The following is a 57,671-nucleotide window of genomic DNA, read 5'->3' on the forward strand; positions in this document are numbered from 1 at the left end:
TGAGAAAATGCTGGGCAAGTGGAATGCCGAGAATCCCGAACGCCAGATTAAACTGAACGTGACGGTCATGCCGTATGACGACATGCATAACAAATTATCCATTGCGGTTCAATCGGGGACTGGGGCACCCGACATTGCGGATATCGAGCTTGGGAAGTTTCCGGATTTTCTGTCCGGCACGCCGCAGCTGGAACCGCTCAATGATGTCATTGATCCATACCGGGACACCATCGTTAAATCCCGAATTGACCTATACAGCAAGGAAGATACGAATTACGGCATCCCGACCCATGTTGGCGCGTCCGTTGCCTTCTATAATACCGAGATTTTGGAGGAGGCTGGGGTTAACTATCAGGATATCGTAACTTGGGAGGATTTTAAGCAGGCAGGTATCCAGGTGTATGAAAAAACAGGCAAGTACATGGGAACAGCCGATACAAGCGCAGCCTGGCAAGCTTCCATGCTATTGGCGCAGCAAGGCGCGGATCTGACAGACGATTCCGGCAATCCGATCGTGAACTCGGAAGCGATGGTGAAAGCCATGACGCTCCTCAAGGACCTGCAGGATAACAATGTCATAGCAACCATTGCCGGCGGCCAGCCGGATACCGAAGAAGCATATGGAGAGTTTAATGCAGGAAATTATGCTACGGCTTTCATGCCGCTGTGGCAAATGTCCAGATACACCAACTACATGTCAGACTTGTCCGGGAAAATAGCCATCGCGCCGATACCGGTCATTGAAGAAGGAATGCCAAGATCGGTTGGCGGCGGCGGTACCGGCACGGTTGTTACCAAGACCGCAAAAGACGTACAGCTGGCGAAAGACTTTCTGGCATTTGCCAAGCTGTCCCTGGATGCCAATAAAGAGATTTGGAACACGCTTGGATTCGATCCGGTCAATATGGACGTTTGGGATATGAAAGATGTTACGCACAATGCCGAGAATCAGTTCGTCAAATATTTTGTTAATAACCCGTTTGATGTCTTGAATGAGATCCGAGATGAAATCCGGTTAATCAAATCGACCTCCGCATCGCCTACCATCAACAACGTCCTGTGTACAACAACCTTTAATGAGATTTTCGAGGATGGCAAAGACATTACTGAAGCTTTGAACGACGCCCAGAAACAAATCGAACAGGAATTGAAATGATACTCGCTCATAGGGTACCAAAACATAGAGCTGCTCATGGAATCGTTAATGGGCGGCTCTCATTAAAGGAGTAGAATCATGATTAAAAAATTTCTGTACTCGCAAAAGGTTGCTCCTTATGTGTTTGTTCTGCCGTTTATTCTGGTGTTCCTTATATTCTGGGTGCTGCCGCTGGGCAGCTCATTTGGCATGAGCTTTCAGAAGACGCAGCTGGGGCAGGAAGCAGATTGGATCGGTTTGGCTAATTACGGAAAGCTGATGGGGGACGGCGTCTTTCTGAAGGCGGTCACGAACAGCGCGATTTACATGATCCTGACGCTCCTTATCCTGATTCCGTTTCCGATGCTGTTCGCGGTATTGATTAACAATAAGTTCATGTGGGGAAGAGAATTTTTTAAATCGTCCTTTTTCTTCCCGGCACTGACGTCGGTTGTTGTCGCAGGCACCATTTTTCGGCTGATGTTCGGCGAGATGGAAGGGTCGCTCATTAACAGTATACTGGGGTGGTTCGGGATCGACCCGGTGAAGTTTCTGAAGGGACAGGTTACCGGTTTTATTGCTCTGGTGGCACTTGCCACATGGCGGTGGACGGGCGTTAATATGCTCTATTTTTTATCCGGGCTCAAAAATATCCCGGGTGAATATTATGAGGCGGCATCCATCGACGGGGCCTCGGCCTTTCAGAAGTTTACCAAAATCACGATGCCATTGTTAAAGCCAACCACGATTTATGTGTTAACGATCAGCATTTATGCGGGGCTTGCCATGTTTATTGAAAGCATGATGCTCTGGAACGGCAACAACTCCCCGAAAAATATTGGCCTCACGATAGTCGGTTATCTGTACCGTCAAGGCATTGAGAAGAACAATCTGGGTTATGCGGCCGCTGTAGGGATTGTGCTGCTGGCGATCACTATGATCATTAATCTGACGCAGCTGACGCTCTCCGGCATGTTCAAGAAGGAGGATTGAGGATGAGAAGAGAAACGCTGATCAAAATAATCCTCTTCATTTTGTTCTCCATACTGTGCTTTCTGATCCTGGTCCCTTTTTATGCCGTCACCATCGCTTCCTTTAAACCGGGCGAGGATTTGATCCGGTATGGACTGAATTTGAAATTTGACCTGTCGGTGATGAGCCTGGACAATTTCAACTACCTGTTTACAGGCGATCATTCTTATTTTATGTGGTTTTTTAACTCCTTGCTCCTTACGGTGGTGCAGGTTACGTTAACCCTGCTGGTCAGCGCAACGGTTGCCTATGGGTTTGCAGCCTATGATTTCATCGGCAAAAATTTCCTGTTCATCTGCGTGCTTCTGATTATGATGGTTCCTTTTGAAATTCTTCTTCTTCCGTTATACTCCCTGACGTACAACCTTGGCCTTATGAATTCGTACTCGGCGATTGTGCTGCCGGGGATCGCAAGCGCGGCTACGATCTTTTTCTTCAGGCAGTATTTAAGAGGGGTTCCAAAAGAAATGATTGCGGCAGGGCGGGTGGACGGCGCGACGGAATACGGTATCTATGTACGGCTGATCTTACCTGTGATGAAGCCATCCTTCGCTGCCATGGCGATCCTGAACGGCATGAACAGCTGGAACAACTTTCTGTGGCCGTTTATGGTACTCAGCGATGATGGCAAGTATACCCTTCCGATCGGATTGAAGACGCTCTTGACCCCTTACGGGAACAATTATGACTTATTGATTGTCGGCTCCTTCTTCTCGATCATTCCGATCTTTATTTTGTTCATGGCCTTCCAGAAGTATTTTATCGATGGGATGACGGCGGGGGCGGTGAAAGGATGATCACTCGATAGGAAGGGCCTGACCTTGCATGAGGCATCTCAAATCCTTTATGATACAAGGAAACCTGCGTGTTTCATGTTTGATTTGATGAATGAGGTGACCGTATCGTGCATCCTGTAACTCGGGCTCTATTGTGGATTGGCGGCGCTCTGATCGTGATCGGGCTGCTCTGGCCTGTCATTGGACGATTTGTCGGCCGGCTGCCGGGTGACATCGTGGTGGATAAACCCCATGTCAAAATTTATTTTCCGATCGTAACCTGCCTCGTCATCAGCGTGGTGGGCTCATTAATTCTGTTTCTGATCCAGCAGTTTCGTAAATAGCAGAGATATCATAAGAAAAACGTCTATCGACGTACTTTCTCGGAAGACAGACCGCGGTTTGAGGATGTTTTTCTTGCGATATCAGGAAGGCCTAAGAGCTTCGGAGTTTATACTTTCTGATAAAAAAACAGGCCGGCTAGGGCAAACCCTTAGCCGGCCTGTTTATATGGAAGAGAGAAACTTACTTCTGAATGATGGTAATCTCGGCATTCGGATCCAGGCTTCTCACGATGGATTTGAATCTGGGCATCTCCAGAATGTGAACCCGATAGATCAGCTGCGTCGAACCGATGGTTTCACCTTCATACATAGAGTCATCTTTAGGGTCAGCAGTTTGGGAATCATACCCCATGATGGCTTTCATGGTATGCTGGATTTCCACTTCGCTCACGCTGCGAATCCGGACCTCTCGTTTAAGCGGAAGGCTCGAAGTTGTAATACGTCCGGTCTCTAGTGCCATGAGACATGCGATCGCAGAGTACATCGCTCGTTCCCAGCCGAGAAGCAGTCCTGCCAATGTCAGTACGCATGTATTGACCATGATATGGATGTATGGCAGCTTCAAGCGGGTTAGCAGATGTGATATCTGCTGCGGAATCTTGGGCATTTGGAGTGAGTCCAGGACGACGCCGTAACGAAGGCCGAGACCGATGCCCAGCCCAAGGAAAATGCCGCCGATGCCTGCGCTCCCGATCTTGCTGTCGATGAGAGCGGGAACCGGAAAGAACAGGATCGAGCATACGGAAAAAGTAAGCAGCCCGACGGTGGCAATGACGGCTTTTTCCCGGTTGGCCCCACGGTAGACCAGCAGGAGCAGGGGCAGATTTAATGCAAACAGAAACATGCCTGTATGAAGTCCCGTCAGATGCGAGGCGAGCGCGGAAATTCCCGTTACGCCGCCCGCGATGATGCCGCCGGGAACAAGAAATAAATCCAAACCGAACGCCGCTATCAGGCCTCCGATGGCAGCCATGCTCATTCTTCTTCGTATACTTGCCTTGCTTACGGTCTCTTGCGGACCGTTCGTTACCCGAACATGGGCTTGAACCATAGGCAATGTACCCTCCTTTATCCGCTTGCACTTTCATCCTTTAGCTTCGGTTTAACCGGTTTCTTCTCCTTATAGTCTTTAAATTTAATGATTTTGTTCAAGAAGTTATACACATGCTTGGACTCCTTGGTGAGCAGCGGTCCGAGAATAGCTAGTATCAGCACATACAAGGCTGCGAACGGTTGGATGAAGGTTGCAAGTCCGCCCGCTTTACCCATATTAGCGAGAATAATGGAGAATTCCCCGCGGGATACGATGGTCAGACCGATATTGGAGGATGCTTTGGAGGACAATCCTGCACTGCGTCCTGCAAGCATACCTGCAATAAAGTTACCAAGGAGTGTGATGATAACGGCGATTAGCGATAACCACACAGCTCCGCCAAGCTCGGAAGGTACAATCGTTAAACCGAAGCTAAAGAAGAATATGGCTCCAAAGAAATCACGGAATGGTAATATCAAATGCTCAATGCGTTCACGATGCTCCGTCTCAGCCAGGACAAGCCCGACGAGCAGAGCGCCGATCGCCTCGGCAACATGAATCGTTTCGGCGAATCCTGCGAGCAGGAACAATGCGCCAAAAACAACCAAGGCAAACAATTCGTTCGACCGTATATTTAATACCTTATTCAGGAGCGGTACGGCTTTACGGCCAATAATAAGGACAAGCAGCATAAATCCAAGGGCGATTACCGCAGATATCAGTACTCCGCCCAGCGATGATGATCCGCTTAATACGAGGCCGGAGAGAATAGAGATATATACAGCCAGGAACACATCCTCGAACATGATAATACCGAGAATCATTTCAGTTTCGGGATTCGCCGTTCTTTTCAAGTCAACCAGCACCTTGGCTACGATAGCGCTTGAGGAGATAGTGGTAATTCCCGCAACAATGAGTGTTTCCGCGACCGGGAATCCGGAAAAGATCCCGATCATCAGTCCAAGTGTAAAGTTAATGGCAATATAGATGCTGCCACCAACTACGATGGACTTCCCTGATTTAATTAACCGGCCGACCGAGAATTCGAGGCCAAGATAGAACAGAAGGAACAGTACGCCGATGCGACCCATAAAGTCGATGAACGGAGCACTTTCTATAAAACGAAAATCGAATGATCCAAAATGAAAAGCATGAGGCCCTACCGCCATCCCAATCAGAATGTAGAAAGGGACGACGGAAAACCGGAGTTTAGCTGATAGCAACCCCGCCAGGGCGATCAGGAAAATCGCCAGTCCAACTTCTAAAACCAAATGATCCATTCATCAACCACGTCCGTTCATCAAGATTTGTTTAAATAGCCGCTGTTGTTGACGTTCACCAACGACAACGAGTGTCGAGTCCGGTGTGATGATAACGTCAGGGCCGGGATTGATTTGTTTACTGTTTTTATCAACTGTCGCAATGATGGTTGCACCTGAGGCTTGGCGCACGTCCAAATCACCAATCGATTTACCTGCCCCGTAATAGTGGGACTCGATGCGATACCACTCGATAATCAATTCGTCCAGCGCCATGTCGATTGTTTCCAGCGCTTTAGGTTTATAAGTGAGACCGCCAACGATGGCAGCAATTTGGCGAGCCTCATCATCGTCTAAGGAAATCATGGAGATGCTTTCGTCCGGATCGTCATGTTCATAATGGTACATTTCACGGCGGCCGTCGTCATGAATGATAATGACCAGTTTATCGCCACCGCGGGTATCAATTACGAATTTCTTGCCGATTCCGGGCAAATCTGTTTCACGAACATGCATAGGTTAAACTCCTCCTAAAAATACACTTTTAGTTTTTTTTGCAGACCGGTCATACGGATCTCAAAAATATACGCAGCCAAATAAAACAATCCATTCAGGATGAAATTGTACAGTCTTTAATAAACCTACGTGCATACGTCAATTAGCACAGGTTGATTGTATGGTTGCCTGAGAGATGAAAAATTGGCGAATTTAAGAAACCGCAGTCAGTTTGAATGCGAAAAGGGGAGGAACCTAAACGAACTTCGATGTGTATTTAATGGGGAATAATAATAAAAGCCGGAGCCGAAGCGGAATGATCGGCCGATAGGGCAGACGTGTTTTGGGAGCCTGCAACATGAGAACGGCCGACATCAATAAGAACAGTGGCAAGGTATTGCCGGCTGCCTTAAGTTTGGAGAGAATCTGAGAGTGTTTCAGAACAGCTACTTTCAGATGAAGGTCGTGCTTATAAACATACCGCTCATCGTGGGTTTCGCTGCTGGAATACTCCTGGACGGGAATGTAAAGGGCAAATGCCGTAACCAGAACAAGTACCAGCATCCAAAGAATTTTTGCTGTTTTTAAGAAACGGTTCACGGTGACTCCCCCTTCGTCCCAAGCTTCTATATTAATCATAACATAAAAATAATCGTTCTCAAAATGAGAACGATAAATTATTTTTGAACACTTTTACAGATTGATTATATTTTTTACATTATATTGAAGCGAGACTTGTCTTACTTTTTGCGAAGTTTATCGTAATTTTCCGTATCGGGATCGATATCAACTTTCGATGTATCTTGATCTTCCAAAATGCCAAGAACCAGATCATCGAGCTTGTCGGTTGCGGCTTGATCCGGACGATCGGGCTCGGGAATAGGGTCTACGCCGGGGAACTGTCCGTCATATTCAGGTTTCTTTTTGCTCATTAGGGTCTCATTCCTTTCTGGAAATATTTTGGCACAAAAGGTTCCGTTATATGTAACGAATAAACGCCAGGGGTGAAAATGAAACCATGCAAGCGATCATCAGCATGACAATAATCATCTTTCTATGTAATGTATCTCTATATATTCATCTGCTATATAAGAAATATGCTAGAATGTATTGGAGGAATATTATACCAGGGGGTAATTTGAGTTATGAAGAAAAAAATGCTGTGCTGCACCATCGCTTTATTGCTTGTGTCAGGATCGGTCGTTTCTGCTCATCCGGGAAGAACGGATGCCAATGGAGGGCACACCTGCCGCACCAATTGCGAACGCTGGGGTCTGTCTTATGGCGAGTATCATTATCATAACGGCGGAGGAAGCTCTTCAAGCAGCAAGTCGTCCTCATCCAAGCCTAAAGCCAAATCATCGAAGAATAGCACGACAAAATCCACTGCGCCGAAGCCGGCAGCCCCGGCCTATGCCAAGTCCGGTCTTAAAGTTTACGTTAACGGCAGCGTGGTGAGGTTTGACAGTGAGCCGTTGGTGTATAACAACATCAATCTGGTGCCACTGCGGGAAATCGCTGAAGGAATGGGGGCTGAGGTTACCTGGAATCGCGAAGCGGCCAGCATTGGTGTTCAAAGAGGCAATCACAAGATAACACTCACGATTGGCAGCAAAACCGTCTTTTACAACGGCAAATCGGAAACCGTTGCGGTCGCTCCTAAAGTGATCGACGGCGTGACGTACGTTCCGATTCAGGTGTTTGCAAGGGGCCTGGGTGCTGGCGTGAACTATACCGATCATGATAAAATTCTGAGAATCTCCTTATAGGAATAAAATAACAGCATCAAACGGGTGAACAGAGAGGGGAGAGCATACTTGAGTTTTTTTGATAAATTCAAGGCCGGTGTGTCTGACGCCGGAAATAAAGCCAAAACGCTGGTGGAGATCAATCGGTTAAAGCTGCAAAACAACGGTAAAAAAAGCGACATCGATGAACAGCTTCTGGAAATCGGCAAGGTTGTATTTGCTGCAACCGAAGCTGGGAAGTGGCCGCCTGATCAGGAGAGTATTCAAAGCTACGTGGACAAGATTCATCAATTGAATTTTGAAATCGAACAAAATCTGCTTCATATCGCGAATCTTACGGATGAGAAGGTATGCAGAGCCTGCGGGAACAGCTCTGCTATGAACGCTAAGTTTTGTGCTCACTGCGGCCATACGTTCGAAGTGATTCAGGTGGAATCGGAAGAGCAGCGTAAAGAAATTCCCCTTCTGGAAGATGGCAGTGATCAAGAGGAGCCGAAATAGTGTGATTGGTCCAATTGTCCTCACTAGTCTAGGCGGGCCGATCGATTGGAACGGGATCTTATTCTCGCGTGCGTGTTGTGCCGAATAATAACACGAGCAGTGAAAAGGACGTCGTGGTCCTTGATGTCAGGATGAATGTTTTGGCTAAAGTTAGAGCCGCACCCTGGTTTGGGAATGACCGGGGGCGGCTTTTTCTTTTTGTCCGAGGTGAAGGAAGCTGCTAAACATTACAGAATGATTATAAAGGTGAGCTTACTCACCATAAAATCGTAATATAGTAATATTAGCTTACTAGCTGAGGGAGTGAGGACATATGCCGATGAACAAGGCCTGTAATGATGAGTTATTTCAACATGGGGATCGAAGGGTGTCAAGGCTGCTTAAGGGTAACGTTCTATGGCTTCCCGTCTGTGTATTTCTGATGCTTCTTGCTGCCGGGTGTAACAGTATGGACCCTGCGGAGGAGGACAATTCGCCGGAGAGTCAACCGAAGAGCGCATCCATCAGCATCGTTATTTCCAGTCTCGGGATGACATTCCCTGCCGGGATGGACGAGAATGACAATCCGTATCTGAATTACATTGAAGAGCGCACGGGGCTTGAGATCGGTGTTAATCTTCCGCCACCTGAAGTTTACAACGAGAAGTTGGATGTCATTATGTCCTCGGGCAACTTGCCGGATATGCTCCATACGTATGAACCGGTGTGGTTCGACAATTATGTCAAGCAACAGGCATTTATGCCGCTGGATGAGTTAATCGACAAGTATGGTCCCCATCTAAAGGAGAAAATTCCGCCGGAGGTTTGGGATCGGGTTCGATATGGCGGGAAAATCTATGCGGTTCCGAGCTTGAATGAGGTGACTGGGGCAGAGCTGATGTATGTCCGAAAGGATTGGCTTGATCGGCTTGGCCTGGAGCCGCCCGAAACACTGGAGGAATATTACGAAGTCATCCGTGCCTTTACGCTCGATGATCCGGACGGCAACGGCGTGCAGGATACGATCGGCCTTACCCTGATGTCGAAGTTGGGCAGGTCTTCCCCGTTCTTCGGCGCCTTCGGGACGCAGCGGAATACTTGGTTTGAACGGGACGGTCGGCTGGTGAACGGAAGCATTCTGCCTGAAACGAAGGAGACCCTCGCGTTTTTCGCCAAACTGTATCAGGAGAATCTGCTCGATCGGGAGTTTCCTTTAAACCTGCAAAATAATCTGTTCGAAAAAATAGAAAATGGCACGGTGGGCCTGTTCTCTGCAGCATGGTACGACACGCGGGGGCCGATCGCGGCTAACATGAGCAAGGATCCGGAGGCTGTATGGATGCCGCTTCCGTATCCCACGGGACCGGACGGATTTAAAGGCGTGGAAGGCAAGGATATTATCCGCGGCTACAATGTCATTCCCGCCGAATCGGAGAAAGCAGCCGAAGTGATTAAGTTTCTGGACTTTATCGCCAGCGACTATAAGACGCTGAAGCTCGGCTTCGAGAACGAAATCTGGCGTTGGGAGGACGGGGCGATCGTTACGGATTTTGTGCTTCACGACAAGCATTTGTACCGTGGCATTTACCAGTCGCTTGTTGATGTGCCGGACCAATTGCTGTTTAAGGAGCGGCTTGACTCACTAGGCGATTTCAACCTATACAACAACTTGCAGATGATTCACTCACATATAACTCCGAATGCATTCTATGGCGTTCCCACACCTGCCATGACGAAGTACAGTAATAAGCTTAAAAATCTGGAGGATGTGTTTACGAAGATCATTATGGGGCTGGAACCGCTGGATGCCTTTGATGACTATGTGAAGAGGTGGAAGGAAGAAGGAGGAGATGAAATCACGAAGGAAGTGAATGAATGGTACTCCAAACAATGATGTCGGCCGCCAAGAGAGGGGGGACTCGAATGATGGCGTTGACTCGCTGGGTCCGGGATCGGTTTTCGCAAAATATTCAAACCCGCTTGACCGGTTATTTTCTGCTGATCCTGCTGCCATTGGTCATCATCAGCCTGTTTGCGGTGGAACGGTCCCGGGATATTCTCTATGAACAGGCTGTCGAGCGGACGGAGATGGCGCTTTCGTCAGCGATGAATCATTTTGATCTGGCGCTGCAAAACGTGGAGGAGATATCTACCTTGATTGCAAGCGACCCTGGAATGAATGAACTGCTGAACAAAAACAGTACCAACTTCTCCCCTCAATCGATCGTGGATTTCTCGGATATATTGGAACAGTTATTGAATTCCGTTTCGGTGAACCGGTTTGTATCCCAAATTTCGGTGTATCATCAGGCGTCCAATAGGATTATCTCTACCCATTACGGCGGCAAAGAGCTTACGGGCGAGACGCAGCAGGAATGGCTTGTCGAAGCTGCCCGGAGGAACGGAACGGGGATTTCCTACGTCATGTCGGAAGCCCCTGTAGCGGAGGGAATCACGTTTGGGCAGATGACGAATACGGACAGCGTCTCCTTGATTCGGGCCATGGACCTGTACAACAGCGAGCGGCAGTCGAATCTGCTGGTGGTGTCTATTAACAAGAGCAAGCTGTTAAACATCATCAAGACGCTGCTTCCCTCCGAGAACAGCCGTATCGCCCTGTTGAACGAAAAGGGAGAAGTGGTGGTGGAGACCGGCAGAGTGCATGAGGATAACATTTCTGATAAGGATATGACCGTAACAATTGACTCGGATTACTCCACATGGCGCCTCGCGCTGGTTCAGCCGAAAAGCGAGCTGTACAAAGAGACCGATCAGCTGCGCCTGTTCACGGTTGCGATCATCGGGCTGAGCATCCTGCTGGCCATCATTATTTCATGGGTGGTTTACAGCGGAATTGCCTCACCTGTGTTGAAGTTGTCGCGCGGGATGAAGCGGCTCAGCAGCGGAGAACTGAATATTCATGTCGATACCAAGCGGAAGGACGAGTTCGGCTTTCTCATTCAGTCGTTTAATAAGATGGCCGTCGTACAGAAGCATCTGATCGAGGATCATTATGAGCAGCAGCTGCGATTAACGACGACGGAGCTGAAATTTCTGCAATCCCAGATCAACCCGCATTTTCTATACAATACACTTGATTCGATCTACTGGACGGCCAAAAACTACGATGCGAATGAGATCAGCGAGATGGTGATGAATCTGTCGAAGTTTTTCCGGCTGAGCCTGAACAAGGGCAGGCAGGTGTTCACGATTGAGGAGAGCATCACCCATTTGCACTACTATCTACGAATTCAGCAGCTTCGTTTCATGGACAATTTCACCGTGGATTATCACATTTCGGAAGAGAGCAAGCATGTCCCGCTCCTCAAGCTGCTTCTTCAGCCATTGGTGGAGAATGCCATCATTCATGGCATGGAGGGTAAATCCTCAGGAGGGAGCCTGGTCATATCCAGCAGGATTGAAAAGGGGCAGACCGTGGTCATCAGCGTACAAGATAACGGGCCGGGGATTAGGGAAGAACGGCTCCGTTATATTCAGCATGAACTGGAGATGATGGGCTCGCGCAGCGTGCCGGCGTCTTCCCAGGATGAGGAGCATGTGAAAGATCTGTTCGGCCTTCGGAACGTGCTGAGCCGAATGAAGCTGTATTATGGCAGGGAGGCCCAGCTCACGGTTCACAGTGTCTCAGGGGAAGGCACAACCGTCACGATTTCCATTCCGCTGGATCGCTGCAAGGAAGTTAACCTGAAGTAGGTACTCATATATAGATGCTCGAAAGGGGAAGACATAAATGAATCTCATGATTGTAGAAGACGAACCCCGGCTGCGTAATGCACTGGCTTACAATATCCCGTGGGACATGCATGGAATTGAAGTGGTCGGTATGGCTTCCAATGGCGTCGAGGCGCTTGAGCTTGTGAGTCGGAAGAAACCGGATATTATGCTGATCGATGTGCAGATGCCTGAAATGGATGGACTGACGCTCCTCGGCGAGCTACGAAGCCGGCAGGACATCAGCCGATTGACAAAAATGATCATTCTGAGCGGACATGATAACTTCGAATTCGCGCAGCTTGCGCTGGAATATGGGGTCTCCAAATATTTATTGAAGCCCGCCGGCGAGGAGGATATCCTCGAAGCGGTGCTTGAAGCGAGGCAGCAGCTGCGGGAAGATCTGGAGCAGTGGCAGCGCAAGGCTGCGTTGGAACAGAAATGGAAAGACAATCTCCCGCACCTGCAAAATCTATTTTTTATCCAATGGGTGAGCGGAAAATATACAAAGCAGGATGTTCTTAGTAAGAGCAAGGAATTATATATTCCGTTGAAGGAGAAAGACCGCATCGCGGTGGCCGTGGTGGACCTGGACCCGCTGCCTGAGCATGAGACACGGTTTCAACGGGGGGATGTTGAGCTGCTGCAGTTCACGATGCAGTGCCTGGCTAAGGAGCTGTTATCCCATCCCTCTCTCTGGATCACGTCGGATTCCGGCAGTATGCTGCTGGTGGTGTTGTTCGTGAAGGAAAATCAAGACGCTAAGGAGGCCATGCTGCGGCTGAATGCCGATGTTTCCAAGCTGCTCTTCCAGACGAAGGAAGTGCTGAAGTTGACGGCAAGTGCCGGCATCTGTGCTTCGATCGGGACGATTGAAGATATGAGCCTGCTGTATACGCAAGCCTGCCGGGCACTTCAGGACCGCGTCGTGTACGGACACGACCTCGCGATTCCTTACCGGGAGCAGCACAAGCGAGATATCCAGGGCGTGATCGTGCAGCAGAATCTGGAGAAGACGCTGGAGATCGCGCTTGAAACCGCGGACGAGACGAAAGCCCTGGAGGCGCTGAAGGGGTTATGGGAAGAAGCCTTCTCCAGATCCGAATCCTCGGATGAATTCCATGAGGCGGTTCTATACATGAACAGCTTCTTTACCCGAATGATCCAGAAGCAGGGCTGGACGGTAAAAAAAGTCGTTGGCGAGGATATCGATTTCTTCCAAAACGTCAAGCTGCTGAGCACTAAAATGCAAACCTGGTCGCTCTTGGAGCGCACGGTGAAGCATATCGTTTCCTTTATGAGCGAGCAGCGGAAAACGACAAGCCATCAGGTGGTGAAGGATATCCTGAACCTGCTTGAGGAGGAGATGGATCAGGAAATTACGCTGCATACGGTGGCAGATCGGCTCTATGTCAATTCTTCCTATCTCAGCCGGCTGTTCAAGCAGGAAATGGGGGTTGTCTTCTCGACCTATGTGCTGGAACGCAAAATGGAGCGGGCCAAGTCGCTGCTGCAGGAAGGACTTAAGGTGTACGATGCAGCTCGGCTGGTCGGGTACCGCGATGTTAGTTATTTCACCAAGGTGTTTCGGAAGTATTGGGGTGTGAATCCGGGGGAATTTAAAGGGTGAGCAGTGAGGTCGGCTGGGTTGTGAAGGCTTGAAAACCCATCGTTCTATGCCGCTGCGCGGTCGTATCGTTCCTTCAATCGCTGTCGTCACCGAAATTCCTGGAATGATGATTACAGCGGAAGAATTTCGGCTCCAAAGGCGACCACTATCGTTTTTCCGGAATCGATACGCCCTCTCCGCTGGTCCGTGGGGGTCCAAACCAACCCAAAAGCCTCCCCCCATGAGGGTGGGGGAGGGAGAGATGGGAAAGCCGCTGCGCGGTCGTATCGTTCCTTCAATCGCTGTCGTCACCGAAATTCCTGGAATGATGATTACAGCGGAAGAATTTCGGCTCCAAAGGCGACCACTATCGTTTTTCCGGAATCGATACGCCCTCTCCGCTGGTCCGTGGGGGTCCAAACCAACCCAAAAGCCTCCCCCCATGAGGGTGGGGGAGGGAGAGATGGGAAAGCCGCTGCGCGGTCGTATCGTTCCTCCAATCGCTGTCGTCGCCGAAATTCCTGGAATGATGATTACAGCGGAAGAATTTCGGCTCCAAAGGCGACCACTATCGTTTTTCCGGAATCGATACGCCCTCTCCGCTGGTCCGTGGGGGTCCAAACCAACCCAAAAGCCTCCCCCCCATGAGGGTGGGGGAGGGAGAGATGAGAAAGCCGCTCCGCGGTCGTATCGTTCCTCCAATCGCTGTTGTCGCCGAAATTCCTGGGATTATGATTACAGAGGAAGAAATTCGGCTCCAAAGGCGCCCACTATCGTTTTTCCGGAATCGATGCGCCCTCTCCGCTGGTCCGCGTGGGTCTAGACCACCCCAAAAGCCTCCCTCCATGAGGGTGGGGGAGGGGTGAATACGCAGCGCAGCATAGCATGCCGCTGTTACTTAAACAAGCAAACGAGCCGTTCGGGTCATACATCCCGAACGGCTCGTTTGCTTTTACCCCCAGCCCCAACCATCGGCAGGGCGGAAGTAATCACCCGCGCAGAATGGTTGAGGCTAGGGAGACCAAGCTCGGCGCAGAGCAGAGGAGGCCTTGCTTGGCATTCGAAACACGGCATTGCCGTGCTTCGAATGCCAACTTCATTCTTGAGTAAGCTTCAACGGAGCAGGCGGAATTGTTCTGGAGAAGCGTGAGCGGTCCCCTTTATCCCCGGATTTCAACATTCATTCATTCATTCATTCAGAAGAAATCCGGGGGTAACAGGGATCGGAAGAACAATCCGCATGCGGAGTGATGAACAAATCCTCTTTTTTCGATAAAGGGTCAAATGGGGGCCAGGGGTTCAAATGGTCCTAGGGTTTTGAAAGCAAATGGTTTGAATTTCAGTTATGAATTTCGGTTGGCAGCGATTAGCCGATCGTGACAAGTTAACACCTCATGAAACACCCGTCGTAACTTCATGACATAATTACTGACGTCCATTCCCCAACACAACATCATATTACCATAAATAGTAATGATCCTCGCCTACTCAGTCGCTTCGGCGGGAATTACAATTTGTAGTAACCAAGGAGATTGAATCAATAGAAAGGGGGAGACGAGTCGATGAAACCCACGATAGAACCATCGCCGGCACCGTATAGAGAGATGAAGAAAAAACGAGGGTATTGGGGCCGTTTAGGGTCGGACATATGGAAAGAGTGGGATCTTTATCTGCTGCTTGTACCGGGCATCTTGTTCATTTTACTGTTCAAATACACGCCGATGTACGGCATTACGATCGCATTTAAGGATTTCAACATATTCACCGGATTTGCCGACAGCCCGTGGGTAGGATGGAAGCATTTCGAGAAGCTGTTCACGTCGCCGGATTTTGCTCAGGTATTTAAAAATACGGTCATCATCAGCTTCCTGAAAATCGTGATCTTGTTTCCGCTCCCTATCATTATTGCACTGATGCTCAATGAGCTGAGGAATATGGTATTTAAACGAACGGTGCAAACCGTCATCTATCTTCCGCATTTCCTGTCTTGGGTCATTGTTGGCGGATTGTTTATCGATCTCCTCTCAACGAACGGAGGAATCGTCAACAAATTGCTGGTATTCCTGGGCATGGAGCAGATTGCGTTCTTCCTGGATAACAGCGTGTTCCGAGGCGTGCTGATCACCTCGGCAGGCTGGAAGGAAACGGGCTGGAGCACGATCGTATATTTGGCAGCGTTTACAATGATCGACCCGATGCTGTATGAAGCGGCGAAGATCGACGGGGCCGGACGATGGAAGCAGCTGTGGCACATTACGCTCCCAGGGATCGCCCCGATTATTGTCCTGATGTTCATCCTGCGGCTCGGGAACGTGCTGGAAGCGGGAACGGAACAGATTCTCGTCATGTACAATCCGGTCGTGTACCAGGTGTCGGATGTCATCGGAACCTATGTATACCGGCAGGGTCTCGGGAACCAGGATTACAGCTTCTCGACAGCGGTTGGTTTGTTCGAAGCCGTAATATCCTTCACATTGGTCATCATGGGCAATGCCATGAGCAGAAAATACTTACAGCGCGGAATCTGGTAAAGAAAGGGTGGCGCAAATGGATCACAAAAAAGCTTTGGAAGGAACAAACACCACCCGAGGTGTCATCCAAACGTCGTTTTCGGAAAAATGCTTCTCGGTATTCAATTATGCTTTTTTCATCTTGATGGGTTTAACGACCCTGCTTCCTTTCATGAACCTGATCGCGAAATCCTTGAGCAGCGAGGGAGCCGTCATATCGGGCCAGGTTGGACTGCTCCCGGTCGGGGTTCAATTCGAAACGTACAAGTATGTGCTGCAGGATTCCATGTTCTTGAATTCGCTCAAGGTATCCATTTTTCTGACGATCATCGGAACAGCTTGCAGTTTGTTTCTGACCACGCTGACGGCTTATCCGTTGTCCAAATACCGGCTGCGCGGACGAAAAGGGCTGCTGTTGATTTTCGTATTCACGATGCTCTTCAGCGGCGGACTGATTCCGACGTACCTGCTCATGCAGAATTTGAATCTGGTGAACTCCTTCCCGGTGTTATTCCTGCCGGCGATGGTGAACGTGTACAACATGCTCATCATTAAAAACTATTTCGAGGGGCTTCCGGATGAGCTGGAGGAGTCCGCCAAGCTAGACGGCGCGGGGAATATCCGCATCTTGGTCTCGGTCATTGTGCCGCTCTCGCTTCCCGTCATGGCAACGATCGGATTGTTCTTTGCGGTCGCTTTCTGGAATGACTATTTTGCGGCGATGATCTACATTACCGATCCGGCGATCAAACCAATGCAGTTGTACCTGAAGGAACTGCTGGTTTCGTCCAGCGGGGACTTCCTGAAGGATAATGTCGACGCCGCGATTAACGCAACGCCGCAGTCCATACAAGCATCTTCGATCCTGCTGGCAACAATCCCGATTTTGCTGGTGTACCCATTCCTGCAAAAGTATTTTGTCAAAGGCGTGCTGGTAGGTTCGGTTAAAGGCTAGATTTCATCAGGTTTTCTGAAGAGATCAGAAAGTATAAACTTTGGAGGATCTGCAGCCTATATCGCAAAAAAAACTACCGCTAATTATAATTTCCGGGGTCCCCGCAAGTACCTGAATGGACTTCGGAGCAAGGCCCCACTTTGTGGGGTTATCTTATAAAGGTGGTGATGCGCTTCGTATTGCTCAGATGGCAGAATTCATTGAATTTCTCAATCACAAGGAGGGTTATCCATGATCAAGATTAAAAAATCCGCGGTGTTGGCCGGGATTCTCGGATTCACGCTGGCACTATCCGGATGCGGCGGCGGGGGAGGCGGCACGACGGATACGCCGGCGGCTCAGCCATCGGACACACCGGCAAGCACCCCGAAAGACGACGGGAACAAAGACACAACGTCTGAAAAACCGGGTCTGCGCATGATTATGCAATATGGATTGTTTGATCCGAAGACCGAATACGTGGCCAAGTACATCCAGGAAAGAACCGGATTCAATGTGGATTACGAACTGCTGCCGGCCGAAAACGCGGATGAGAAGCTGAACCTGCTCGTATCCAGCAAAGATAACTATGATTTGGTGAAATTGAATGCACCCCAGTTCTACAATCTGGCCTCTGCGGGAGCGCTCGAGCCAATCGATGAGCTGCTTGAGTCTCATGGAAATTATATTAAACAATCCATAAAACAAGAGTCCTTTGGCAGTGCAACGATCGATGGGAAGATCTTCGGTATTCCAGAGACGGGGGCTGGCGTAAGCATCGGCGAGGCGCTCGTCGTCAGACAAGACTGGATGGATGAGCTGGGTTTGTCCATGCCTACGAACACCGATGAACTTTACAATGTACTTAAAACGATTAAGGAAAAGAAGAATGTCATTCCGCTCACCATGAGTAAAGAGTCCACTTCCCTTTATGGCGATATTGCCACAACATTTGGCGTTTTGACTGATTGGAAAGAAGTCGATGGCAAGCTGGTTCATCGAGCTGAACAGCCCGAGATGAAAGAATATGTTGCTTATATGAATAAGCTGTATAAAGAAGGCTTGCTCGATACGGAGATGCCAATTAATACCGCACAGAAATCGATTGAGAAGTTCTCAGGCGGTAAAGCAGCGATGTATAAGCTGGCCTGGTGGAATGCCGGGACGACGCTTGCTGCGCTAGAGAAGAACTTCCCGGAAGCCAAGACATCCGTCATTCCTTATCTGAAAGGCAAGGACGGCAAAGCCATGGTCGGGGTTAAAGCGAATACCACTTGGTATGTTGCTATTCTCAAATCCTCCAAGAATAAGGAAGCCGCTATGGATTTCCTCAACGCAAAAATGGAGCCTGAGACGTTTAAGGGCATCGCGCTGGGTAAAGAAGGCGTTCATCATGAAGTGAAGGACGGAAAGTACTATCCGATTCTGCCGATTTTCAATGATGAATTGAATAATGCAAGCAGTTTCCTGACAGGGGTAGACGAAGAGAAGTATCCGATTTACTGGCAAGCACGTGTACGTAAAGATCCTGTTCTTCAGGCGCATTTTGAAGAGTTCCAGAAAAATGCAGAAGGCATTATGGTTGTAGATCCGATGTCGACAGCACCGCCAATTGAAGCTGTATCCAAAAATCTGTTGAAATTGACGACCATGTTGGATGACAATGTGCTGCAATTCATTTCCGGAGCGAAGCCGATTGAATCTTACGATCAATTTCTGGCTCAATGGAGAGCCGATGGTGGAACCGACATGGTGAACGCAGCGAATGAATGGTTTCAGTCCACGAAGTAAATGATTCATTTGAAAAAGCAGTCTGCGCTGGCGGCTGCTTTTTTCAAAATTAAATAACAGAGGGGAGGTGTTGGTTGAATTTAAATGGTACCAAACGGTTCATTCTGAATAAGAGAAGGGTGGTAATCATTGATGTATCGTTTATTTCGCAGGCGGATCGCACTGTTTCTCAGTCTGTCACTGATCGTGTCCCTCATCGTTCCGGTTGGTTCCTCCGCGTTCGCGGATAACGAAATTTCCCCGGCGCAAAGTGCGGGCACGGATCCCGTTACCTTGGTCTCCCAAGGCGGAGAGATTCTGGAGTTCACGGATATCAACGTAGCAGGCGACACAGTGGAAGGGAAAAATGATTACTTGGCGCTGTACACAAGCGGGGTAGCGGTCACGGGTTCCGTATATACCGATGAGGTATGGGTGCCTACGCTTCATGTCGCGGTCTCCGTGGATGCGGGCGGCATCGTGCAGAATGTGGTTGGACCGGACGCTGATCCTCCGACTTCTTGGCCTCCGGGCACGCTACTGCCGATTCCGGCCGGTGGCTATGTTGTAGTGGCTGGCGGCACCAATGCGTGGGATCAATCCGTTTTTCAGAAACCTCTCTTCAATCTTAACAAAACGGGGGATTCGGTGAAGCTGATGCGGGCGGGCGAAGAAGTGACTGCAGCTGATTTCCTGCCGGAGCAGCCGGGACCGGGTCCAGGGCCGGATCCGCTGCCACCCGAGCTGCATCTGATTACGCAAACGGATACGACCGTGGATATTCCGGTCATTGAGATTGCAGGTTTTGTAGCGAACTATGCCGCAGATCAGGATTTAAGCGTAACCATTAATGGCGATGAGACTGCGCTTACGGCGGATGGCGTGTTTCGCATGAATGTTTATTTGGAGCCGGGTCCGAACGCGGCTGAGGTAAAGCTGTTCAAGGGAGAAGGCGAATTGGCCGTTCAAACGCTGAACATCGTGTACGAACCGATCGAGAATCAGGATTATATTGAAGTCGAAGCGGCACCGAAGGATATTACGATCGACATTGAAGGCCCGCGCAAGAAGCTGGACTATGTCGATAAGGATGTTACGGGCGTGCCGAATATTGTGGCGATTTTTACAAGGGATTACGGAAACTCCATTACGATTCCCCAGACCAATGTGGCCGTGCAGGTGGATGCCAACAACCGTGTGTTGCGGGTGATCAATCCTTCGATCAACGGCAAGCCGCCGGTATGGACCGGACCGACCGATCTTGAAATTCCCGAAGGCGGTTATGTGCTGATGGCACAGGACAGCAGCTACGCAGGCAACAACATCAAGCGCTATTTGGCCGAGAATTTTAAGGTCGGCGACATGATCAAGCTGCGAAAGAACGGGGAAGTGGTGCAGGTACGCGACATCATGAGCGGCAATGGTCTTATTGCACGGCTTACGCTGGATAATCAGACGATGTATACCGTAACGGAAGGCAGCACCGCTATCAAAGGGCGCATCGACAACATGGACGACATTACGGCGATCAAGCTCCTAGTGAACGGTAACGAGATTCCTTTTGAAGCGGATGGCACCTTTACTCATCAATATACGTTAACAAAAGGGACCAATTATATCGAAGTCAAAGTGTTGAAAAATGACATTGACCAGGATGTTCGTCATCTTGCGGTGTTTGCAAGACCTGATTTCTCCCCGGATAAAGAAGTCATACTATGGGTGGACCAGGCTTCCAATGCCAGAAAGTTTAAAACGAGCGAGGATGTTTTGGCATTTCTGCAAAAAGCCAAGGAAACGGGCGTTACCTCGGTGGCGTTTGATGTGAAGGGCGTTGAAGGTTATGTCTCGTACAAGAAGAACGATATGACGGGCAGACCTTACGTCAGCGAGATCAAGGCACCCGAAAAAGCGGGCGCAAGTCCGGATTTGGATCTGCTGCAGGAGTTCATTAACCACGGTCATGCGCTGGGATTAGAGATTCATGCGGCGATTAACGTGTTTGCCGAAGGATCGATTGCCCATAACGAGTATGCGGTTCTGAACGATCATCTCGATTGGGAGGAACGTGTATATTTTGCGGAGAACAATGGCGAGATCAAACGTCTGCGTGAAAGTAAAAAGCAGGGCTTGGTAGCCTTCGTCAATCCGTCCAATGACGAGGTTCGCAATTATCAGCTTCGAACATTTGAGGAGATTATTAAGAATTACGATGTGGACGGCGTTGTCCATGACCGGAGCCGATATGACAACGAAGGGGCCGATTTCAGCGACGAAACTCGCGTGAAGTTCGAGCAGTTTTTGCAGGCACGGAACAAGCAGCTTGTCAATTGGCCAGACGATATCTTCTACTATGAAAACAATGTTCGGGTATACGGTCCGCTGATTCAGGACTGGTGGGAATTCCGCTCGGGCACGATTCAGAGCTTCTTCGGCGAAGTGAAGACGCTGGTGGATTCTTATGAAGTTTCAACAGGCAGAAAGATCGAGGTATCCTCCTATGTTGGATCCTGGTATGAAACGTATTATTTGAACGGCGTGAACTGGGGCAGCAAGAACTTCCGGTTCGATCCCGCACTCGGCATGCCGGACGAATCGGTGTATACACCGGAATATTATGATACCGGGTATATCGAGTATTTGGATTTTCTGATGATTGGGGCTTATCAAACCACCAGCCAGGAAATTCAGAAATATATTACGCTCGGCAATATCGTAACGAACGGGGAAATTCCGCTGTATGCAGGCATTGCCATGAACAATGTGCAGGCACCTGCCGTTCAGCGCGAAGTGTTCCAGGCGGGGCTGAAGTCCACGAACGGACTGATGCTGTTTGACGCATCCCAGGTCAACTGGCCGATCGCGGCGGCGGCTCTCCAAGATAAGGAGTGGGTGAAGGATTACCAGCTGGGCATGAGTTTGCCGGGAAGTGCGGATTCGTTCCTTGAAGGCAATTTCTATAATATCAACCGGATCGAGGGCAACGTTAATGTGATGACCGAAGCCTTCGGATACTCTACGGGCACGAACCGCTTTGGAGTGGAAGTGGTGGTGGACAACACGGGCCACGTGACCCGCGTTGTCAACCGGAACCAAGCGATCAACTGGAGCTGGGGAGCGCCGGAAGAGAATAACAGCGTTATTCCGCAGGGAGGTTTTGTCATTTCCACCCTGGACCCGTCAGGCACGAGAACGCTGCGTCAGCTCGTTGCCAATGCCTACAATACCGGGGATCAAGTTCGTTCAGCCGTATTAAGCGGGTTGATGGACGACGAGGGCAAAGAGACGCGCGACAGCCAGCTTGCGCTGAAAGGGCTTGTCGAAGTTCTCGGGCCCGGCAAAGCGACTGTCAAGGTGAACGGTGCTGATGCCGCCGTGGCAGCCAGCGGTGAATTTACAGTTAATGTTCCACTGCAAACAGGCGTCAATTCGATCACCGTGGACGTATTTGTTGACGAATTCAAAACGAACAGTAAAACGTTTGAGGTTATCCGGACCTCTACCGGAGATGGCGGATCCAATCCGGGGACTCCGGGCGGCGGCTCCGGTTCTTCCGGTGGAGGATCGACAACGCCACCTCCTACACCATCAGAGCCCGAGCGGTTGAGCATCAAGAAAGAGACAGCATCTGGAGGCGGTACGGTCATCGTAGCGGATGCGAGCGAGAAGGGTATGCTCGGCGACGTAGAACGGCTCAGCAAACTGCCCGCGGCATCACGCGTACTTACGTATTCGGTGGCCGACGCTTCGGATGCCGTCGTTCTTCACTTGCCGGTGCAGGGGCTGAGCGCTGCGGTGAAGGACCTGCCGGGGGGCTCCATCGTGCTGGAATCCTCCCTTGGCCGATTGGAAATTCCGCTGCATTCGCTTACGGAAGCTTTACAACAACGGGGTACGGCGGAAAGTCTGCAAATTCGCATCGGTTTAGCTTCGAAAGAAGAAGAGGATCGGGTGAACGCAGCGTTGGAGGCAGGAGCCTCCAAACTGGATGCAGCGCTTGCCATTACATTAGCCTGGAAACAGGGTGACAAGTTATCGGAACTGCCAGCACTGAAGGGAGCTTATGCGAAGTTTACCAGGGCCCTGTCCAGTATCGTCAGTCCATCCCAAACGACGGTGCTGCGATTGGATTCAGCATCCGGCAAGCTGGTCTTCGTACCGGCGCTCATTCACACGTCGAACGGCAAATCCCAAGCGGAGTTTAAGTGGAGGGAGAGCGGGATTTATTCCGTAGTTTCCCATGCGAAGACGTTTGCGGATTTAAGCAGCCATTGGGCTCGCGAGGACGTTTCGCTGCTGGCCTCGAAACAATTGATCGAGGGATTAAGTGATACGCGTTTTGGTCCAAACGAGTCGATCACGAGAGCGCAGTTCACAGCGATGCTCGTTCGCGCGCTCGGTTTGAAGGATCAGGGAGTTCATGCGAGGTTCCAGGATGTGAAGGCAAACGATTGGTATGCAGCCGCTGTCGCTACGGCTGTGGAGCATGGGCTGATCGAAGGCTTCAGTAATGGTACGTTCCGTCCGAACGAGGAGATTACCCGTGAGCAGATGAGTGTCTTGCTGCTCCGTGCACTGAAGCTTGCTGGTACGGATCTGGAGACAGGAGATCCGGATTCCATCTTGGAAGGGTTCAAGGATCGCGAACACATCGCATCCTGGTCTGAAGAGGCCGTGTCAGCCATCGTCAAATCAGGGTTGATGGAGGGACGTTCTTCTGACCAGTTCGTTCCGGAAGCTCAGTCCACCCGGGCGGAAGGAGCCGTCGTATTAACCAGAATGCTGCAGATGGCAGAATTCATTAACCGTTAAACCGAAAAGGACCCGTTCGTTATTAACGAACGGGTCTTTGCATATATAAGGCTTTTGAAGTAACGTAACAGTGAACTTGACGTATTACCTTTTTTGAAGACGTCGTACTTGTCTCCATGGGGTAAGGGGAATCCTCAAAACAGCTTCATGATCAATCGTGGGATGTAGAGAATAGCATCAAAAATGAGAGTAGTTGTCATCTCCATTCGCTCCAATTTTGTTCTTCCGGGCCAGTTAATCTTTTTCATATGATGAACCTCATTTCAAATGAATTTGTTAGACTCGTATCGAATCAAATTCTTAAAGATATATACGCAGGGATTAAATGGAAGTTCCAGTGTATAGGAGGTAGTATATGTATAAACAAGTGTGAATTTTGGATTGCGGAGTTTCCGGCAGAAGAAAGCGTGATTAAAATGAAATAGAAGTTCAGGAGGTAGTAGAATGAGTAGAGATTGGCATGAGGATATGGAATATTGCAATAGGTTAGATGACAAAGGTCAGGGTCTTAATTCGCCAGAGGTTTTAAAATACTGGCTCCAGCAAGCAGCAGAAGAGAAGAAACGTGCAGACGAACTCGGTAAAGCAGTAGAAGAAGCCATCGAAATTTGTGAGCAGATGGAGGACTCAGATGACCCGTTAGAGCTCCTTGAACAAGTGCTGATTAAATTGCAATTGGTGGCGTCCTTCCAAGGGAGGAAAAAGCATACTACATAATTGTTGGCAATTGATAAAAACATTGACCCTATATCCTTGGTCGGGGTGGGGGTATATGGTAATATTTAACTATAGGCAGTTATACTATAAGGGGCTTTTAAAGGATGGTGTGATGGGCGGTCAGGTTACGGACCCCGAATCTGCGTATGTATCGTTTATTATTCGTTTACCTGCCGTATTTATTGAAAGGATATATAGCTTGAAAAACGGTTAAAGGAGGCTGAAATGGGACAAGAGAATGAAATACAAGAGCTTAAAGATCGATTGAATGCAGTGGAGCAGCAGTTGGAGAAGAGATCAAGGGGGTTCAAAGCGCTTCGAACAGGCGTAATCATTATACTCGTTATTTATCTGCTTATGACACTTATTGGGATATTTCAATTTGTAAGCAATGGTTAAAGGCTGCCTATAGGGCGGTCTTTTTCTTTTTCTAAAAATTAATCAAGCTTGCGGATTGGGCAGCTCCTGAGCAGGATTTTAAGCCAATCAAAGACGTGGATGAAGAAATCTGCGAAGATGCTCTTGAACAGTTCATTCTAAAAGAACGTCCTTCCTTCGAAGATAACCCACTGGATTTCCCTTAACCATCAGCGGCCAGCCGCTCTGAGTCACTCTCAACGGCCACGTTGTACGGTGGGTCAGTTACAACCAACGCCGCTTTAGCTCCATCCATCAACAGAGCAACGTCTTCCTGATCCGTGGCATCCCCGCATACCAAACGATGCTGGCCAAGCTGCTATACATCACCGCGCCGGGTTTCTGGCTCCTTAAGTGAGAGATCCGCACCGCTCTCCTGAAGCTCTTCCAATAACTAGGCAAGCGCTCCTTCATCCCAACGACCAGATACCTTGTTAAGGGCCAAGTTCAGCAACTTCTCTCGATCATCTACCGAGACCTCCAGCTCGGCCAGACCCGGCTCATGAACCATGATCTTATACCGCTGATGACCGCCGACCATGGCCGGTACGTTCGTTCCAAACGATCGGCTCCACATAGCCGAATTCTTCGATGCTATGCTTTAACTTTTCATATTCCGGATCTCCCGGCTGTAAATCCACTCTTGGGTTATAGGCTGCTGCATTGATTTGATCGATTGGCACGATTCTGATGTTCATGTTCTCTACCTGCATTGGTTTTATGGCAAGAATAAAAGTGCCCGAAGTTGAATAAGTAATTTACTTTTGATATGTTAAATCAAAACACGAAGAACCTCCTACAAAAATGAAAAGGGGATATTTATGTCAGTAATTATTGCAAAGGACGATTTGGAACTCCCTTGCCCTAACTGCAATGGAGAAAAATATGTTATCGCTAATGATGAAAAAGAACCTTGTTCAAAATGTGATGGAAAAGGTGTCATTCTAACTGCACTTGGGCAAACATTACTCCACTTTTTCAAAAAACATTCTTAGGAAACAGATCCTATAGACCCAGTGTCTGATGTTGTTTTGCAACAAAAAAAGACTGACTAAACAGCCGGTCCTTTTTTGTTTGTTTTTTTATTTTTGAGTAAATTGTCGATTTCTTCGGGGGCAGCGGATCCACTCTTATGACTTGTGATCAACTCTGGCGTATCTGCAGAACCTTAGAGTTGGATCCAGTAATCTGCGACGTCATTATACTGAGGTACCAAAAAGCTACCGGCATTGAGCCGATTCTCATTTCCAGAGCTGACCTGTTTTTGTACCCGGGGCGGAGTGTTCTTCCCAAAGCAAGCGTGAAAGGAGGAAAACCGTGTCATTACTGTGGCCGACAGATGAATATCAAAAGGAAGTTGAAGACATTATCATCCGGGGTGCCCTAACGGCAACATCACTAGAGGTGCATCGGGAAGAAGCAGGCGGGCAGGCTAAACGGTGATCATAACTGTTATTGTAGACTCTGGCGGAGCGAAAAGTTATGACCACCAGCCATGTCGCTCAGTTATGTGCGCCGGGAGCTGAAGACAATCAATGCCGAGCGGTGTAGCTTGCCCGGTTAAGACGATCAGCCAAGCGATCCCCGCCCCTATTCCAGTTCCTTTCGGATCAGCTCCAGCATATCGCCGGCAAACGCGATGAGTTCATTGGGAGAGTCCGCAGGATTCTGGGTTCCGCCGCTATATTGATGCAAGGCACGCTTGATAATCGGATGATACTTGGAAGGAAGCGTGAGCAGGCCCCATTCTCCGCCTTCTTTTTTGGAGGAGACAACGCCTTCCTTCAGATAGTACAGCATCCGGCACAGGTTTAGCGTGTAGTACATAGGGGAGCCGGTGATGTCTTGTCCCGCACCCTCCACGTCATGGAGGATGGCTTGTATGTAATGCTGCCGGTCAACGGATGTAAAGACCTCGTGAACCGGTTTGCCGTACAGGGCAATGCCCCGATGAAAGATCACGGTGTAATGGGCGGCCAGGTCGGCGTCTTGGAACCCGCCGCATAGGTAATCGTCATCGGTCAGGTACTTCTCGCGATGAAAGGCGGAATAGTGGAACTCGAATGGAGGCGGATAGACGGTCTCCTGCAGACTGGATTCCAGGACAAGGCTCAGCTCCAACCCCTGTTGATTGGGCATACCATCATGGAACGCTATGATTTTTTTGGCCAACCGCCTCATATGATCCCGGGTCAGCTTGTCCTCAACCACGACCAGCAGATCGATATCGCTTGTGTCCGGGTTGAAGCAGCCCATAGCTAACGAGCCGTGCAAGTAAATGCCAACCAGATTGCCGCCAAGCTCCTCCTTAAACAAATCGACCGCTTGATCCAAAACCCATTGTGTGTCCAATTGAAACCCCACCTTCACCTAGTATGATATTCATCCATTATGTTCGGGGATTCTTTTCTTTGTCAATTAATCGATCCGTTCGTCCGTTTATACTTGGAATTGGGGCAGGAAGTCTAATAAAGCAAGCAGGGGATTCAAACATACATATCGAAGTGAACACGTGACTATGTTTTTTGTTGAAAGGACGGAGTTATGAATACTTTTCATGATGACCAACCAAGCCATATCGAGGTTTACGCAATCCAGAATTCGGACCAAATTCGCGATGAGACGTTCCGTGCCTTGTTCCAGACGTTATCGCCTGATCGACAGGACTATGTGTCCAAATTCAGAAGAGCGAGCGATTACCAACGATCGGTGCTTGGTGATGCCATGGTCCATCGAATCCTTCGGGATAAGCTGGGACTTGATCCGATGCATATAGAAATCATAAGGAACGCATATGGCAAGCCATCCTTAAAGCATCATGACAATCTGCATTTTAACGTCTCCCATTCCGGGCATTGGATCGTGTGCGCCGTTAGCCACGAGCCGGTTGGGATTGACGTGGAGAAAATGGGAGCCATCGATATGGATATCGCCAAACGCTTTTTCCATAAAACCGAGTTTAACGCGCTGTTACACTGTGATCCTTCCGTCCGGCTTTCCCGCTTCTTTGATCTATGGACGTTAAAGGAAAGTTATATCAAGGCTGTTGGCAAAGGCCTCCATTTGCCCCTGGATTCTTTTGCATTGGAACTGCTGGGAGGGGAGTGGGCACCTGTGCTTGGGGAGAACGGAGAGACTTACTATTTTAAACAGTATGCGGTGGAAGAAGGTTACAAGCTGTCGGTGTGCGGCATTAGCCGTCATTTCCCTAAGAACGTCCAATTCGTAACCGCTGAGGAGTTATGAACGGAACCAGGAGAAAACCAGCCTAAGGACGATGCCCTTGAGCTGGTTTTTTAGCATTTCCATTGTAGTTGATGATCAGACAGGACGCAGTGCCGGCCATGTCAGCTCGATTCCTTCGCTGACGAGCTTTTGCTGGAAGCTGGCCAGTCTTTCTTCATCGCTCCGCACATCCGTCGGCAGAATATCATGGTCTAGGCAATAGCTGACACAATATCCGGCGGCCTCGCCAATGTTCCATTCTACGGGATGCAGCCGGTAGCAGCCGTTCGTAATGTGGGTGACCCCGATGTTTTTGCTGGCGGCCAGCACATTCTTCATCCGTTTCGGAATTAAGCTGCCCAGCGGGATTTGGAACGGCAGGGACGAGATATCAATGTAGGGGCGCTCGCCCGTGCTCGGATGCAGATCGATCCGGTAACAGCCGATGCCGACGGAATCAGGGAACGTTTCCGAAGCTCCGTCCGGCCGCGATTCGGTTGCCACATGCTGCTCCAGCACCGTAAACTCGGCCTGAATTCTTCTCGACTCACGGATGTAAGGATACATGGCCATCCCGTCTTCCGTTCCGACCACATCGGGACGCAGGCGCAGCCCGGGATAACCCTTCCCGCCGTCCGGCCGCGGCACCTCGGTCTGCAGCCAATACAGCAGGGACAAGCTAAGCTGCTTGGCTTGATAGATATGATGGTCAGCCTCTTCCTTCGGAACATCGATAATGGAGCCGAGCCAGTAGTCGTTCTGCGGCCAGTTCACAAGCGACACCGAGCTGTCGAACGTACCCTCTGCAAAATGCTTCGGATCCAGGATTTGACGGTATTGATAAAGCGGGAACTTGCCGTGTCCCGGGAAAATCCCATACTCGATCGGCTCATTCGTGGACGGCTTGACGGCGGTCAGGCTTAACAGCTTATCCGGCCAGAATTCGGGTTTATACTCCCGCCAAAAATCGTAAAGGGTAGGCTTCTCGATGGTGTGGTCCTCACCCTCCAGATAATCCACGGCAAAACAATACGTGAAGCCCTGCATGTCCTGCGGCAGCGGATCGCCGTCAACGGCATGCGGTTCCCCTGTCTGGGACTTGGACTCGGCGCCGGTAACATACTCGATACCCGCCAGCGGAAGCAAATCGCCGAGCTCGGTGGCATCCACGAAGAACGGGGCGCGGAGCGCGATTTGATCCTGCGTTTCAAGATGACGAACGGTTACGCTGTTCACGCGATCCTCTGAAACGTCGGCAGACTCTGCCGCATACTGATACAGGATCGTAAGCCGTCCGCTGTGAATGTACGGGGCCAGCATTTGATGCAGCACGGCGAGAGCCGTGCGCGGCTCATGGCACAGCCGGCTGACGATGCCGCTGCCGGGGTTCAATTGCACATTGGATCTGGCCTTGGGAGTCATGGGAAAAAAATCGCGGTAGTACTGGCGGACACCTTCGCGGAACTGCCGGTAGCTGCGCGTGCAGCCAAAGGATTCAATCCACGGATGCTCGTCGGGCGGAACCGCCTGGCTGGTTAGCTGTCCCCCGATCCAAGTGGTCTCTTCGGTCATGATGACCGTCTTTCCTGATTTAGCGGCGGCAAGTGCGGCGGCTGTTCCTCCGGTCCCGCCGCCGATAATGACGATATCGGCCTGCATTTCTCGTATCATTGACAGATTCTCCTTTTGGGATAGTTTCATAAATGATCAACAAGATCAGCACAACAAGTGACTATTTCTAATTGTAGATGCTTACCCTTAGGAAAAGTACAGGAAACAGGTGACCTTTTTTGGTAATCTGATGCCGTTTTACAAGATTTATTGTCCGGTTTTGTATTTGCCGCGATATTGCCCGGGTGTCATCCCCTCCAACTTACGGAAGGACCGGATAAAGTTCTGCGAATTGTTGTAACTCAGCTTCTCCGCAATATCCTTAATGGGCATATCGCTTTCGACAAGCCATTTCTTGGACATTTTGAAGCGGTACTGGGACAGGTATTCGCTGAAGGACATATTGGTCTCTTTTTTGAATACGCTGCTTAGATAAAAATTGTTGTAATGGAGGCGCGAAGCACATTCCTCGAGCGTAATATTGCGGTCAAACTCATTACGGATGATCTCGATCATCTGCTCGGAGAGATTCTGATATTGAGAGTCCTGGCGATCCCGGAATACACTGACCATCGGCCGGATGATGCGGGATTTAAACCAGCTTTCGATATCATGATTGGTGTAGAGCCGAAGAAGCTCCTCTACAAGAGAGCTGTCCCGGATGTCGAGCTGCTCGAGCATGATCCCATTCTCCTGCATCACGATCATGAGATCATTCAACAGCCGGATGAGCGAGATTTGATAATCATGCGGGGTCCGATCCTTCCGAAACACTTCGTGCAGCCACTGCTTCAGAAACTCTACGGCTCGATCTTCATCGGCCAGCTTGATGGCATCAATCAGCTCGTTCTCCACCTGCATCGGGTAGAAATAGACCCGGGTGTGCTTGCCTGAATTCAGGCTGAAATAAGGGATAATGACACCGGTCCCGAGCTTGATGCGGTGTTTCAGGGCTTCAAGCCCTTCCTGGTAGGCGCGCGACGTTTTGGACAGGTTGTCGTAAGGCAGGCTGATGCCGATGCTGACCTCCAGATCGAGAACACTGCGCGTCGTCTTCTGGATCTCCTCCGATAATGTATACATATAGTCATTGAATGCTTCCAGCGTGATACCGCCTCGTCCGATGAGCGTAACCTGCGTGAGATCGATAATGACAGAGGGGAGGCGATGGGAGGAGGGGATCATCTCCTCAATGATATTGTTGATGGCAAACAGCAGCAGATCACGATCCTTGCGTTCATAGCGGGTTTCGTCCAGCATATCGATCTGAAGGGTAAATACCGCCAGATGCTCCCAAGCGGATATTTGCTCCTTGAAGCCGAACAGCCCGATCTGCTCCATCACTTCGGGCGGACTGCTCTTCCCCAGAAACAGCTTATGGAGGAAAAAGGTGCGTACCTGCTGGCTGGTCTGCCGAAGCTCGCTGCGGAGCTTGGTGTTCGAATGGAACATATCCCGGATATGTTCGTCGATGATTTGCAGCTCGCTCTTTTTGTTGGCTTGGATTTCCGGCAAACGCTCCACGATATTTTCAAAAATGTGCCGGATGGGCGTGTACATCTTCCGCGTTCCAAGCCATACCAGCAGAATGCTGAAACCGATCATCAGCATGCAAATATACAGCGTAAACCAGCCGATGGAGCGGGACTCCTTCGTAATGACGGACATTTCGGTAAACGAGGCATACAACCAGCCGTTAAAATCGGACCGGACGTACGTAACGGACACCGGCTTGTTGTCGATCCTCGTCTCGAACTGCCCCGATTTATTGTCAAAATGGCCCAGCTCCGCCTCCTCATACCCGGTATCGGTCAGATATTGCCCGAGCTTTCCTTGCTCGGGATGTACAACGATCCGGTAATTGTGGTCCAGAACCATTACCTCCCGGGATTCGGAAGGGGTATCCATCATAGCGGCGAGACTGCAGCTGGGAATGGTGGCGAGCGCGACACCCCGGGCGCTGGAGGAGGAGAGCGGCATTTTCTTCGCAAGCGCAATCGTGTAGGGGCAGGCATAACTGAGCGTATCGCTGGACCCGAGGGATTCCGTCTCGAGCATCACCCAATTGGAGTTCCCTTGAAGCTCCATGAGTGTCAGCAGCGCATCCTTGGAAGCGTATTCATTAAATTCGTACATGCCCCGGTTATTGATCAGCCAGTTGGTTGTCGTATTCGCAAGGATGACGTCCGTAACCTTCGTCTCGGGAGATTGCAGTAGACTCATCTCTTCTCTCAGCTTGTTATACAATTGGAAGTCATAGTAGGACAGGGGCCGATACAACGCGCTTTGCAGAATATTGGAATTAATGACGTAATTCAGTGTATAATCCACGGTCCGCAGCACCTGTTCGAGGTTGCTGTTGGTTTGATTCATAATCTGGATATTGCTGCTGTTGACGTGGTTTTGAACGGAGGTGGATGATTTCATGAACGAGAAGAAGCCGAGGGCCACAAGAGGAATGATGCTGATGAAACAGCCGAACAGGACCATTTTAGAATAATAGCTACTTTTTGGATGCAATAGATACACCTTCCTGTTTAACAAAGTGTATAATCATTGTATGGGCAACCCGGGTTACATTCAATAATCATTTCGAAAAGAATAATCACTGTATTTGATCATCATGACTTGTCATAAAAAAAGATGTACATATGTTAAAATCATTTCAAACATATAGGATCCGCAAGAAACATGGTGGAACGGAGGTAGAACGGATTGATGACCCGTCTGTCAAACTATGTCATTCTTACACTCGCTATTCTTATGGTATCGGCTGCATGCATCAGCATGGCCCGATCATCGGGAGCGGATGGCGGAAGTACGTCTTCTGATCGCACAACCAGCATTTCGATCATGGCCAACCTGCACACCACCGAAGTTCCCTCCGATCGGATCGAGAAATGGATCGAGGATAAAACAGGCGTTCAGCTGAACATTCAGTGGGTACCCGACGGGAGTTATGATGAGAAGGTATTTGCTTCGCTTGCAACAGGGACTTTGCCGCAAGCACTGTATCTGAAGAATGCCGCATCCTTGTCCTATTTCAGGGATGAGATTCGGAGCGGGCTATTCTGGGAAATCGGCCCGTATCTTAAGGACTATCCGAATTTGCAGAGATTGAAGCCCGAGGTTCTGAAGAATACGGCCATCGATGGTAAACTGTACAGCCTGTATCAGGAACGTGCCTTAGCCCGTTCAGGCATCATCTACCGTAAGGACTGGGCAGATCGGCTGGGACTACCGGCACCGGAAACGCTTGATGAATTATATGAAATGTTGAAAGGGTTTACATACCAGGATCCGGACAACAACGGTATCGACGATACCATAGGTTTGACGGACCGTAACGATTTGATCTATGGGGCTTTCAAGACGATTAGCTCCTATTATGGAACTCCGAACAATTGGGGATGGTATAACGATTCATTGCAGCCGGAATTCGTCTTTCCAAAGTATATGGAAACGATGAAGTTCTTCAAGAAGCTTCATAGCGAAGGATTGATAAATGAAGACTTCCCGATTACCAGCAAGACCGACCAGCAGGAGCTGTTCGTAACGGGAAAAGCTGGGGTTTATATCGGTGCAATGGGGGACGTACTGTCCCTGGAATCAAGGCTGCTGGCGAATGATCCCAAGGCCGTGCTGGACGTTCAGAATCGGATTCTCGGGCCGGAAGGGTACGGGATATGGGCTTCGCAGGGTTACGGGACGGTGATCTTGTTTCCGAAGTCCGCGATTGCTACGGAAGAGGAATTGAAGAGCGTGCTCTCTTTCTATGACGCACTGATGAGTCCCGAGCTTGCAAACCTGATGTATTGGGGCATCGAAGGGATCCATTATACCGTTCAGGATGGCAAAGCGATGGCGGTGGATGCATTTGAGCTAAGGGAAAAGGATGTAAAGCCCTATCAGGCTTTAATGGCTGGAGGCTCCAGCACTATACCGGGCATGCTGCAGCCGGTTACTCTGAATCAAGCGAAGGATAAGGCCGAGCGGCTGATTTACGATAATGAGCGTTTCCTCATCTATGATCCCACCGCACCGCTGGAGTCTCCGATGTATAATGAGATCGGCGTCAGATTGAATGAACGCATGCGGGATGCCACCTATCAATTTATGCTAGGGATGATCGATGAGCAGGGATTTGAGGCTGAGATCGATCGTTGGCTGGAAGAGGGGGGGAGGCAGATTATCGAGGAGTATAATGTTTCATACCGAAGCACGGTCGGACCCTATTTACATGAGAAATACCGCTAAGGGATTGATTTCCCCGGCGGTATTTTTTTGTTGTGCCATGGCGCGAGCAATCTCATGGACAACATAATCATTAGATTTGATTCCACTCCATTAAATGCCGGTCGGGACCGAACTTCCCATATCCAATCTGAGGATTATATACGTACCAGACTTCCGTCATCTAAGCTTTTCTTGTCAGTCCATATTCAAATTTAAAACGGAGGTCAGAAGATGAAGAAGAATAAAGCCAGTACTATCCTGGCAATTGTAACCGCTTTATCCGTGCTGGCGGGCTGTGGCGGCAACTCCGCCCCAGCAGCAACCGGCAGCTCAAATGGCAGTCCAGCGCAAGGCGAGAACAAGAGCGAACCGGTAACCATCTCGATTATGGCCAACCTCCATACCCCTGAAGTTCCCTCCGACATGATTGAGAAGCTGCTGGAAGAGAAAACAGGCACCAAGCTTGACATTCAGTGGGTGCCGGACGGCACTTATGATGAAAAGGTCAATGCATCCTTTGCAACCGGAACGCTGCCGCAGGTGACGTACCTGAAGAATGCCGCCTCGCTTGTGAATATGCGTGATGCGATCCGCAACGGGCAATTCTGGGAGATTGGGCCATTGCTGGGTCAATACCCGAACCTCAGCCAGCTGAAACCTGAAGTGTTAAAGAACACGGCGGTGGACGGTAAAATTTATGCGTTATACCGTGAAGTGCCTTTGTCGCGTCAGGGCATCATTTACCGCAAGGATTGGGCCGATAAGCTTGGGCTCAGCGCCCCGACCAATGTAGACGAATTCTATAATATGTTGAAGCAGTTCAAGGAGAAGGATCCTGATGGCAACGGCAAAGAAGACACCATCCCGCTGACGGATCGAAATGACCTGATCTACGGCGCGTTCAAAACGATAAGCTCGTGGCTCGGCACGCCGAATAACTGGGGCGAGAAGGACGGCAAGCTGGCTCCCGAATTTATGTTCCCTGAATATATGGAGACGATGAAATTCTTCAAGAAGCTTCACCAGGAAGGCCTGATCAATCAGGATTTCCCGGTTACCAGCAAAACGGACCAACAAAATCTGTTCATTACTGGCAAGTCGGGTGTATATATCGGAGCGATGGGGGACGTATCCAGCCTGCATCCCAAGGTCGTTGAAGTGAATCCGGATGCGGAACTCGATGTTCAGAATAAAATCGAAGGAGGACCGAATGGCTTCGGAATCTGGTCGGTTCCCGGCTATGGCTCGGTGATACTCTTTCCGAAAACAGCCATCAAATCAGAAGAGGAACTGAAAGATGTGCTGGCCTTTATGGATCAGTTGATGAGTCCGGAGCTTGGCAACCTGATCTACTGGGGGGTTGAAGGACAGCACCACAAGCTGGAGGAAGGCAAGGTCATTCCTTCGGAAGACACCAAGCTGACCGATCGCGAAGTGAAGCCTTATCAAGCGATGCAGGTCGGCGGGCCGTTAACGATCGAGGGTTTTTATGAACCGAAGCATATGCTCCCTGTCAAAGCGAAATCGGAGGAAATGATCACGGAGAACAATGATTATCTCATTGAGGATCCTTCGGCATCACTGGATTCCAAGACGTTTAACGAAAAAGGTGTACAGCTGCAGGAGATGATTAAAGACGGCACGTATCAATTTATGCTTGGCGATATCGATGAGGCCGGATTCCAGGCGGTCGTGGATAACTGGCTTAAGAGCGGCGGTCAGCAAATCATCGATGAGTTCAACGTATCCTACGAATCATCCAAATAACGAACATGCCAGCATCCCGAATGGCCGGGGACTGCGATGCTGCAGTCTCCGGAAGGCTTCGGGATAGAAAGGAAGTCTGAGATCATGAGCGAAACCGCAGTGAAGACCGGGATGAGCAAGGGCGCCCCCAAAATACCGGAGTCCGGTCGAATGAGGAGAATCATAAAAAACCGGGCGATCTACCTCATGATTCTTCCGGGATTTTTATACTTCCTGATTTTTAAATATATCCCGATGTCGGGATTGATTATAGCCTTCCAGGATTATCAGGCTTATCTAGGCGTTACGGGCAGCCCCTGGGTGGGGCTCAAGCATTTTGAGCGGCTGTTTACCGAGCCGATGTTCTTCACGATTTTGGGCAACACGCTGCTGCTGTTTTTCTTGAACCTGGCCTTCTATTTTCCCGTGCCGATCATTCTTGCCTTAATGCTCAACGAGGTTCGGCGCGAAGTGTTTAAACGTTTTATCCAGACGCTGGTGTATATTCCCCACTTCATGTCCTGGGTTATCATCGTATCCATTTCGTTTGTCATGCTCTCGATGGATCGCGGAATCATTAATGAATTGCTGGTTATGGCCGGATTCGAAAAAATCAATTTCCTGATGAGCAGCGAATGGTTCAGGCCGATGTATGTTATGCAGATCATCTGGCGGGAGGCAGGCTGGGGGACGATCATCTATTTGGCTGCCATGGCGGCGATTGATCCCGGTTTATACGAAGCGTCCCGGATTGACGGGGCCAGCCGCTTTCGGCAAATGTGGCATATTACGCTTCCTTCGATTCGAAGCGTGATCGTCGTTTTGTTGATTTTGAAAATCGGCGATGTGCTGGAACTTGGGTTCGAACATATCTATCTCCTCTTAAACTCAATGAACCGGAATGTGGCGGAGATATTCGATACGTATGTTTATACCGCAGGTCTTAAGCAAGGTCAGTTCAGCTTCAGTACGGCGGTCGGGTTCTTTAAATCGCTGATCGGTCTTATTCTGGTGATGCTGGCCAATTGGCTGGCCAAAAAAGCGGGAGAAGAAGGCATCTATTAACTACAGAAAGGTGGACCGCTATGGTACAAGATAAAACGATATCGAGCCGAATCTTCGATATCGTGAACTATACGCTGCTGTTGATCATTGGCCTGGTTACCATCCTGCCTTTCCTTCACGTCATCGCCGGATCCTTCACAACCGTGACGGAGCTGGCGCAGAAGCAGTTTGTCCTGTTTCCGACCGTATGGTCGCTTGATGCTTACAAATATGTGTTTTCAACCAATACGGTGTTTCGCTCGCTTGGCGTTTCCGTGGGCGTCACCTTTTTGGGTACCTTGTTCAGCATGCTGTTAACCTGCTTGATGGCATACGGACTGTCGCGCAGGGATCTGGATGGCCGTAATTTCATCATGTTCATGGTTCTGTTCACGATGCTGTTCAGTGGCGGAATGATCCCAACGTTTCTCGTGGTGAAGGAGATGGGGCTGATCGATACGTATGCGGCGCTGATTGTCCCGACGGCGATCAATGCCTTCAATCTCATCATCATGCGTAACTTCTTTCAGAACCTGCCTGAGGGATTGGAGGAATCCGCGAAGATCGACGGGGCCGGCGATTGGGGCATCCTGTTCCGAATCGTGATTCCGCTGTCGATGCCTGCTATTGCGACCATATCGCTCTTTTATGCGGTTACCTACTGGAACACGTATATGTCGGCGATTTTGTACTTGAATGATGCGGCCAAATGGCCCGTGCAGGTCATCCTGCGGCAAATCGTCATCCTTGCCAGCGGTTTGGCGGCAGACACCTCCGGCATGGACGAATTTGTCCGGCCGCCGGAGCAGACGGTGAAGATGGCGGTCATTGTCATTGCCACACTGCCGATTCTGTGCGTATATCCGTTCCTGCAGAAGCATTTTGCGAAGGGTGCGCTGCTGGGTTCAATCAAGGGATAGAGAGGAGCGAGGGATCGTGTTGGAAAAGAAACAGTGTGCACCGATCATTGCTGGCAATTATGCCGACCCGTCGATCATCCGGGTTGGCGAGGATTATTACATGACACATTCCTCCTACAAGCTGACGCCAGGTCTCGTCATCTGGCATTCGCGTGATTTGCTAACTTGGAGCCGGGTTGGGGCAGCATTGCCCCAATACGAGGGGGACGTATGGGCGCCGGAATTCGTGGCTCATAACGGCATGTATTATATTTATTATCCGGCAGCGCGAACGAACTGGGTGGTAACGGCATCCAGTCCGACGGGACCGTGGAGCAAACCGATCCATTTGGGGATCAAAGGAATTGATCCGGGGCACACGGTAGGACCGGACGGAAAGCGTTATTTGCATATGTCGGGCGGTGATTTTGTAGAGCTAACGGCGGACGGACTCGCGGTTACAGGCAAAGTCAGACATGTGTATAACGGCTGGCGGTATCCGGACGATTGGGTCGTGGAGGCTTACAGTCTGGAGGGGCCGAAGATTACCGTTCACGATGGATATTACTATCTGACGGTGGCAGTTGGGGGGACAGCTGGACCGCCCACAAGTCATATGGCCGTGTCGTCAAGATCCAGAACGCCATGGGGACCTTGGGAGCACTCTCCGTACAACCCGATTGTTCATACGGAATCCAGGGATGAGCTCTGGTGGTCCAAAGGACACGCCTCGTTGATAGACTCCCCGAACGGCCAGTGGTGGATGGTCTACCATGCTTATGCGGGCGGGTTCCATTCGCTGGGCAGGCAGACCTTGCTCGAACCGATCGAATGGACTTCAGACGGATGGTTTCGTGCTGCAGAAGGTCGTGAGGGACTTATTGGCGAGTACGATCGGCCGCATGATGAAGGTGAAATCAATGCTGTGAATCAAGGTGTTACATTCAGGGATACCTTTTCTGGAACTGAGCTGGGTTTGCATTGGCAGTGCGAAGGCGTGGAGCCTTTCGCCCGGTTCCATCCGAGGAATCATGAATTGGTAGCCGAGGCAGCATCCGAGGAGGCAAAAGCTTCTCCACTGCTCTACATGGCAGGCCATAAGCGTTATTCAGCAGAGGCCGAGATCATCGTGGAAGGTCCGGCAGAAGGCCGTCTGCTGCTCTATTATAACGATGCGGCATATCTCGGGTTGGGAGTCAACGAGCGCGGGGTCCGGCATTTCCGGTCATTCAAGGGCTATGGGACGATGCCGAATGATCAGCGCAGGGCATTTTTGCGGTTGGTTAACGATGCGCATATCGTTTCATTCTATTACAGCTTCGATGGGGTGGAATGGCTCCGGTATGACAAAGTGGCGGATGTTTCAGGATTCCATCACAATACGTTTGGCGGGTTTCAGAGCCTCCGCATCGGACTGGATGCCGTCGGTAAAGGCAGGGTGATTTTTCGGAATTTTTCATATAACGTCATAAGCAGCTGAAAGAAGGGATAGGGCATGACAAAGAGATTAGAGGACATTCTGACGGGTGGCGACGGGCTGTTTGAAGGTTTCTTCGAATGGCTCGAAGGACAATATGACGCTGCTTCCGGCGGCTTTTATTATGCCCGCAGTTCAAGGGATTCTGATGCGTTCACGCCGGACATCGAATCGACGGCGCAAGCATTGGGCATAATCGAGCGCTGCGGGCTTCAGCAAAGGCTGGCCGATGATATTAAGACGGGCATCGTGCGTTTTTTTCAGTCGAAGCAAGACCCTAGGGCGGGGTATTTCTATGATGCCGATCCCAGGATGAGAAAAGACGATGTGATGGTGGGACGTGCACTTGGTTACAGCGTAGGAGCACTCCGAAAGTTGGGTGCAGCCCCTTTGCATCCGCTGCCGGGCAATCGGAATATGGCTCCGGCATACTGCCGTTCTCCTGAGGCTTATGTGGAGTGGCTGCGGTCGATCAGTCTTGCGAACAGCTGGCGTGGCTGCGACCGGCTGTGTAACTCGGCCCCCTATTTAAATCAGATGACGCCTGCAGATCGGGAGCCGTTCTTATCTGAAGCTCTGTCTTATTTTGCGAGTATACAAGACCCCGTGACAGGGTTGTGGGGTGAAGGCACCCTTTATGTGCGAATATCGGGAACCTTCAAGCTGTTGACATTCTATAACCGGTTTCAGGCTCCCCTGCCGCGGACGCCGGAAATATACCGTTCCCTGCTGCACGCTCTGCGGAACGAGAAGGCCGTTGACATGTGTTATATCCGGAACCCGATCAGCCTCCTGACCTCGATGAAGCTGCGCATCCCGGAAGAGGACGTTCTGGAGATCGCGGAAATCACCTTGCGGAATATGGCGCGGCTCAAGCGGGCGGACGGCGGATTTTCCAGGGAAATCGATCATTCCCCGCCGGCACCGAATGTGGCCCAAGTGAAGCAAGGTGAGTATTATCCTGACATGCCGGAGGCGGTTTCACTGGGCAAAGGTGAGGTCGAAGGGGACATGAATGCCGGAACGCAGGCGATTCTTATCCGCTATTCGCTCCGTGAGCTCGGGGGGCTGCAGGAACGAAAGCTGGATATTTCCGATTCTGTGTTCTCATCTTTACGAGCAGATACGGGGATATGATTTACGAGTCATGACCTCTAAATGTATAGAATCAATCAGCCGAGATGATTCTCTGAATTTTTATGACATGGATAATAGGAATACATAGACCTTCCGGCGAAGAAGTATGAAGGTTTTTAATTTAATGAATCGATGAACGCGAAAATTCGGTACTTGGATTAACAGAGGAGGAGGATCATGGCGGAAATCGGAGTTTGGGAACAAGCGGAGCCCGGGGTAACAAGGAAGGTGTTTCAACCCGGAACCGGGCTAATGATGATGGAGGTGCATTTTGAAGAAGGGGCGGAAGGTGCATTGCACAGCCATCCCCATGAGCAGATGAGTTACTGTCTGAAGGGCGCCATCGAATTTTATATCAACGGTGAGACAACTCTGGTGCGTCAGGGAGATACCATCGTCATTCCCGGCGGAGCGGAGCATGGGGTAAAAGCACTGGAACCCTCCGCTCTTTTGGATACGTTTACACCGCTGAGACTGGATTTGCTTGGTCTCTGAGTGCCTAAGGCTGAAGGAAATGTAGAAATGAATGAATAGACTTGAGATGAAGACAGAAAGGAATGGATATGATGAAGCTTTGGGAACAGGATATTCCCGGACATGAGTCGGTGGAAGAGAAATTCACACCCTACATCGTACCTTATCTATTACAAAATGAAACGCCCCACGGAGCCGTGCTTGTGCTTCCGGGCGGCGGGTACCAGCAGCGTGCGGATCATGAGGGTGATCCGATTGCCATGTGGCTGAATTCAATTGGGCTATCGGCCTTTGTCGTTCATTATCGTGTTGCCCCTTATCGCCATCCATATCCGCTAGGCGATGCCCAGCGTGCCATCCGGCTTGTAAGACATCACGCCAAGGATTGGAACATCGATCCGGACCGTGTTGGAATTCTCGGGTTCTCGGCAGGCGGACATCTCGCAGCGAGTGCCAGCACTCATTTCGATGAAGGAAATCCGGAGGCCGTGGATGCTGTGGACCGGCAGAGCTCCCGTCCGAACGCTTCCATTCTCTGTTACCCGGTCATTTCATTTAAGGATTATTACCATGAGGGCTCCATGACCAATTTGTTGGGAGAGGATCCGCCGGAAGAGTTGAGAAATACATTGTCGCTCGAGCTTGCAGTGAAACCGGAGACCCCTCCGTCCTTTCTGTGGCATACCGCGGACGATGGAGCGGTTCCTGTCGAGAACAGCCTGATGTATGCCAAAGCGCTAAGTGAGCAGCGCATCCCGTTTGAGCTTCATGTTTTCCCGGAGGGTCGGCATGGCCTTGGTCTTGCGGAAGAAGATGCCAGTGTTTCACAATGGACGGGCCTGTGCGCAGGCTGGCTGCAGAAGATCGGATTCCTGTCGCAAGCGGTCGTTCAGGGAAGGTAGACGGATGCAGCTAAATTGAACTCATGAAAAAAAACAAGCTCATCTGAAAAATCATCAGATGAGCTTGTTCGTATAACCTAAAGATCAGGACCGGCCTCTAATCTCCTGTCGGAGGAACAGGACGTAAGAGATGGCGAAGCAGATCAGCGTGGCTGCGGTCAGTCCGGTAATTTGCGGCCAGACGAGCAGCAGGCTTTGACCAAAGGGCAGCGGACTAGCGATGGCGCCGTACACTTGCTCCTGCGTGAGCGGTCCGAGATTGCGGATGGACGGCATCAGCAGAGTGCTCGTTGCCTCATTAAACAGGGTATATGGCGACAGCCGGCCAAGCCAGAGCATCAGATTCTGATAGCTCATGACATCATGGACCGTGGCTGAGGCAGAATCCGGAGCCAAACCCCGCGCCAGCAATCGCAGGATCATATCAAAAAAGAAGCTGAAGAACAGCCAAACCGCAATGCTTGACAGGGCGGAAGTCGCAGGCTGGCGGAATCTTACGGAGAACATAATGGCCAGATTCAGCCAGAAGCCAACGTAAAATATGGTCACGACCAGAAAGCTGATGGTTCTCAAAAATTCCTCGAAGGTTGGGGGTATGCCGATAATCAGGGTGCCCAGCGCCATGGTCAGCAGCCCGAGCGTGATAAACATGATGCTGATCACGATCAGGGAGGCGGCGAATTTGGCATTGAGCAGGTCGTCGCGGTGAATCGGCTGGGCCATGATGCGGCTGAGCGTCCCTTTGTTCCGTTCACTGTTAACGGCATCAAAGCCCATGCCGATTCCGAGCAATGGACCTAAGAAACCGACAAACCCGATGAAGGTCGGGAGGGTGCCGTCCGAGAGGGTGAACAGCTTCAGGATGGCAAAATCATCGACCCCGTTCTCTGACCCGAGGGCTTCACGGATGCTGTTCATTGCCGTATATAGCGAAGCCACGCAGGTTAAGGCAATGATGCCCAGCAGTAAAATGAAGCGCCAGCTCCGGATATGGTCCGCGATCTCTTTACGGACCAGCACGCCGAAGGCTGAAGGCGTGGACGGTTTGACTGCTTCTACTGTCGCCGTTTGGTCTGGCCTGTTGGTGCGCTTGGAAAATGTTTTTTTTGTGTTTTCGGAGAAGGACTGCAGCCGGCGGCCAATGCCAGCCAGCTTACCCTGTACGCTCAGCACTCTTCGCTCTGCCATGCTCATCACCTCCTGCAAAATAACGGTGGTAGATTTCGTCCAAACCATACTGCTGGCGGTTCAGAGAGAACAGCTGGGCACCTGCATTCACGACCGTTCGGGCAATTTCAGGGCTGCAATCCCTATCGGCCCGGATCAGAACCTTAACCGCCGGAAGGTTTCTGATCCGGGTGTCCGCATGCTCAGCCGTATCGCTTTCGACAGACGGTACCTCGATCTGGTGAACCCCTTCGATGGTGCTGATCTCATCCCGCAATTCGGGCCGTAGCTCATCTAGCTCCACCGTGATTTTAATCGGATCATCCGCGAACAGGGTCCGGGACAGCCCCACGACATCCCCTTCGGCGAGCAGCCGTCCCCGCACGAACAGGCCGACGCGGTCGCAAATCTGCTGAACCTGGTGCAGCTGATGGGACGATAGCAGTACGGTAAGGCCCTGCTCACGGCTTAGCTTCCGTATCAAACGCAGCAGCTCCTCCATACCTGTTGGATCGATGCCCAAGGTCGGTTCGTCCAGGATGATGATTTCCGGGGATTTCATCAAGACGTCCGCAAGTCCGAGCCGCTGTCGCATTCCGCGGGAATAAGCCCCGGTCTTCTTATGGGCTGCATGCGTGAGCCCAACGTGCTCTAACAGCTCCAGTGCCCTCTCCCGGGCTTGGGAATCGGGGATTCGATTCAGCCGTGCCGTAAGCATCAGATTTTCGAGCCCGGTTCGGTCCTCGTAAAAGCCAACGTCGTCAGGCAGGTAACCGACCCGCCGCTTGACCGGGATCGGTTCTCTTGTCGGATTGAGGCCAAGCACGTTAATGGTTCCTGAATCCGGTTCGCTGAGTCCGAGCAGCATCAGGATGGTGGTGGATTTGCCCGCACCGTTCGGGCCGAGCAGACCGAAGATCTCGCCGCGTTTAATTTGGAGGGATAAACGGTCCACCGCCTTCGTTTCATTGTAGCTCTTCGTCAATTCGTGAATGTCAATGACCGTATCCATCAAGGTTATCTCCTTCCGTATTTACGAATGAGAACATAGATGACTCCCAGAATTGCAACAATAACGAGCACGCCGATCCAGCCCCACAGCATGGAGCCTTTGACGGCTACGCGGAATTGGGCGTCGGAGCTTGCTTCAGCCGCGGCGGCCTTCAGGCTGGTAACATAATCACCCGCAATGGCTTTGTCGCTTGAGGTCAGTTTGGCTTCTACCGTTGTGGATTTGCCTGCGGGCAGATTTTCGATCGTTTTCGGATTGAAGCTTACCTCCCAATCCACCGGCGTATCGGAGCTAAGATTAATATCCGAGAGAGGTGCCGTCCCCGTATTTTTGACCAGCAGCTCGATGGTTTTGCTGCCGCCCGCATTGACGTTTGTGCTGAGCAAACCGCTTGGTGTTGTAAGCTCCAGCCCATAAGAGCCCGTAATGACAGCTTCCAGCGCAAGCTCGGAGGATGTCGATGAATTGGAGGCGCGGATCGGAATGGAGAAGGTGCCTTCCGTCACTTCGGCAGGCGGTTTGACATCGACAGTAATGGATTGACTTGCACCGGCTTCGATTTCGACGGAGGATACCTGCTTGCCGCCGGAGGTGAATGTAACGTCCCATCCCGCTTGGGCATCGGCCTGCAGAGCATAGTTTTGTTTATTGGCAGTTCGGTTTTGCAGATTCACCGTGTAGGTAAACGTGGAATCAGCATGCCCCTCCAGATTGGCCTGATCGGTTGTGAGCTCGGTCTGATAGGTTCCTTTTTCCGTAATATCGACAGTTAATGGCAGACTGGCTATGGATCCCGCCGTTACTTGAAACCGGTAGGTGCCTTTATCTACTTTGAGCGGCACGGTAACCTCCAAGGACACCGATTCCGATTCACCCGGCTTCACGGATACTTCCTTCAGCTGCCAGCCTCCGCCGTTAAGCTTGGTGCTCCAGCCGCTCGGCAGGCTGTTGATTTGGAGCGGAACCGTAATGACGCCGCTCGTATTGTTTTTGACTTCAAGGGGATAATTGATGACTTCCCCCGGCGGAACGGAAATCGAGGTGTAAGGTGTGTACAAGGTGATTTCCCCCGCCGCGAACGCGGTATTTCCTCCACTTAACAAATAAGTACCCAGGATGAACAAGAGCAGCAGGTTCAGCTGCTTTGCTCTCTTTCTAAGCAATTTCATGACACTACCCCTCCTAATTTATGGATTCATAATGAGTACGTTGGAAGCACCGGGTTTGGATTTATCGGAAAGATTAAAATTAGCTAAAAAATTCATTAAAGGAAGCTGAAAAGTGCCCCGGTTTATTCAAAAGACAAGGAGCGTTTGCTAAAATATTGAATCGAAAATGGCAGTGCGAAAGGCAGGCCATCATGATGATTTGAGAGGAGAACAGATTAGGGGGAGTCAGGAATGAACGATCATTCTGCGATGTGGCTGGAGGAGATTGCAGAAGGTTCGACCGCAGCATTCAGGCACTTCTATGATGCTAATGTCCGCTTGGTTTATCGGCTGGCTTTGCAGATGACCAAGGATCCGGCCGAGGCGGAGGATGTATGCCAGGATATCTTTATGGAAGTGCTGCATAAGGCGGATCAGTATGATCCTGCACGAGGAAGCGTTGAGGCTTGGCTGGCCGTGAGAACACGGTGCAGGGCGATGGATCGGCTGCGCAAGCGGCAGCGCACGGCTGCAGCCGAATGGATCGAAGAGGCGCTGCCGGAAACGGCATGGAGCGAAGAGCAGGAATCGGTAGAGTTGGCCGCCTTGCGCCGATTGGAGCTGGAGCAGGTAAAGGAGGCGCTCCAGGGCATTCCGCCCCTTCAGAGGATGGCGGTTTACGGAAGCTACGTCGAGCAGCGCTCCCACCGGGAAATGGCGGAATTGTTAAACCGGCCTGTCGGAACCGTCAAATCCTTAATCCGGTACGGCATCCACAATGTTAGACGGCGGCTGGATGCGATGAACGGGAAGGAAGGGGGGAGCTCGCAGCATGAAACATTCAAAGCAAGACCATGAGCGTTTCGCTCAAGACAACTTTGACTGCCCGTTATATCCCGAGGAGAAGCTTGTTGATTACGTTATGAAGCGATTGCCGTACGCGGAGAGGAGGAATATCGAGCACCATCTTAAGGAATGCAAGACATGTTTCGGGACAGCGGCTGAATGGGCCGACCTTATGGGAGCAGAAGGTATCGCAACGCCATCACATGAATCCGATGTAATCGAGCAGGAGCTGTTTCGAAGCGGTGATATTCATGGCGAACCGCTTGTCGGATCGACTCAGCCTGCAGGTACGGAGACGGCCATTCGGGAGTCAATGAAGAATCAAGCCGCGGATGGACACATGCCTCCCAAACGACTGCGCAGCAGGCTCCTGCTTGCGGCTTATATCCGGTCCTTCCGAAGCAAAATCCGAATCAGGAAGCATGTTGCATTGCAGGCGATATCCGGAGCACTGTTCATCCTTTTGATAGCCGGTTTATTCACCTTGAAGGGAAACGACGCTCAGACCCATGCGGCCTTCGAACATACGGTGAGCCAGCGGATTGCCGATATGCAAAGCGAGGATACCGAGCGGTATGTTATACAGCCGGTTGAGCCTTTCTACGGCAGCGGCTCGGTGTGGCTGAAACGCGGCTCGGGAGAAATGCTGATCGTTGTGAACGGCCTGCATTCCTTGGAGGAGAAAGACTATCAGGTGTGGCTTCAGGATGAGGATCGGCTGTCGAGCGCGGGCTTTATGCTTGTGCAGGGCCCGCAGGGAAAGAGCTATTATTACGGTTTCGGAGCGGAGAAAGCGAAGCGGATTGTTGTGAGCATGGAACCTAAAGGGGGGAGCCGGAGACCGACCGGGCCCGAAGCCGTCCTGGTGAATATGGGGCCTTGATGCCCAGGTATACAGGGGAAATAAGTTATCCAAGGGAAACGCCGTGTCTAAAAACAATGTAAATCGAAGGCGGTGAGTACGGGATGTGGCGCGCAGATGTTTTTCTGGAGTCCATGTATAACGAGGCAATGGGCCGAACAAAAGACAGGCAGGTTTCCATGAGCGCCGAAGAGCGCAAAGGGCATTTAAAGCAGACGCTTCGGCAATTGATCGGTGAATTCGAATCCAATGACAGGCATAAGCCTGTACTGCTCGAACAGGAGCCGTGTGACGGATATATTCGGGAGAGGGTGGAGTTATCCGCCGTACCGGGCGTATCCTTTGCGGCGTATGTATTAATTCCGGATGGGAATCAGGGGGAGCCGATGCCAGCAGCCGTCGCTGTTCATGGTCATGGCTATGGCAGCAGGGAAATTATAGGGCTGAAGCAGGACGGCTCAAGCGATCCTGATGCATCTGGTTTACATCGGCATTTCGCTGTACAGTTGGTACGGCGGGGCATGGTGGTGATCGCTCCGGATGTAGCCGGTTTCGGTGAGCGTCGCCTTGCGGCGGATCTCGCACTGAATCCGGATGCCCCGAATTCCTGCCACCGGCTGTCCACCGGGCTGATGATGCATGGCAAGACGCTCGCCGGTCTCCGCGTAACCGAGACGCTGAAGGCCTTGGAGTATGTGGCCGAACGCCCGGAGGTTCAGGCTGACAGAATCGGCATCATGGGTTTTTCGGGAGGCGGGTTTATCTCGTTTTTGAGCGCGGCGCTGGATGAACGGATTCGGGCTGCCGTGCTTGCGGGATATCCCAATACTTTTAAGGACAGCATTATGGCGGTGCAGCACTGTGTATGCAATTACATCCCCGGCATGCTCAACCATGCCGAGCTGCCGGAATGGATGGGGCTGATCTCACCTAGACCTTTGTTTCTGGAGTCGGGAACCCATGATCGGATATTCCCGGCTGCGGGCTTTGAAGCCGCAGCTCATGAGCTCAGGGAAACATATCGGCGCACCGGTGCGGAGGAGAAGCTGCAAACCGATCTGTTCTCCGGGGCACATGAAATCAGCGGCCGATATTCTTACGACTGGTTGTTCGAACGGTTAAGCAGCCCGGATTTGTGAAGGGTACTCTTCCCTGGCCGTTTCTGATCAGGCACTAATTGTAACAGGGCATCGCACGTATGGGCCGCAAGAGACTATGGGTACAGGTGAAAGAGAACAAAAAGGGACTCCTGAATCATCAGGAGTCCCTTTTTTTATACGTTATGCATGGTCGCCGCTATAGCGCTAGGGTTTACTCCAAGTCATCCTGCCAATCTTCGAGCAGGGAGTTCGCATCGGTATTTAATACCGTTTTGGCTTGAACGCTGACGTTGCGTCCCATCGGCTCTTTATTCAGGTGCTTGGTGAAATTCTGCATATGCTTGACGGCATGATCCACTCTTCCCAGATCTAGTTGATGCTGTACCTGGTTAAGAGCGTTGATCAGCTGAGGAATGAGCGCTCCGCTTACATCTCCTGAATCTGCGAATCGGGCGATTAATTGTTTCATGGAAGGCACGCTGGTGATGACCCGGAACTGGATTGTTTTCTGAAGTTTGTTACCGGAGCGGTCTTCAGTCGTAACCATTGCAGTTATGTCGCCCAAATTCCCGGCCAAATCGATATCAGTAGCGTCCTTGGTCAATGGATCCAGCGTATATACTTTATCGCCGATGGTTATTTCGGCTAATTGGATGGCGGAAGTGTCGATAATTTTGAAGCTGAGGACCATGTAATCCTCCAAAGCATCGCCATCCTCCAAGCTCTTGCCATTGGCCGTCAGAGAGAAGGAAGGAGAATCGGTAACCTCGATGGTGACTCCCTGCGATACATTCCCGGACCGATCAATGGACCGGATGAAGAGCGAATAGTCCTTGCCCGCTTCGATTCCCTGTATCACCGCTGTTTGAATTCCCCGATTTACATCAATGACGTCGCCGACCTGCTGTCCATTACTCCGCAGCGTAATTTGCACTTTTTGAGCATCGATATCGTAGGGACCATCCCAAGACAGCGTTATGTTTCCTTCACCGCGCTTCACCTGCACGTTCTCAACCTCACCCGGGGCAACGTCATCCTCTTCGGGTATGGTAGGAGGAGCAGGCTCCGTAAATACGGCCGGATCGCCAAAAGTGAATTTATCAAAGTTGTATAACCAGTCTCCACCTTTGAAAGACATGAATACAATGTGTTTTCCCGTTACAGGGGTCGTTACATCCGTCGAGGAAACTTCGAAATTTTGCCAGCCCCCGGTTCCTGAGACGGTGGCTGTTGCAATGACCGGACCGCCCAGACTGTCCAGTCTGACCTCGATCGTCCCGCCAGCCGTGGCGCTGGCTGCGTTGACATGGAATTGGGTAGGGCTTTCGCTGCCAAAATCGACATAATTATACATAGCATAAGGGTTATTTGGACCAAACATCCCGGCTAAGTAAGTTTCCCCGCCGCCGGTTTCTCTGCCGAAACCTACCCCGTTTGTATAGTTTTCAGCTTCCAGCTTCTTGTAAGCATCTCTTGCTTTTCCTTTCATGGTGGTAAAGGTAAACCACTCCAGATTGAGAGGGTAGTCGCTGCCATTCGCTCCCTTGAAAACAAGATATACATCGTGAACGCCTACAGCGAGGGTGTCATCGATATTCGCCATGATATCGACCCAGTTATCCCAGCTTCCCAGCGCCGGAATTTGAATGACACCTGCGGTAGGCCCATCCAGACTGTCCAATTTAACCTCGATCGTGCCGCCTTGATTGCCGCTGGCCACATGCACCGTGATACCAGCCGCGCCAGATCCGAAATCAATTCCTTCATAAGAGGCATAGGCATTGTGATGGATTGCGTCCAAATATCCGAACTCGGCATGTTTACTAAGTCCTTCGCTGCTGTCGTAATTTCCGGCCTTAAGCTTGGCATAGGCGTCGGTTTCCGTCGGGTCCGTCGTTGTGAATTTAACCCAGTTCAAATTGAATAAATAATCGTCGTTTGTCTTGGTGAAGACAAGATACACATCATGGACGCCGGTTATGGTGCTTGGCGCTCCCTGGTCATCTTTAAGGAGGGTGACGGCATCGATATATTGATTCCAGTCGCCCGTTCCCTCTACGTTCAAGGTCCCGACTTTGGGGCCATCCTTGGAATCAAGCCGGATCTCGATTTGACCTCCGCCCGTTCCGCTGGACGCTCTGGCAATGAACCCGATCGCACCGTCTGATCCGAAGTCCACATTTTTGTAAGTTGCATAAGAGCCATGCTGTATTCCGCCTAATTGCAGCGAACCTTCGAACGCGCCTTCCAGAACGAAACCGGACCCGATATTGTAGCGTTCCGCTTCGATCTTATCGAAGGGGTTTTTAACGCCATAATGAAGCTCCGCTTCCATCGGCTTGATACCGTTTAAAGCTTGAACGGCTGCGGCCGAGGACCAGGATTCATAGGTTCCGGACAGCAGTTGTCCCGCCCAGTTTCCATCCACGATATGATCCGAATTCCGGTGACTCCAGGCCATTTCGATATTGAATGCAAGCCATTCGTCGAATTCAGCACTGAATTCCGGGTACTGGCCGGTTTCATCCAGTGTCTTTTGCAGATGGGCCAGATTGCGCATCAGGATCGTTTTGCCGCCTTTCAGATCCCCGTTGGGGCCTTCATAATTCAACACCCCGTTTGAATCCACCAGATGGTTTTTGGTGAATTTAGCGGCTTTGACCGCGTCATCGAGGTAAACGGCATTTCCGGTCGCTTTATACAATCCGACGGCCGACCCGATGTATGTACCCTGGTTGTAGTGAGTGGCATCCGGAACCGCGCCATGTTCGATTTCGATGCGGTCGAACACTTTTCCGTTTCCGTCCGTAAGCATCGTTTTGCCCCATCTGAATATTTTGGTTGCCGCGTTTAGATAATGCTCATCTTTCGTAATATCGTAAAGATAAAGCGCCGCTTGCGCCGCCGGGAAATTAATGCACGCATTTTTGGTATTATGGTCGCTGTTCAGCCACCAAATGCCGCCGTTTGCGAACTCTTCATCCCACTGCGTATCGTACACAAAATCGAAATGATCCCTCGCGGCTTCCAAATATCTTGGGTTTCCGGTGATTTGATAGGCTCTGGCGCTTCCCATCGCCCACCACATAATATCGTCATTGAACGGGTTATTCGTCCAATCTTGGCCGTACTTGGCGACGGTGCCGTCATATACATCGTCGATCTGCGTTTTAAGCTCGGCTTTCAAGGCAGAATCGGATGTATGCTGATACGCATCCATGACCAATTCCCACAGCTCTGCCTCCACCCAGAAGTCTTGATGCTTTTCGCGCTTCGAGTCCTTCCAGAACATCTTGGCGTTCGGATCCCAAAATGTATCGTTAAAAGCTCTCATCGCTGTATCCCCATCTGATGCGGTATAGGCGTAGGCTTTGGACGTTCCGAAGCCGGGCATGGAACCGAGCATGAGCGCGATAGCCAGAGGCACCGCAAGAAACCTGAAAAGTTGACCTGATCTTAGTGACATGAATGTTCCTCCTCTATTTTCAAATCGAAGCCGATCCGTTCCATTCATGATCGGCTTCATGAGCTTAACGGTTCCGGTTACTACTTGCCGGTCGTAATCACTTTGTTGATTTTTTCGGCCATCACATCCAGTTCGGTGATCGGGGCTTTGCCCATCAGAATGTTTTTCCATGATGCTTCAATGAACGGGTACGCTTTGCCTGCCCATGTCGACAGGAAACGAACCGGCTGCGTATTCTGGGATTTCAGAATATGATCAAGGCCTTCGCCCACTTCAGGATGTCCGGCCGCTTTCAGCGCTTCGTAATAAGCTGCGGAAGATGCTTGATAGGCTGCAGGAGCCACCGGGGTTGAAGGGAGGACTTCCTCGTACATTTTGGAATCCAGGTACTTGAGCACTTTCCATACCGCTTCCGGATTTTTGAGCGTTGCCGGACTGGACCAGCCGACAGCATCATAAATCTCGGTCTGGCTGTTTACCACCGGCATCGGCACGTAACCCCACTCCAATTCCTTCGGAGCCGTACGGATCAAGTCATCGGCTACCCATTGCCCCTGCAGGGTCATCGGGACTTTACCTTGCTTGAACGAACTCATGGCATTCGTTAAGTCAAAGGTAGGGGGATTCATGTAACCGTTTGCAATGGCAGCCTTATATTTTTCGACTCCCTCTCTGAACGGGTCACTGATTTCCACCTTCGTTGGATTAATGATGGCATCAGCGAAGGGAGCGCCGCTTGCGGATACCGAATAGAGAGAGACATGGAAGGGGTCAAGGGGGGCATAATAACCAAATTGCTGCACGCCGCCCTGATTGCTCGAAAGTTTCTCCATCGCCGTGAAGAATTCATCATAGGTCCAGCCAATCTTCGGTTCCGGAAGGCCTGCATCCTGGAATGATTTTTTATTGTAAAAAATGCCGTATGTGTTCAAGAGGCCCGGCAATCCGACCAACTTGCCTTCATAGTACCAGCTGTCTACCACGCCGTCGTAAAAGCCCTCCATGAACGCTTTGTCCTGTGTTGCAAGCTCCGTCCAGTCATAGAGAAGTCCTTTGCCGGCATTATCGAGCAGCATGTCGTTACCGGTCATGAAGATGTCGGGTGCTTTCTTCGCCGTGATCATTCCGTTAATCTTGACACCGTAATTGTCCAATGGAGTAGGGATGAGCTTCACTTTGATGTCAGGGTTATCCTCTTCGAATTTTTTCATGGATGCCATGATTTTTTCGTTCATGGCCGCCGACTCCCAAGTAATCATCGTGACTTCGACGGGTTTCTTGGACCCGGCATTATCTTCTCCGGATGGTGTGTTCCCGGGACTCGCCGAACCGGAGCCTCCGCCGCTGTTGCCGCCGCAAGCGGCTAGCAGACTTGAAAATAACAGTAAAGCGATGATTCCACTGGCCCACTTTCTAACACCCTGTCTCATTGAAAGACCTCCCCAATGGTAAATTTAATGAACTGAACATCACCTGTTTTTTACTTCAGTCAATCCCGGTCGGCATCACCTCCCATACGGTTGGAAGCTTTACTTTAAACCCGCGGAATTCATGGAGCCAAGCCCTTGCATAAAAAACTTCTGCCCAAAGAAGAAGAGCAGCAGCATCGGCAGGATATAAATTAAATCCGCGGCCATAAACAGATTCCAGGCTGTCGCATAGGTGCCCGTATAGGTTGCCATCGCCAGTGACAGCGTCCATTTGCTTGGGTCGATAATATAGAGCAGAGGTTCCAAATATTGATTCCATGCCCCTTGGAACGCAAAGATCACCATGGTCATGATGACCGGCATGGACATAGGCACCAGTACCTTGAGCAGCACATAAAGGTCCGATGCCCCGTCTATTTTGGCAGCCTCGTCAAATGAAACGGAGATTGTTTTTATATACTGGACAAACAGGAACGAGAACGTGGCGTTTCCAAAAAAGGCGGGCACGATGATCGGCAGCCAGGAATCGTACCATCCGATGCTGGTGTACAGGTTAAACATAGGGATCATGCCGACAAATCCGGGAAGCATAAGGCTCCCTACAAAAAGCGAGAACCACAACTTTCGTCCCGGGAACTTTAGCCGTGCCAGCCCGTAGCCCACTAGAACTGAGCTTATAATCTGCCCGATCGTGCAGGTAATCGCGATAAACAGGGAGTTGCCAAACGTTTGCCAAAAGTTGATTTCCTTCGTACCGGTTACAAAATTGGACCAATGAAACTCCCGCGGAAACCATTCGGGCGGAATTTTGAACACGTCATTGTTGCTCTTCAGCGCAATGGTAACCATCCACAAGAGGGGGAACAGCATCGCAATGGCGCCGATAGCCAATAGGACAAAACGAAAGGCATCAATCCAATTAAACCGTACTCTTCGCTTAACGCGTATGTCTGCTGCATTCAGATTTCCTTTGGGCCGTACTTCCGTTTGCATCACTTCTTACCCCCTTATTTGTCGCTTTCGTAATAAACGAACCGGTTGGAGTACCGGTAAGAAATTACGGTAAAGATCATGATGATGACGAACAGTACCCACACTTCTGCGATTGCATAACCAAACATTCTTCCATTGAAGGCGTCGGTATAGATTTTGTAATTCAGCAGGGAGGTGGAAAAGTTCGGGCCGCCTCCGGTCAACACCTGAACCTGGTTAAACGCCTGGAATGCGCCGATGATGCCGAGTATAAGCTGCAGGAACAGGATCGGGGTGATCATGGGCAGCGTAATGTTAAGCGACATCCGCCACCTGGAGGCGCCGTCGACTTCCGCCGCTTCATACATTTCCTGGGGAACCGACTGCAGACCGCTCAGAAAAATGATGACACTGGATCCGACCTGCCATAAACCGATTAACACGATCGATGGAAGCGCTGTCGTTTCACTGGTCAACCAAGTGCCCGGTGGCAGTCCGAACTCTCTTAGCAGTGAATTTGCCAGACCGTATTGCGGCTCATAAATAAATTGCCACAACGTGAGCGTGGCGATGGAGGGAACAACAACGGGAAGATAAAAGATCGTACGGAACCATTTGATGCCTGCCAAGTTTTTGTTCAGCATCATGGCCAATAACAAGCCTAGAATCAGTGATAAAGGAACACTCAGCATAACGAAGTAAAACGTTGCCCGGATCGAAGGCCAAAAAGCCGGATCCTCGGTGAACAGGTATCTAAAGTTCTCAAAGCCGACAAAACGGGGAGAATCGTAGCCGCTCCATTCTGTCATGGCGTAATACATGGAGGACAACAGGGGGTAGGCGACAAAAATGCTGAAGCCGATAATGGACGGTAAAATGAACAGATATCCGATGACCCAGCCGCGAAGCTTCCTAGTGGTTCCCATGGTGATTCCGATGACCTCCTCCGGTATCATTCGCTTTGACTCGAATGCCGCAGTAATCCATAATCAGCTCGCAAAACATCATGTTAGCCCAGGAAAACCATGGGCGGGTATAACGGGCAGGGTCGTCTACCAGAAATCCTTCATGCATCATGCCGGTGCCTGCATCGGTATCGGCCATTAGCCGCAGCAGTCGAAGTTTCTCTTCCCGATCCGTGGTCGTCAAGCCTTGAATCGCCAGCGCAATCGGCCATATATAACGATCCGGCGTGTGGGGGCTACCGACGCCTGCGGCGGCAGTGCCTTGATAATAGTACGGATTGGCGTGGCTCAGCACGAACCTGCGGGTATTCTGGTAGACCGGGTCATCAGCGCTTGTATAACCCAAATACGGAATGGACAAAAGGCTGGGGACGTTGGCGTCATCCATCAGCAGATGGTTTCCCATCCCGTCCGTTTCATAGGCATATATTTTGCCATATTCGGGATGATCGAGAACGCCGTACGACTCAATGCCGTGACGGATCTCAGCGGCAAGTTTCTCCGCCTCCGCTTCCAGTTCGGGATCGCGCAGGACATCACGGCAAATCTTCGCCAGATAACCGAGCACAACGACGGCGAACATATTGGACGGAATGAGGTATCCGTAGACGCAGGCGTCGTCGCTCGGGCGGAAGCCGGACCAGGTCATTCCTGTGTAAGCCACTTCAGCCCCTTTTCCACCGCGCGGCAGCGTATCGCTTGGAGGACAATCGAAGCGTTCGAAGTAATACGGCGAATCGGTTTCGTGATGCTGCTCGGTTCGCCAGATGTCCAGAATGACCCTTGCGGCTGAATGGAACGTTTGATCCAGATGCGAGGTCCTACCGGTTTCTTTCCATAACAAGTAAGCAAGCTGAAGGGGATAGCATAACGAATCGATCTCATATTTGCGCTCCCATAGCCATGGATTCATGGCGGTGCGGTCGTTCTGATGGCCTTGACCAGAAGGCGAATCATTGAATGCATTGGCGTATGGATCGAGCAGGATGAATGCCGTTTGTCTGCGTACGAGTCCCTCGATCAAATCGGCCAGCTTGTCGTCGTGGCCCGCAGGAACGAGGAAGGGCCGGATTTGCGCAGCCGAATCCCTAAGCCACATGGCTGGAATATCGCCGGTAATGACAAAGGTGGTACCGTCGGGCTGTCGTTTAATGGTCGAACTCAGCGTGTTGTCCAGCATGCTCTTGAACATATGTCCGAGCTTCGGATAAGCTGAGGTGCCTTCGGTTATCGTGCGGTTCAAATCATGCAGTACAGAAAAATAGTCCAACGTGTACATGTAAGCTCTTCTCCCTTCCATTCTTCAGGGTGTTGATCGTTTTGTTAGGTCATTATATAAAACGCTTACATTTAATATAATTACATACCAATTTAATGTCAATATATTATATTGATAAAAATTATGGCTGTTATATTATGTGGGTGTAATGAATGGCGTGTCGATTATTCTGTGGTTCGTCGTTTTTATATTTGCCAAAGATGCTGTCTCTCGTTATGGGGCCAGATATGTTGGATCTTGAATGATTGATTTGAGCAAAAAAGCTTGCCCTAGTTTAGGAATATACCGTTGCGACAACGCAATTTATCACTTATTACAGCATGTATTTATAACATGATATATTGGTATGTGGTAAAAGAATGGCCTTTAGTTGCGGTTGTCTATTGCTTAGTTGAGGAACCACTAAAATATCAAATGGTGTATCATTGCGGGCCGTCTTTTATGAATGGTCGGACAGATATCGGGAATTTAACGTTTTTACGAATCACTTTCCCACGTACAGGCACTTCTGGGCCGTTGCCTACATAGAATGAGAAGACCGAGAGACCGAGCGCGATAAGGGCCGGTTGCATTGTAACTTCGCAGGAGGTGTCCTAAAGTGCCTGGATTGTTTACCGCAATTGCTTTGTTCATAAAAGAGTTGACCCTGCTCGTTTCGTACGTGAAAAACAACGCGTTTCCCCAGCCTCTGACCGAGGAAGAGGAAGCTAAACATCTGAAGCAAATGGCCGAAGGCGATCCTCAATCGCGTAATAAACTAATTGAGCATAATCTTCGGCTGGTTGCGCACATTGTCAAAAAGTTCGATAACACCGGCGAGGATTTGGAAGATTTGATTTCCATCGGGACGATAGGACTCATCAAGGCGATTGAAAGCTTCAGGCCGAACAAAGGCACGAAGCTGGCGACATTTGCTGCCCGTTGTATAGAAAATGAGATACTGATGCATCTTCGTTCCTTGAAGAAGACACGAAAAGACGTATCCCTCCATGATCCGATTGGAACGGACAAAGAGGGGAATGAAATTACATTAATTGACATTTTAGGAACGGAAGCGGATGATATCGTGGATGCCGTGCAGTTAAAGATTGAGAAGAGCAAGATCTACCGGAACCTCGATATATTGGACGACCGGGAGAAGGAAGTTGTTATTGGTCGTTTTGGACTGGAAGCTGGCGGAGAAGAACGGACGCAGCGTGAGATCGCCAAGGAACTCGGCATATCGCGCAGCTATGTATCGCGGATTGAGAAGCGGGCGCTGATGAAGCTGTATCATGAGTTTTACAAGCAGAAACGTTAGGAAGAAAACTGAAACTGTGTCAACCACTGATGACCGAAACGGGAATGTCGATATAGAGCCACGAAAGCCACTTCCTGTGATGGAAGTGGCTTTCGCTCGTTTGATTTATGTAGTGTTCAGCTCGCTCGGCTTGTTGAGTGCACGCAACCCAAACCGCATAGGACTCTCGAATTTATACTGCTGCCATTGCAGCACGCGGCGAATGGCCATCGGTGCGATGATGCTGCCAATCATGCCGAGCAGGTCGGATTGAAGTGCTTTTTGAGCGATGATGAAACCGCAAGACCCGCCGATAAATTCAATGGACATGTAGCGCTTTACGCTGGATAACGTGACAACATAAATCACGAATTTATCCTGCTCCTTGATGATGGGCATGATGTACTCCCCCACTCCTTCTCGTCTCTGTAATTGCGGACAACGGATTTCTACCTTTCTTGGAATCGTACGACTCTCTCGCAAGAAAACCTCCGCTAAAAGCGGTCTGTCTTCTGAGTACTACGGCGTTAGACGTTTTTTCATATGCCATCTTATGTATTTTTATAGGCTATTATGCTTTCCAAGCGTGGATAC

47 protein-coding genes and 2 pseudogenes (1 of these 49 only partly in view) are annotated in these 57,671 nt (G+C 50.4%); 31 read left to right on the top strand and 18 right to left on the bottom strand.

From position 1 onward, the window contains the following. The 4 genes from MKY48_RS09105 to MKY48_RS09120 all read left to right on the top strand — a co-directional run. A protein-coding gene (locus MKY48_RS09105) for an extracellular solute-binding protein (protein ID WP_339273439.1) crosses the window boundary here: on the top strand, positions 1–1,156 show its 3' portion. It extends 173 nt beyond the left edge of the window; only the last 1,156 of its 1,329 coding nucleotides appear in the window; its start codon lies beyond the left edge, outside the window; its stop codon occupies positions 1,154–1,156. 78 nt (positions 1,157–1,234) lie between these two features. Then, positions 1,235–2,128 carry a sugar ABC transporter permease gene (locus MKY48_RS09110; protein ID WP_076320500.1) on the top strand — a complete coding sequence of 298 codons (894 nt, stop codon included), beginning with the start codon at positions 1,235–1,237 and terminating at the stop codon, positions 2,126–2,128. A gap of 2 nt (positions 2,129–2,130) precedes the next feature. After that, the gene (locus MKY48_RS09115; protein WP_339271848.1) at positions 2,131–2,964 is read left to right on the top strand and encodes a carbohydrate ABC transporter permease; all 834 of its coding nucleotides are present in this window, start codon (positions 2,131–2,133) and stop codon (positions 2,962–2,964) included. Between the two features lie 107 nt (positions 2,965–3,071). Further along, complete coding sequence (locus MKY48_RS09120) at positions 3,072–3,287, top strand: DUF2905 domain-containing protein (RefSeq protein WP_071223055.1); 216 nt, start codon at positions 3,072–3,074, stop codon at positions 3,285–3,287. A 181-nt stretch (positions 3,288–3,468) separates the two neighbouring features. On the opposite strand, the gene MKY48_RS09125 is transcribed toward MKY48_RS09120, so the two are convergent. From MKY48_RS09125 to MKY48_RS09145, 5 genes are all read right to left on the bottom strand, one after another. Continuing rightward, the gene (locus MKY48_RS09125) at positions 3,469–4,338 is read right to left on the bottom strand and encodes a YitT family protein (protein WP_339273440.1); all 870 of its coding nucleotides are present in this window, start codon (positions 4,336–4,338) and stop codon (positions 3,469–3,471) included. Positions 4,339–4,355: 17 nt separating this feature from the next. Beyond that, positions 4,356–5,600 (bottom strand): cation:proton antiporter, encoded by a 1,245-nt coding sequence (locus MKY48_RS09130; protein ID WP_098742636.1) that lies wholly within the window; start codon positions 5,598–5,600, stop codon positions 4,356–4,358. Positions 5,601–5,603: 3 nt separating this feature from the next. Beyond that, on the bottom strand, positions 5,604–6,095 hold the full coding sequence (locus tag MKY48_RS09135; RefSeq protein WP_076320505.1) for a cation:proton antiporter regulatory subunit: 492 nt from the start codon (positions 6,093–6,095) through the stop codon (positions 5,604–5,606). A 234-nt stretch (positions 6,096–6,329) separates the two neighbouring features. Next, positions 6,330–6,674: a hypothetical protein gene (locus MKY48_RS09140; protein WP_339271849.1), complete on the bottom strand. Its 345-nt coding sequence runs from the start codon at positions 6,672–6,674 to the stop codon at positions 6,330–6,332. A 140-nt stretch (positions 6,675–6,814) separates the two neighbouring features. Continuing rightward, positions 6,815–7,006, bottom strand: a complete 192-nt coding sequence (locus MKY48_RS09145) for a hypothetical protein (RefSeq protein ID WP_339292783.1) — start codon at positions 7,004–7,006, stop codon at positions 6,815–6,817. A gap of 213 nt (positions 7,007–7,219) precedes the next feature. On the opposite strand from MKY48_RS09145, the gene MKY48_RS09150 reads away from it, so the two are divergent. The 11 genes from MKY48_RS09150 (at position 7,220) to MKY48_RS09200 (ending at position 24,782) form a co-directional block, all read left to right on the top strand. Continuing rightward, the gene (locus MKY48_RS09150; RefSeq protein WP_339292784.1) at positions 7,220–7,843 is read left to right on the top strand and encodes a stalk domain-containing protein; all 624 of its coding nucleotides are present in this window, start codon (positions 7,220–7,222) and stop codon (positions 7,841–7,843) included. A gap of 48 nt (positions 7,844–7,891) precedes the next feature. After that, complete coding sequence (locus MKY48_RS09155) at positions 7,892–8,323, top strand: zinc ribbon domain-containing protein (protein WP_339271852.1); 432 nt, start codon at positions 7,892–7,894, stop codon at positions 8,321–8,323. A gap of 313 nt (positions 8,324–8,636) precedes the next feature. Continuing rightward, the gene (locus MKY48_RS09160) at positions 8,637–10,196 is read left to right on the top strand and encodes an extracellular solute-binding protein (protein ID WP_339292785.1); all 1,560 of its coding nucleotides are present in this window, start codon (positions 8,637–8,639) and stop codon (positions 10,194–10,196) included. 29 nt (positions 10,197–10,225) lie between these two features. Further along, a complete protein-coding gene (locus MKY48_RS09165) occupies positions 10,226–12,016 on the top strand; it encodes a sensor histidine kinase (RefSeq protein ID WP_339292786.1) in 1,791 nt (596 codons plus the stop codon). A 37-nt stretch (positions 12,017–12,053) separates the two neighbouring features. Beyond that, entirely contained in the window at positions 12,054–13,664 is a 1,611-nt protein-coding gene (locus MKY48_RS09170) for a response regulator (protein WP_339271855.1), read from the top strand. A gap of 1,541 nt (positions 13,665–15,205) precedes the next feature. Further along, entirely contained in the window at positions 15,206–16,174 is a 969-nt protein-coding gene (locus MKY48_RS09175) for an ABC transporter permease subunit (protein WP_339292787.1), read from the top strand. A 16-nt stretch (positions 16,175–16,190) separates the two neighbouring features. Beyond that, on the top strand, positions 16,191–17,108 hold the full coding sequence (locus tag MKY48_RS09180) for a carbohydrate ABC transporter permease (protein WP_076320516.1): 918 nt from the start codon (positions 16,191–16,193) through the stop codon (positions 17,106–17,108). 231 nt (positions 17,109–17,339) lie between these two features. After that, the gene (locus MKY48_RS09185; RefSeq protein WP_076320517.1) at positions 17,340–18,878 is read left to right on the top strand and encodes an extracellular solute-binding protein; all 1,539 of its coding nucleotides are present in this window, start codon (positions 17,340–17,342) and stop codon (positions 18,876–18,878) included. Positions 18,879–19,010: 132 nt separating this feature from the next. Beyond that, positions 19,011–23,666 carry an S-layer homology domain-containing protein gene (locus MKY48_RS09190; RefSeq protein WP_339292788.1) on the top strand — a complete coding sequence of 1,552 codons (4,656 nt, stop codon included), beginning with the start codon at positions 19,011–19,013 and terminating at the stop codon, positions 23,664–23,666. A 444-nt stretch (positions 23,667–24,110) separates the two neighbouring features. Continuing rightward, complete coding sequence (locus MKY48_RS09195; RefSeq protein ID WP_339292789.1) at positions 24,111–24,383, top strand: hypothetical protein; 273 nt, start codon at positions 24,111–24,113, stop codon at positions 24,381–24,383. A gap of 225 nt (positions 24,384–24,608) precedes the next feature. After that, positions 24,609–24,782: a hypothetical protein gene (locus tag MKY48_RS09200; protein WP_339292790.1), complete on the top strand. Its 174-nt coding sequence runs from the start codon at positions 24,609–24,611 to the stop codon at positions 24,780–24,782. A gap of 184 nt (positions 24,783–24,966) precedes the next feature. On the opposite strand, the pseudogene MKY48_RS09205 reads toward MKY48_RS09200, so the two are convergent. Then, positions 24,967–25,498: pseudogene (locus MKY48_RS09205) on the bottom strand (ParB N-terminal domain-containing protein); the annotation flags it as partial. 123 nt (positions 25,499–25,621) lie between these two features. Between MKY48_RS09205 and MKY48_RS09210 the strand changes: the two are divergent. The 3 genes and pseudogenes from MKY48_RS09210 (at position 25,622) to MKY48_RS09220 (ending at position 26,243) form a co-directional block, all read left to right on the top strand. Continuing rightward, complete coding sequence (locus tag MKY48_RS09210) at positions 25,622–25,795, top strand: tryptophan RNA-binding attenuation protein (protein WP_098742648.1); 174 nt, start codon at positions 25,622–25,624, stop codon at positions 25,793–25,795. Positions 25,796–25,896: 101 nt separating this feature from the next. Then, positions 25,897–26,049 (top strand): annotated as a pseudogene (locus MKY48_RS09215) (DNA modification methylase); the annotation flags it as partial. A gap of 68 nt (positions 26,050–26,117) precedes the next feature. Continuing rightward, positions 26,118–26,243 (top strand): hypothetical protein, encoded by a 126-nt coding sequence (locus MKY48_RS09220; RefSeq protein ID WP_339271862.1) that lies wholly within the window; start codon positions 26,118–26,120, stop codon positions 26,241–26,243. Between the two features lie 147 nt (positions 26,244–26,390). On the opposite strand, the gene MKY48_RS09225 is transcribed toward MKY48_RS09220, so the two are convergent. After that, positions 26,391–27,152, bottom strand: coding sequence for an aminoglycoside adenylyltransferase domain-containing protein (locus tag MKY48_RS09225; RefSeq protein WP_339292791.1), 762 nt, complete (start codon positions 27,150–27,152; stop codon positions 26,391–26,393). A 192-nt stretch (positions 27,153–27,344) separates the two neighbouring features. Between MKY48_RS09225 and MKY48_RS09230 the strand changes: the two genes are divergently transcribed. Then, the gene (locus MKY48_RS09230) at positions 27,345–28,046 is read left to right on the top strand and encodes a 4'-phosphopantetheinyl transferase superfamily protein (protein ID WP_339292792.1); all 702 of its coding nucleotides are present in this window, start codon (positions 27,345–27,347) and stop codon (positions 28,044–28,046) included. Positions 28,047–28,121: 75 nt separating this feature from the next. Here MKY48_RS09230 and MKY48_RS09235 read toward each other — a convergent pair whose 3' ends face one another. After that, a complete protein-coding gene (locus tag MKY48_RS09235) occupies positions 28,122–29,696 on the bottom strand; it encodes an FAD-dependent oxidoreductase (protein WP_339292793.1) in 1,575 nt (524 codons plus the stop codon). Positions 29,697–29,843: 147 nt separating this feature from the next. After that, a complete protein-coding gene (locus tag MKY48_RS09240) occupies positions 29,844–32,156 on the bottom strand; it encodes an AraC family transcriptional regulator (protein ID WP_339292794.1) in 2,313 nt (770 codons plus the stop codon). Between the two features lie 198 nt (positions 32,157–32,354). On the opposite strand from MKY48_RS09240, the gene MKY48_RS09245 reads away from it, so the two are divergent. The 8 genes from MKY48_RS09245 to MKY48_RS09280 all read left to right on the top strand — a co-directional run bounded on the left by MKY48_RS09245 (position 32,355) and on the right by MKY48_RS09280 (position 41,551). Further along, entirely contained in the window at positions 32,355–33,893 is a 1,539-nt protein-coding gene (locus MKY48_RS09245) for an extracellular solute-binding protein (RefSeq protein ID WP_339292795.1), read from the top strand. 210 nt (positions 33,894–34,103) lie between these two features. Then, positions 34,104–35,639, top strand: coding sequence for an extracellular solute-binding protein (locus tag MKY48_RS09250; protein ID WP_339292796.1), 1,536 nt, complete (start codon positions 34,104–34,106; stop codon positions 35,637–35,639). 111 nt (positions 35,640–35,750) lie between these two features. Beyond that, entirely contained in the window at positions 35,751–36,683 is a 933-nt protein-coding gene (locus MKY48_RS09255; RefSeq protein WP_076321288.1) for a sugar ABC transporter permease, read from the top strand. Between the two features lie 20 nt (positions 36,684–36,703). Then, positions 36,704–37,582: a carbohydrate ABC transporter permease gene (locus MKY48_RS09260; RefSeq protein ID WP_071222846.1), complete on the top strand. Its 879-nt coding sequence runs from the start codon at positions 36,704–36,706 to the stop codon at positions 37,580–37,582. Between the two features lie 16 nt (positions 37,583–37,598). Beyond that, a complete protein-coding gene (locus MKY48_RS09265) occupies positions 37,599–39,041 on the top strand; it encodes a family 43 glycosylhydrolase (protein WP_339292797.1) in 1,443 nt (480 codons plus the stop codon). Between the two features lie 15 nt (positions 39,042–39,056). Continuing rightward, positions 39,057–40,175 carry a hypothetical protein gene (locus MKY48_RS09270; RefSeq protein ID WP_339292798.1) on the top strand — a complete coding sequence of 373 codons (1,119 nt, stop codon included), beginning with the start codon at positions 39,057–39,059 and terminating at the stop codon, positions 40,173–40,175. Between the two features lie 177 nt (positions 40,176–40,352). Continuing rightward, entirely contained in the window at positions 40,353–40,670 is a 318-nt protein-coding gene (locus MKY48_RS09275; protein WP_215157421.1) for a cupin domain-containing protein, read from the top strand. Between the two features lie 71 nt (positions 40,671–40,741). Next, complete coding sequence (locus MKY48_RS09280) at positions 40,742–41,551, top strand: alpha/beta hydrolase (RefSeq protein WP_339293484.1); 810 nt, start codon at positions 40,742–40,744, stop codon at positions 41,549–41,551. Between the two features lie 84 nt (positions 41,552–41,635). On the opposite strand, the gene MKY48_RS09285 is transcribed toward MKY48_RS09280, so the two are convergent. From MKY48_RS09285 to MKY48_RS09295, 3 genes are read right to left on the bottom strand one after another with little or no spacing between them, the layout of a single operon-like run. Further along, positions 41,636–42,739 (bottom strand): ABC transporter permease, encoded by a 1,104-nt coding sequence (locus MKY48_RS09285; protein WP_339292799.1) that lies wholly within the window; start codon positions 42,737–42,739, stop codon positions 41,636–41,638. Beyond that, entirely contained in the window at positions 42,705–43,730 is a 1,026-nt protein-coding gene (locus tag MKY48_RS09290; RefSeq protein ID WP_339292800.1) for an ABC transporter ATP-binding protein, read from the bottom strand. The genes MKY48_RS09285 and MKY48_RS09290 overlap by 35 nt, the downstream gene beginning before the upstream one ends. A gap of 5 nt (positions 43,731–43,735) precedes the next feature. Beyond that, positions 43,736–44,899: an NEW3 domain-containing protein gene (locus tag MKY48_RS09295; RefSeq protein WP_339292801.1), complete on the bottom strand. Its 1,164-nt coding sequence runs from the start codon at positions 44,897–44,899 to the stop codon at positions 43,736–43,738. A gap of 231 nt (positions 44,900–45,130) precedes the next feature. Between MKY48_RS09295 and MKY48_RS09300 the strand changes: the two genes are divergently transcribed. The 3 genes from MKY48_RS09300 (at position 45,131) to MKY48_RS09310 (ending at position 47,725) form a co-directional block, all read left to right on the top strand. Next, positions 45,131–45,736 (top strand): sigma-70 family RNA polymerase sigma factor, encoded by a 606-nt coding sequence (locus MKY48_RS09300; protein ID WP_339271875.1) that lies wholly within the window; start codon positions 45,131–45,133, stop codon positions 45,734–45,736. Continuing rightward, entirely contained in the window at positions 45,711–46,607 is an 897-nt protein-coding gene (locus tag MKY48_RS09305; RefSeq protein WP_339271876.1) for an anti-sigma factor, read from the top strand. The genes MKY48_RS09300 and MKY48_RS09305 overlap by 26 nt, the downstream gene beginning before the upstream one ends. A gap of 83 nt (positions 46,608–46,690) precedes the next feature. After that, positions 46,691–47,725 (top strand): alpha/beta hydrolase family protein, encoded by a 1,035-nt coding sequence (locus MKY48_RS09310; protein WP_339292802.1) that lies wholly within the window; start codon positions 46,691–46,693, stop codon positions 47,723–47,725. Positions 47,726–47,897: 172 nt separating this feature from the next. On the opposite strand, the gene MKY48_RS09315 is transcribed toward MKY48_RS09310, so the two are convergent. The 5 genes from MKY48_RS09315 to MKY48_RS09335 all read right to left on the bottom strand — a co-directional run bounded on the left by MKY48_RS09315 (position 47,898) and on the right by MKY48_RS09335 (position 55,798). After that, positions 47,898–51,152, bottom strand: coding sequence for a carbohydrate-binding protein (locus MKY48_RS09315; RefSeq protein WP_339292803.1), 3,255 nt, complete (start codon positions 51,150–51,152; stop codon positions 47,898–47,900). 80 nt (positions 51,153–51,232) lie between these two features. After that, positions 51,233–52,582, bottom strand: coding sequence for a sugar ABC transporter substrate-binding protein (locus tag MKY48_RS09320; protein ID WP_339292804.1), 1,350 nt, complete (start codon positions 52,580–52,582; stop codon positions 51,233–51,235). A gap of 99 nt (positions 52,583–52,681) precedes the next feature. Beyond that, positions 52,682–53,575 (bottom strand): carbohydrate ABC transporter permease, encoded by an 894-nt coding sequence (locus MKY48_RS09325; protein WP_339271880.1) that lies wholly within the window; start codon positions 53,573–53,575, stop codon positions 52,682–52,684. 14 nt (positions 53,576–53,589) lie between these two features. Next, positions 53,590–54,480, bottom strand: a complete 891-nt coding sequence (locus tag MKY48_RS09330; RefSeq protein WP_339271881.1) for a sugar ABC transporter permease — start codon at positions 54,478–54,480, stop codon at positions 53,590–53,592. Beyond that, entirely contained in the window at positions 54,467–55,798 is a 1,332-nt protein-coding gene (locus MKY48_RS09335) for a glycoside hydrolase family 125 protein (RefSeq protein WP_339292805.1), read from the bottom strand. The genes MKY48_RS09330 and MKY48_RS09335 overlap by 14 nt, the downstream gene beginning before the upstream one ends. A 598-nt stretch (positions 55,799–56,396) precedes the next feature. On the opposite strand from MKY48_RS09335, the gene sigK reads away from it, so the two are divergent. Further along, positions 56,397–57,098 carry an RNA polymerase sporulation sigma factor SigK gene (sigK, locus tag MKY48_RS09340; protein WP_076320533.1) on the top strand — a complete coding sequence of 234 codons (702 nt, stop codon included), beginning with the start codon at positions 56,397–56,399 and terminating at the stop codon, positions 57,096–57,098. 105 nt (positions 57,099–57,203) lie between these two features. Here the strand turns inward: sigK and MKY48_RS09345 are convergent, their stop codons facing one another. Continuing rightward, the gene (locus tag MKY48_RS09345; RefSeq protein WP_076320534.1) at positions 57,204–57,476 is read right to left on the bottom strand and encodes a hypothetical protein; all 273 of its coding nucleotides are present in this window, start codon (positions 57,474–57,476) and stop codon (positions 57,204–57,206) included. Positions 57,477–57,671: the final 195 nt, after the last annotated feature.

The organism is Paenibacillus sp. FSL W8-0187 (assembly GCF_037969755.1).
Classification (GTDB): Bacteria; Bacillota; Bacilli; order Paenibacillales; family Paenibacillaceae; genus Paenibacillus_AQ.

What these genes read in the sequence shown, in the direction of transcription:
- MKY48_RS09110 (WP_076320500.1), top strand. Translation starts at nt 1,235, where the DNA reads ATGATTAAAAAATTTCTGTACTCGCAAAAGGTTGCTCCTTATGTGTTT.
- MKY48_RS09115 (WP_339271848.1), top strand. Translation starts at nt 2,131, where the DNA reads ATGAGAAGAGAAACGCTGATCAAAATAATCCTCTTCATTTTGTTCTCC.
- MKY48_RS09125 (WP_339273440.1), bottom strand. Translation starts at nt 4,338, where the DNA reads ATGGTTCAAGCCCATGTTCGGGTAACGAACGGTCCGCAAGAGACCGTA.
- MKY48_RS09130 (WP_098742636.1), bottom strand. Translation starts at nt 5,600, where the DNA reads ATGGATCATTTGGTTTTAGAAGTTGGACTGGCGATTTTCCTGATCGCC.
- MKY48_RS09135 (WP_076320505.1), bottom strand. Translation starts at nt 6,095, where the DNA reads ATGCATGTTCGTGAAACAGATTTGCCCGGAATCGGCAAGAAATTCGTA.
- MKY48_RS09145 (WP_339292783.1), bottom strand. Translation starts at nt 7,006, where the DNA reads ATGAGCAAAAAGAAACCTGAATATGACGGACAGTTCCCCGGCGTAGAC.
- MKY48_RS09150 (WP_339292784.1), top strand. Translation starts at nt 7,220, where the DNA reads ATGAAGAAAAAAATGCTGTGCTGCACCATCGCTTTATTGCTTGTGTCA.
- MKY48_RS09160 (WP_339292785.1), top strand. Translation starts at nt 8,637, where the DNA reads ATGCCGATGAACAAGGCCTGTAATGATGAGTTATTTCAACATGGGGAT.
- MKY48_RS09165 (WP_339292786.1), top strand. Translation starts at nt 10,226, where the DNA reads ATGATGGCGTTGACTCGCTGGGTCCGGGATCGGTTTTCGCAAAATATT.
- MKY48_RS09170 (WP_339271855.1), top strand. Translation starts at nt 12,054, where the DNA reads ATGAATCTCATGATTGTAGAAGACGAACCCCGGCTGCGTAATGCACTG.
- MKY48_RS09175 (WP_339292787.1), top strand. Translation starts at nt 15,206, where the DNA reads ATGAAACCCACGATAGAACCATCGCCGGCACCGTATAGAGAGATGAAG.
- MKY48_RS09180 (WP_076320516.1), top strand. Translation starts at nt 16,191, where the DNA reads ATGGATCACAAAAAAGCTTTGGAAGGAACAAACACCACCCGAGGTGTC.
- MKY48_RS09185 (WP_076320517.1), top strand. Translation starts at nt 17,340, where the DNA reads ATGATCAAGATTAAAAAATCCGCGGTGTTGGCCGGGATTCTCGGATTC.
- MKY48_RS09190 (WP_339292788.1), top strand. Translation starts at nt 19,011, where the DNA reads ATGTATCGTTTATTTCGCAGGCGGATCGCACTGTTTCTCAGTCTGTCA.
- MKY48_RS09195 (WP_339292789.1), top strand. Translation starts at nt 24,111, where the DNA reads ATGAGTAGAGATTGGCATGAGGATATGGAATATTGCAATAGGTTAGAT.
- MKY48_RS09200 (WP_339292790.1), top strand. Translation starts at nt 24,609, where the DNA reads ATGGGACAAGAGAATGAAATACAAGAGCTTAAAGATCGATTGAATGCA.
- MKY48_RS09210 (WP_098742648.1), top strand. Translation starts at nt 25,622, where the DNA reads ATGTCAGTAATTATTGCAAAGGACGATTTGGAACTCCCTTGCCCTAAC.
- MKY48_RS09230 (WP_339292792.1), top strand. Translation starts at nt 27,345, where the DNA reads ATGAATACTTTTCATGATGACCAACCAAGCCATATCGAGGTTTACGCA.
- MKY48_RS09235 (WP_339292793.1), bottom strand. Translation starts at nt 29,696, where the DNA reads ATGATACGAGAAATGCAGGCCGATATCGTCATTATCGGCGGCGGGACC.
- MKY48_RS09245 (WP_339292795.1), top strand. Translation starts at nt 32,355, where the DNA reads ATGACCCGTCTGTCAAACTATGTCATTCTTACACTCGCTATTCTTATG.
- MKY48_RS09250 (WP_339292796.1), top strand. Translation starts at nt 34,104, where the DNA reads ATGAAGAAGAATAAAGCCAGTACTATCCTGGCAATTGTAACCGCTTTA.
- MKY48_RS09255 (WP_076321288.1), top strand. Translation starts at nt 35,751, where the DNA reads ATGAGCAAGGGCGCCCCCAAAATACCGGAGTCCGGTCGAATGAGGAGA.
- MKY48_RS09260 (WP_071222846.1), top strand. Translation starts at nt 36,704, where the DNA reads ATGGTACAAGATAAAACGATATCGAGCCGAATCTTCGATATCGTGAAC.
- MKY48_RS09270 (WP_339292798.1), top strand. Translation starts at nt 39,057, where the DNA reads ATGACAAAGAGATTAGAGGACATTCTGACGGGTGGCGACGGGCTGTTT.
- MKY48_RS09275 (WP_215157421.1), top strand. Translation starts at nt 40,353, where the DNA reads ATGGCGGAAATCGGAGTTTGGGAACAAGCGGAGCCCGGGGTAACAAGG.
- MKY48_RS09280 (WP_339293484.1), top strand. Translation starts at nt 40,742, where the DNA reads ATGAAGCTTTGGGAACAGGATATTCCCGGACATGAGTCGGTGGAAGAG.
- MKY48_RS09285 (WP_339292799.1), bottom strand. Translation starts at nt 42,739, where the DNA reads ATGGCAGAGCGAAGAGTGCTGAGCGTACAGGGTAAGCTGGCTGGCATT.
- MKY48_RS09290 (WP_339292800.1), bottom strand. Translation starts at nt 43,730, where the DNA reads ATGGATACGGTCATTGACATTCACGAATTGACGAAGAGCTACAATGAA.
- MKY48_RS09295 (WP_339292801.1), bottom strand. Translation starts at nt 44,899, where the DNA reads ATGAAATTGCTTAGAAAGAGAGCAAAGCAGCTGAACCTGCTGCTCTTG.
- MKY48_RS09300 (WP_339271875.1), top strand. Translation starts at nt 45,131, where the DNA reads ATGAACGATCATTCTGCGATGTGGCTGGAGGAGATTGCAGAAGGTTCG.
- MKY48_RS09305 (WP_339271876.1), top strand. Translation starts at nt 45,711, where the DNA reads ATGAAACATTCAAAGCAAGACCATGAGCGTTTCGCTCAAGACAACTTT.
- MKY48_RS09310 (WP_339292802.1), top strand. Translation starts at nt 46,691, where the DNA reads ATGTGGCGCGCAGATGTTTTTCTGGAGTCCATGTATAACGAGGCAATG.
- MKY48_RS09315 (WP_339292803.1), bottom strand. Translation starts at nt 51,152, where the DNA reads ATGTCACTAAGATCAGGTCAACTTTTCAGGTTTCTTGCGGTGCCTCTG.
- MKY48_RS09320 (WP_339292804.1), bottom strand. Translation starts at nt 52,582, where the DNA reads ATGAGACAGGGTGTTAGAAAGTGGGCCAGTGGAATCATCGCTTTACTG.
- MKY48_RS09325 (WP_339271880.1), bottom strand. Translation starts at nt 53,575, where the DNA reads ATGCAAACGGAAGTACGGCCCAAAGGAAATCTGAATGCAGCAGACATA.
- MKY48_RS09330 (WP_339271881.1), bottom strand. Translation starts at nt 54,480, where the DNA reads ATGGGAACCACTAGGAAGCTTCGCGGCTGGGTCATCGGATATCTGTTC.
- MKY48_RS09335 (WP_339292805.1), bottom strand. Translation starts at nt 55,798, where the DNA reads ATGTACACGTTGGACTATTTTTCTGTACTGCATGATTTGAACCGCACG.
- MKY48_RS09345 (WP_076320534.1), bottom strand. Translation starts at nt 57,476, where the DNA reads ATGCCCATCATCAAGGAGCAGGATAAATTCGTGATTTATGTTGTCACG.